A 56,618-nucleotide genomic window follows, 5' to 3' on the forward strand; every position below is an offset into this window, starting at 1 on the left:
AAGGGACTGGTGTCACCTCGTCGGTCGCGACCTTGACCCGTATCCGGTTGTTCTGTTGCACGCTCAGAAGATTGTAGACGACGTCGAATCGCTGTTCACGCTCCGGATAATCGGTACCGCAGAGATCGACGAGGCACCGGAACTGGCACTGCGAATCATCCCGGAGGAAGGTAAGCACCTTCAGGATATATTGCGGCCGGGTGCGGATCACGAGTTCGTCGAGAATAAAACCGGTCTCGACAAGCTCGGTATCGAGCTGGCCGGACAGATAGTCCGCCAGCTCTCTCTGCATTTGTGTCGGTGCTGCCATGCTGTCGTCTGCCTCTGCCTGGCGTTGGTCCGGACCCGTATTAGCGGGCGATCGTCGAAGTGCGTTTGATCTTCTTCTGAAGCTGTAGAAGCCCGTAAAGAAGCGCCTCTGCCGTCGGCGGGCAGCCAGGCACATAGACATCAACCGGCACGACACGGTCGCAGCCGCGGACCACTGAATAGGAATAGTGATAGTAGCCGCCGCCATTGGCACAGGAGCCCATGGAGAGCACCCAGCGCGGCTCGGCCATCTGGTCGTAAACCTTGCGCAGGGCCGGCGCCATCTTATTGGTCAGCGTACCGGCAACAATCATCACGTCGGACTGCCGCGGGCTCGGCCGGAACACCATGCCGAACCGGTCAAGGTCATATCGGCTGGCGGCCGAATGCATCATCTCGACGGCACAACAGGCAAGACCAAAGGTCATCGGCCAGAGCGATCCGCCGCGGGCCCAATTGAAGAGCTTGTCAGCCTGAGCGACGACAAAGCCCTTTTCATTTAGCTCGTCGCCGACAGCCTTCAGGATAGCGTCCTGATCGGCACCCGGCGGAAGCGGGCGAAGATCCTGCGAAGCCTGCATAACGGGTCTCACTCCCATTCCAACGCCCCTTTGCGCCATTCGTAGACGAATCCGATCGTCAATACGCTGAGGAAGATGATCATCGACCAGAAGCCAAAGAGCCCAATCCCGCCGAGCGAGATCGCCCAGGGAAACAGGAAGGCCACTTCCAGGTCAAAGATGATGAAGAGGATGGCAACAAGATAGAACCGGACGTCGAACTGGCCTCTGGAATCGTTGAACGCTTCGAAGCCACACTCGTAGGCCGAAACCTTTTCCGAATCAGGCCGCTGCTTCACGACCAATAGAGATCCGATCACCATTGCGAGGCAGAGCCCGATCGCAACAGCGAGGAAAATCAGAATAGGCAAATATTCCCGGAGGATATCGCTCATATCGTCAGCTCTCTCTCATGCCCGGCGCGTTGAAGTGATCCTAGGATACACCCACGCCTTGTTACCGGGCGCACTATAGTTCCATAGCGCGTCCAAGAAAAGCCTGTGTCGCCACAGAAAGACCGAAAGAATTCTTTAAATTCCGGCGCTTGAACGCATCTTACGGCCTCGGGCGATGACCGGGCCGTATACAATTTCAGAATTGATTTAACTAAAGATAAATGGCGGGAGTGACGGGACTCGAACCCGCGGCCTCCGGCGTGACAGGCCGGCGCTCTAACCAACTGAGCTACACCCCCGTTTTCTGGGCCGCGGTGCCGTCCGTTTGGCGGCGCCCCCGACGAGGAGGCGCTTATTTACGTGGGCCCCCATGGAGTGTCAAGCACGATGGATTGGAAAAATGACACTTTTTTGGGTCGACCACGCGTAACCGCCGGAATAGTCCGGTTTTCCGCAGAAAATTCTTTGTTTTCCCGGACCGACATCCAAGCTTAAGTTACAAAAACAAGACCAACGGACCAGAACAGGATCCCTGCCCGATGATGACCGAACGCGATTATGGCCGACTCACGAAGCTCATCGCCATGCTGGCCAGCGAGAACGACGGAGAGGTGCTGAACGCGGTCGATGCCATAAGCAACATCCTGAACCAGTACGGGCTGGTCTGGAACGATCTCCTGCTGCCCAGGAAGTTCCTGAAGGTACGAGATACCCAGAGCGACGACCTCATCGCCGAGCCCGCGAGCAGCGCGCCGCCGGACCCGACACAGGCCTCGCCAAAGCAGATGTTTGAAATTTTGTTGGCCAGCCCGCGAGTCTCCGTGGAGACCAAGCGGGACATTCGCGACTATTCGAAAGAAATTTCGGAGAATCGGGTGAGCCCCAAAACCAGGGCCGACCTGCATGCTATGTATCGTTATGCCATCGTACAAGGCCGATACATCTAGCGTTCGGACAGATCTAGCGTCCGGAGCGGATGGTGGGCGCTGACGGGATCGAACCGCCGACCCTCTCGGTGTAAACGAGATGCTCTGCCAGCTGAGCTAAGCGCCCGTTCCGCATCGGGGACAAGCCCCAACGAAAACGCCGCCCCTTCTAACAGGGACGGCGTCACGCGAAAAGAGAGAAATGTGTAGCGTCAGTTCAAAGCGTCTTTCAGACCCTTGCCAGCCTTGAATTTCGGCTGTTTCGACGCGGCAATTTGAATTTTTTCACCGGTCCGCGGATTGCGGCCCTCGCTGGCGGCGCGGGATGCGACGCTGAAGGTACCGAAACCGACCAGCCTGACCTCGTCACCGGATTTCAGCGCGGAGGTAATGGAGTCGAGGACAGCGTCGACAGCGGAAGCCGCATCAGCTTTGGTTATATCAGCGGAATCGGCAACGGCCGCGACGAGCTCATTTTTATTCACGTTATAGCCCCCCTATCAATTGATGGAATCACCCAGAAATTGGCCGGATTACCGGCCCAATTGGTGAGCTAGTTTAAATCGCGGAAAACACGGGCGTCAATCGAACAACCGGTAGATTTCCGCAGGATTGCGGGGATTATCACGATTGCTCAATTTTATTCCGGTAATTTTCGAATAATTTATAGTCATAAAAATGAGAAAACCCCGACTCGAAAGCCGGGGTTAAGCTCAATTCTTTGTTTTCTGCCTGTCTATTGGCAGAACAACCTAATGTGTTGTCAGAGACTTCTCTTTTTTGCCATCAGCTGCAGCCACTGGCTCGATAACAATCTCTTCAGGATCAATCGGCACCAAAGGTTTTGTCAGCGCCGTGGCAAGAACCTCGTCAACTGAAGCGACCGGAATGATCTCCAGGCCTTCCTTGACGTTGTCCGGGATCTCCGCGAGGTCTTTCTCGTTGTCCTTCGGGATCAATACGACCTTGAGACCGCCACGAAGCGCCGCCAGGAGCTTTTCCTTGAGACCGCCAATCGGCAGGACACGCCCGCGCAATGTGACCTCTCCGGTCATGGCGACATCCCGGCGCACCGGAATACCGGTCAGGACCGATACAATCGAGGTCACCATGCCGACACCTGCGGACGGGCCATCCTTCGGCGTCGCGCCTTCCGGCACATGCACGTGGATATCCCGGTTCTCAAGGCTCTTCAGAGGAATCCCGAACATGAAAGCGCGTGATTTCACAAAGCTTTCAGCCGCCTGAATCGATTCGCGCATGACATCGCCGAGCTTGCCGGTCGAAATCACCTTGCCCTTGCCAGGTACGGTCACCGATTCGATGGAGAGCAACTCGCCGCCGACCTCTGTCCAGGCGAGACCCGTGGTAACACCGACCAGATCGTTTTCCTCGACCTCGCCGTAGCGGTACTTCCGGACGCCCGCGTACTTTTCCAGATTCTCGGGAGTCACTTCGACCGACTTGACCCCGTCCATGAGGATTTCCTTGACCGCCTTGCGCGCCAAATTGGCGAGCTCGCGCTCAAGATTACGGACGCCGGCCTCACGAGTGTAGTAGCGGACCAGATCAAGCAGACCTTTGTCTGTGATCGACCATTCGCCTTTTTTGAGACCGTGCTGCTCGATCTGCTTGTTGATCAGGTGGCGTTTGCAGATCTCCACCTTCTCGTCCTCGGTGTAGCCGGAGATACGGATGATCTCCATCCGATCGAGAAGCGGTTGCGGCATACGCAGCGTGTTCGCGGTCGTAACGAACATCACGTCCGACAGATCGTAATCGACTTCCAGATAATGGTCCTGGAAGGTCGTGTTCTGCTCCGGGTCGAGCACTTCGAGCAATGCCGAGGACGGGTCGCCGCGATAGTCGTTACCGAGCTTGTCGATCTCATCGAGCAGGAACAGCGGGTTTGAGAACTTTGCCTTCTTCATCCCCTGAATGACCTTGCCCGGAAGCGAGCCGATATAGGTCCGGCGGTGCCCGCGCACTTCGGCCTCGTCACGCACACCGCCGAGCGACATGCGGACAAAGTTACGACCCGTGGATTCAGCGATGGATTTACCGAGCGAAGTCTTGCCGACACCCGGAGGACCAACGAGGCAGAGAATCGGCCCCTTCACCTTGCCAGTGCGCTGCTGCACGGCGAGATACTCGAGGATCCGCTCCTTGACCTTCTCAAGCCCATAATGATCCCGATCGAGAACCGACTGGGCATGCTTGATATCTTTCTTGACCCGCGAGCGCTTCTTCCACGGAATGGCAAGCAGCCAGTCTAGGTAGTTGCGCACAACGGTCGCTTCCGCGGACATCTGGCTCATGTTGCGCAGCTTCTTCAGCTCCGCATCTGCCTTCTCACGCGCTTCCTTGCTGAGCTTCGTCTTCCGAATCCGCTCTTCAAGCTCGACCAGTTCATCGCGGCTGTCGTCGGTTTCGCCGAGCTCCTTCTGAATGGCCTTCATCTGCTCATTCAGATAATACTCGCGCTGGGTCTTCTCCATCTGCCGCTTGACGCGGTTCCGGATGCGTTTCTCGACCTGCAGAACGCCGATCTCGCCTTCCATGAAGCCGTAGACCCGCTCTAGACGCTCAATGACCGTCTCGCTTTCAAGCAGTTCCTGCTTCTCGGCAATCTTCAGCGCCAAATGGGACGCGATCGTATCCGTCAATTTGGCCGGATCTTCGATCTGGTTGACCGAAACTAGAACCTCGGGCGGAATCTTCTTGTTCAGCTTGATGTATTGCTCGAACTGGCTGACCACGGCCCGGGACAGCGCTTCCTGCTCCGGATCGTCGCTTTCATCGTCGACAATCGGCTCAGCAAAGGCTTCGAAGAAATCTTCGTTGTCCTTGAACTCGGTAATCCGCGCACGCTGAATGCCTTCAACCAGCACCTTCACCGTGCCATCGGGCAATTTAAGAAGCTGCAAGACGGTACCAACGGTGCCGACAGTATAAATGTCGGCCGGCGAAGGATCGTCATCCGCAGCATTTTTCTGCGTAACCAGAAGGATCTGCTTGTCGTCCTTCATAACGTCTTCGAGGGCACGCACAGATTTATCGCGGCCCACGAAGAGCGGAACAATCATGTGCGGAAAGACGACGATGTCGCGCAACGGAAGGACGGGGAAACTTGAGGTACCTGTCTCTTGCATCAGTCTTTCAACTCGCTCCCCTCTACAAAACGATTGCCGGGATGGGGAGAGCGCCCGGCGAACCGTTATTTAAATGGCACTCTCCCAACACCGTTCAAGTCGGGAGTGAATTATGCGCTGGATCCAACGTCCTCGCGGCGCTCTCCGTGCACCATGATCGGCGGAGCGCCATTCTCGACCGTCTCGCCGTTGATGATGATTTCCTCGACATCTTCCATGCCCGGCAAATCAAACATCGGATCGAGCAGAATGCCTTCCATGATGGACCGCAGACCACGCGCGCCGGTCTTCCGTTCGATGGCCTTGTCGGCGATTGCCTTCAGGGCCTCCTCGCGGAACTCCAGATTGACGTTCTCCATCTCGAACAGCCGCTGGTACTGCTTGACCAGAGCGTTCTTGGGTTTCGTCAGAATCTCGACCAGTGCTTCGTTATCAAGGTCTTCCAGCGTCGCGACGACCGGCAGACGGCCAACGAATTCCGGGATAAGACCGAATTTCAGCAGATCCTCAGGCTCGACTTCGCGCAGCACCTCACCGGTGCGGCGATCGTCCGGATCCTTCACGTCTGCCCCGAAACCGATGGAGGAGCCCTGTGAGCGGTTCGATATAATTTTCTCGAGACCCGCAAAGGCACCGCCACAGATGAACAGGATGTTCGTTGTGTCGACCTGGAGGAATTCCTGCTGTGGATGTTTACGCCCGCCCTGCGGCGGCACGGAGGCAACGGTGCCTTCCATGATCTTAAGCAGGGCCTGCTGCACGCCCTCACCCGACACATCGCGGGTAATTGACGGGTTGTCGGATTTCCGGCTGATCTTGTCGACCTCGTCGATATAGACGATGCCACGCTGCGCCCGCTCGACATTGTAGTCGGCCGCCTGCAACAGCTTCAGAATGATGTTCTCGACATCCTCGCCGACATAACCGGCCTCGGTCAGGGTTGTCGCATCCGCCATGGTGAAGGGGACATCAATGATCCGGGCCAGGGTCTGGGCCAGCAGCGTCTTGCCGCAACCGGTCGGACCAACCAGCAGGATGTTGGATTTCGCCAACTCTACATCGTTGTTCTTGCTGGAGTGCGACAGGCGCTTGTAGTGGTTATGCACCGCTACAGACAGAATCCGCTTCGCATAGGGCTGACCGATTACATAATCGTCCAGCACATCCATGATGTCACGGGGGGTCGGAACCCCGTCGCGCGACTTCACAAGCGTTGTCTTGTGCTCTTCACGGATGATGTCCATGCAGAGTTCGACGCACTCGTCGCAGATAAAGACCGTCGGGCCCGCGATCAGTTTGCGGACCTCGTGCTGACTCTTGCCGCAGAACGAGCAGTACAAGGTGTTCTTCGAATCACCACCGTTCGTGCTTCCGCCGGATTTGCTCATCTTATCCACATTCGTTACGGGACGGCTGAATGGTCATGTTAGCCAAAGGCGCCGAAGCCGCACAACGTGAAAAAATCATGTCATACTAGGCAACGGCTGTAGAACCCGGTGCGGCCATGCCGCAGAACACCCCCGTCAGCCATCTCGGGCGGGGCCATTCTCGTTCCCGGTCAATCAGCTCTTGGCGTCGTCTTCCTTGGCATCGAGAGGCCGTTTATCAACGACTTCGTCGATCAAGCCGAACTTTTTGGCTTCCTCGGGCACCATGAAATTATCGCGTTCCATACCCGATTCAATATCTTCGACCTTGCGGCCGGTATGTTTCACGTAAATTTCGTTCAGGCGCGCACGTGTCTTGAGGATTTCGCGGGCATGAATCTCGATATCGCTGGCCTGCCCCTGGAATCCGCCGGACGGCTGATGGATCATTATTTTCGCATTCGGCAGGCAATAACGCTTACCGGCAGCACCCGCAGTAAGAAGAAGAGAGCCCATGGAAGCCGCCTGCCCGATGCAGACAGTCGAGACGTCCGGGCGGATGTATTCCATCGTGTCGTACATCGCCAGGCCTGAGGTTACGACCCCGCCCGGAGAGTTGATGTACATGGAGATGTCTTTTTTCGGATTCTCAGCTTCCAGATACAGAAGCTGAGCGCAGACGACGCTGGAGATCGCGTCGTTGATTGGGCCGACAACAAAGATGATCCGCTCTTTCAGCAAGCGGGAATAGATATCGTAGGCCCGCTCCCCGCGGTTGGTCTGTTCGACCACCATGGGGACCAAGGAGTTCATATAGATCTCTGCGGGATCATGCATTGTGTCGGCCTTCATCGGGTTACGTCGCAATCGGTTGGTAATCAGCATATGGGACGTTCAGTCCCTGATGACTACCCTTCCGCAGCGTCGTCTGTTTTTTTCGTTTTTGCAGCAGGCTTTTTCGCCGGTGCTTTCTTTTTCGCAGCAGGCTTTTTGGCCGCAGCCTTCTTCGCCGGCTTTTCCTCAGAGGCCGAATCGTCTTCGTCTTCCTTGAAGAGATCTTCCGCAGCAACCGTCTTGTCGGTCACCTTGGCCATCTCGACAATGAAGTCGACAATCTTGTCCTCAAGCAGCGGCGCCCGGATGTTGGCCTGGGCCTGGGCGTTCTGCTGGTAGAACTGCACGACCTGCTGTTCCTGACCCGGATATTTGGTGGCTTCCTGATAGATCGCCCGAGCGACTTCCTCGTCACCGATCGAAATGTTGTTCAGGCGGCCGACTTCCTGCAGCAGGAGACCGAGACGAACCCGGCGTTCGGCGATGCCACGATATTCAGCCTTTTCTTCGTCGCTGAGCGACTCGTCAGCTGCATGCGCGTGATCATGATCATGATCATGGTCATGGTCGTGGTCATGGTCGTGGTCGTGGTCGTGATCATGCTGCTGCGGCTTCACAGCCTGACAGATCGCGTCATATTCAGCCTGCACCATGCCTTCCGGCACTTCGAAGGAATGCTGCTTCTCAAGCGTATCGAGCAGAGTCCGCTTCAGTTTGGTCCGGGCGGCGCCGACATATTCCTGCGACAGCTGGCCCTTGATCGCTTCCTTCAGGGTGTCGAGATCATCCATGCCGAACAGCTTGGCGAACTCGTCATCAATCTTCGGGTCGGTGGTCTCGCGGATCTCGATGACTTCGGTCTCGAAGATCGCTTCCTTACCCGCCAGAGTGGCCTGGCCGTAATCTTCCGGGAAGGTAACTTTCACGTCGAGCTTGTCTTCGGCATTCACACCGATCAGCTGGTCTTCAAAGCCCGGGATAAAGGTGCCCGAGCCGAGTTCCAGATGATGGCCTTCGGCAGTACCGCCATCAAATGCGACGCCGTCGACCATGCCCTTGAAGTTGATGACAACGGTGTCACCGGACTTGGACTTCCGCTTGCGCTTGATCGGCTCGGAGCTCTTGTGCTGGGTCGCGAGCTTGCCGATAGCCTCATCCAGATCAGCATCGCTCGGCTCTGCGGTCAGACGCTCGATCTCAAGGGTCGAGAAATCGATCGGAGTGATTTCCGGCATGATGTCGACCACCATGCTGAATTCGAGATCGCCACCTTCGTCGAATTTGGTGATCTCGATCTGCGGCTGCGTTGCAGCCCGGAGATCGCGCTCGTCGAGAGTCTTCTGCGACGTCTCGTTGACGGTCTTCTCCAGCACTTCGCCCATCACGGAAGGGCCGTAACGCTTCTTCAGGAGCGCGACGGGAACCTTACCCGGGCGGAAGCCCGGCATGTTGATGGTCGGGGCTAGCTGCGTCAGACGCGCATCGACCTCGCCGTTAATCGTCTCGGCGGGAATCACGACCTGGAATTCGCGCTTCAGGCCTTCGGAGGAAGTTTCAGTAACCTGCATTGGTTTTCGCTCAATCTGCTTCGTCTGCGTTCGCCCACGATACTCGCGCCATGGCCTGTCCGATGGTGCGGGTGAAGGGACTTGAACCCCCACGGCTTTCGCCACCAGAACCTAAATCTGGCGTGTCTACCAATTCCACCACACCCGCGAGCCTTCTTGGCGTCCATGGAGGCGCCATGTCGTATAGGACCGGCATGGCTATCCGAACCGGCCCGGCACGTCAACAGTTATGGCTTCAGTCGCGGAGTAACGGTTTCACTGAGGAAGAGACCGCGATTTTCCCGGAGGAGGAATAGGCGCCGCTATTACTCTCGATGTCGCTCACCCGATACAGATAATTGATCATCATTCCATGGGCTTGGGAGAGGCCTTTTGGGGATGTGTCCCCAAGCCAGTTAAGCCGCTCCATGCGGGCACCGTTCGACAGATGGAAATGTGCAACCGGGTCCTTGGCCTTGCCATCCGGACGGCGCTCCCCGTGAAGATAATGTGCCGCCATACGGCTCACCGGCATCTTCAAGGCAGCCGCCAACTGCTCATCCTGATTCCAGTCCGGGCGTCCCAAGGCGGATTTCAGCCGTTCACCATCGCTCTTGCCATCCACAAGTGGGGAAAGGGCCTTACGCTCCGCGTTGGTCAACTCGAAGGCGTCTTCATCCAGTATCTGCGCCGACCATTTACCAAATCCCGGAATCGGCGACAGGGTCGCAAATTTCTTCAAATTCGGCACGTCGTGCTTCAGCAGCTCGACGACCCTCTTGATCAGGAAGTTGCCGAAACTGATGCCGACAAGCCCCTTTTGCGCATTGGAGATCGAGTAGAAGATCGCCGTGGTGGCTGCCGAGACATCGCCCATCGGCGCATTTGCATCGAGAATGTCGTGCACATTGGCCGCCATCTCAGGCACCAGCGCGACTTCCACAAAAATCAACGGCTCGTGCGGCATCGCCGGGTGAAAATATGCGAAACAGCGCCGATCGGAATCGAGTCGGTTTTTCAGATCGTCCCATGAACGGATCTCGTGCACCGCTTCATAGGCGATCAGTTTTTCGAGAATCGCCGCCGGGCTTTCCCATGTGATCAGTTTCAGCTCCAGAAGGCCGACATCGAACCAGGCGCTCAGCATCTCTCGCAGGTCGTCCGAGAGCGCCTTGATCGCCGGCTCGGCACGAGCGTAACCGAGCATCACCACCCGCATGTCGACGAGAAACTTCACGCCTTCCGGCAGTGTCGTGAAACGCTTGAGCAGTCCGCGCCAGCGTGGTTCAAGAGCGCGGCGCAGGATGGCTTCCGCTTTCTCTCGCCCCTTATCGTCCTTGGCAGCCTTGACTCCGTCGATAGCCGTATCGACGGCGGTACGGTCGACACCGTAATTTTCCGCCAGAAGCTTGAGGAAACGGAGCTGTCCGGTTGGCTCAAGCGCCAGATACATCCTGCCGAGATCTGCCGCACGGGCCCGGGCGGAAACCTCGTCCGCGCGCACCGTCAGGCAATCTTCCATCTGCTGGCGCACGCGCTCCAGATCCTCATCGGGAAGATCCGGGCGTGGCAAGCCGGAGAACATGTGACGCGTTGAATCCGAGAGCCCTGACCATGCGTGGCGCAGGTTGGTCAGGGTCCGGTCGATGAAACTAGTCGCTTGATCGTTTGGCATTTTCAAAAGATGGCCCAGCTGCGCGCTACCTTCAACGCTCTCTTGGTGAAGAATTTGAGGAAATCTCCAACCATCGGAGATCTTCGGCGAATATCCGCGGAAAAATTTCTGGCAAATCTTCAGCGATCAGGCCCGGCCCGAACCGGCTGGCCGCCGCTCCATTGAGCCAAACCGCGGCTGCAGCCGCTTCGAAAGCGGGCATGCCTTGTGTCAACAACCCGAGGATTGTGCCGGCCAGTACATCACCGGTTCCCCCCGTCGCCAACCACGGCGGCGCATTGCCATTGATCGCTGCCCGGCAATCCGGCGCGGCAATCACCGTGTCCGGCCCTTTCAAAACAACGACGGCGCCAACCAGCGCCGCCGCCGCGCGCGCCATCTCCAGCTTGCTACCGGAAAGATCTGGAAACAGGCGGGCAAACTCACCTTGATGCGGCGTCAAAACGGCAGGTGCCCGGATCATGCTGGAGAGAGCCTCCGCCTCTCCAGCGAAAACCGTAAGCGCATCCGCATCAAGCACAACAGTCCGCTCCGCCAGGAGCGCTGCCTCAGCAATTGACCGCGTATGCTCTGAAACACCATGCCCCGGCCCCACCAGGACAGCATTCTTGCGGGCGTCCTCCAACAGGCTGCTGAATGCCGCAACATCATCGGCCGGCGCCGTAATAACGCCCGGTGCATCGGCGGAAAACAGCGGACACAAGCTCGAGGGCGCCGCAACAGTCAACAGTCCGGCCCCGGACCGGCGTGCAGCCCGCGCGGCAAGACGCCCGGCCCCCGTCATTGCTCCCCCGCTTATAACAGCGTGGCCGCGTGTATATTTATGGCTCGAAGCATCCGGCCGGGGCAGGACCAAGGCCCACAGCTCCCGCGCGTTCTCGAAAGTGGCGGGAACGATCTCGCGCAGCACGTCCGCCCTGATCCCGATATCGGTAACGACGAGTTCCCCCGACAGGGCGCGTCCCGGATAAAGCATATGCCCCGGCTTCTTGCAGAAGAACGTAACTGTCATCACAGCCGGGACGGCGACCCCACGCACGGCGCCGGTGTTCCCATCGACGCCGCTCGGCATATCGACCGCAACAGACGTCAGAGCTCCGTCGCACACCATCGACTCGGCACGCGCCAGGAAATCGAACGCAACACCGCCAATATCGCGCGCCAGCCCGGCGCCAAAAAGCGCATCGACCAGCAACTCAACCCCATCGAGCAGATCAGGCGTCAATGCGGCAACCTGGCCATCCCACTTTGCAGCAGCAAGCGCAGCGTCACCCCGTAGGTCCTCACGCTTCCCCAACAACGTCAGCTCGACGTCCCAACCCCGCTCCTGTAGCAATCGAGCGACGACAAAACCGTCACCTCCATTGTTCCCGGGACCACAGACGACGAGTGTCCTGCGCGGCGTAAACCGGGCGGCGATAGCATCAGAGACGGTCACGCCGGCGGTTTCCATCAACTCGATACCGGGCGTACCGCAACGAATCGTTATCCGGTCCGCCTCACCCATTTCCTCGACACTGAGCAGCGTCAGATCGTCCACATGCCTCTCCAGCCCTTGAGTCGGGCGGAGGATAGGACGAGAGTGCCGGTCATGGAATGCGGTAAATCCGCGCTGGTCCAGTCACCACGCTCACAATAACCTCAGGAATTCCCGATGACAGCCCTGAACCGTGCCCTCTGGATCGCCCTCGGCCTCGCCGGTCTCGTCGCCGTCGGCATTGGCGCCTACGGCGCACATGCGGCCGGGTTCGACAGCGTCGCCCATGACCGGTTTGCCAGCGCCCTGCTCTATCACCTGGTTCATCTATCGGGGATAGCCGCCGCATTACTGCTCAACGGGCGTAAAGCCTCACCGTTGGCCACGGCAAGCGCCTGCCTGTTTCTGCTCGGGATGCTGCTTTTCTCGGGATCGCTCTATGCCAGCGCATTCAGCGGAGGCGCCACGCCGACGGCGCTCGCCCCGTATGGGGGCATGTCCTTCATGCTCGGATGGCTCACTCTCGGTGTTGCCGGAGCCCGTTCGGTAGAAGGTACTTAGAAAAGAGGGAGTGGGGCGAGTGATGGGTCTTGAACCCACGACCTCCAGATCCACAATCTGGCGCTCTAACCAGCTGAGCTACACCCGCCACAAGTCCGCTCGCTCAATCGCGAGGGCCGTTTACCTACTGTAACATAGCAGGCTCGTCAACCGGTTTACCGCGTCGTAATGCCGGTTCTTTTCAGCCGCCGAAATGCGCGGCCAACCGGCCGAATGCCTCATCAAGAACGGCATCCTGCTTGGCGAAGCAAAAGCGGATGAAATTCTTTGACGCCTCGCCGGAGTAAAACCCGCTGACCGGCAGGGCCGTGACCCCGGCTTCGGTCGTGATATGGCGGCAGAACGCGGCGTCGTCTCCGTCAAAGCCAAGACCGGAAATATCGACGAACTGGAAATAAGTTCCTTCGCACTCAACACACTCGAACCCGTTGATCCCGCTCAGCCCGTCGGCAAGACGATCCCGCTTGGCCTGCATTGAGTCCCGCAGCCCGTTGAAATAGCTGTCATCCTGGCCAAGACCAAAGGCAACCGCGCGCTGCAGGTTCGGCGCCGTGGTGAAGACCAGAAACTGATGCGCCTTGGAAATGGGCTGCAACAGCTCCGCCGGTGCGGTCACATAGCCGACCTTCCAGCCGGTCACTGAAAAAGTCTTGCCGGCGGAACCGATCCGGACGGAGCGCTCACGCATTCCCGGCAATGTCATCAGCGGATGGTGCTGGCGGCCGTCGAAGGCCATATGCTCATAGACCTCGTCACAAACGGCGTAGCAATCGTGCTCGATCACAGTCTCGGCAATCGCTTTCAGCTCGGTCTCGGTAAACACTTTGGAGGCGGGGTTCATCGGCGAATTCAGAACCACGAGCTTGGTTTTCTCGCTGAAAGCAGCCTTGAAAGCCGCGATATCGAGCTTCCATTCCGGCGGGCGCAGGGTCACCACCTTCGGAATGCCCCCTGCCCGCTTGATGATCGGCAGGTAGCAATCGTATGTAGGCTCGATCAGCACAACCTCGTCGCCCGGCTCGATCAGACCGAAAAAGCAGGCAGCCAGGCCTTCCGTCGCCCCGGTGCTGACCATGACCTCGCTCTGCCAATCCACATCAAGACCGTAGAATCGCTTGTTGTGATCGGCGACGGCCCGACGCAATTCCGGAACGCCAAGCATCGGCGGATACTGGTTCGGCCGGTCGAACAAAAAGTTCGACGCCTGCTGCAGAACCGCGTCCGGTCCGCTGTCGTCGGGAAACCCCTGCCCCAGATTAATCGAGCCATGTTCGATCGCCAGGCGCGACATGACCTCGAACACGGTTGTTCCGAAAGAGGACAACAGGCTGTTTGCAGGCTTCATCTGGGCGACTCCGAAGGATTCCGCAACATTAGGAGGCATGGCGCTTAGCCCAAGGTTGCGGCCAATGCAAGGCCTCCGCAGCAGTGCTGCAACGCAGCACGCATTGCACGTGACGAAACTGCCAATTGAGCGGCTCTTTCCGCGCCGCTATAAGGGCGTCACGGAAATAAATAAATTCCCGATAAAATCGGAAGGAACAGGGTCATGACCAAGCTCGCGGAACGACTGAACCATCTAGGGACGGAAACCGCATTCTCCGTTCTGGCGCGAGCGAACAAGCTGGCCGCCGAAGGCCGCAGCATCATAAATCTCGGCATTGGCCAGCCCGACTTCCGCACCCCGGACAACATCGTCGAAGCAGCGGTCAAGGCCCTGCATGACGGACATCACGGCTATACCCCGGCCAACGGCATTCCAGCTCTTCGTGAAGCGGTCGCCGCCAACCTGGAAAAGCGCCATGGCGTTGCCGTCGATCCGGGTCGGGTTCTGGTCGTTCCGGGCGGCAAGGTGACGATGTTCCTCGCCATGATGATCTTCGGCGAGCCCGGCGCGGAAATCATGTTCCCGGACCCCGGCTTTCCGATCTACCAATCCGCAATCGAGTTTTCCGGCGCGAAGGCTGTCTCAATCCAGTTGCGCGAGGAAAACGGTTTTGCCTTTTCGGCTGAGGAAGTTCTGGCCGGCATTACCGAGCGGACCCGACTGATCATCGTCAACAGCCCGGCCAACCCGACCGGCGGCGTCGTGCCCCGGGCCGAGTTCGACAAACTGGTGGCCGGTCTGCAGGCCTGGCCTGATGTCGCCGTCATGAGCGACGAGATCTACAGCGAGATGCTTTATGACGGCCGTGAGCATGTCAGCCTGCTGCAATATCCCGAAATCGCGGATCGCCTGATCCTGCTCGACGGTTGGTCCAAGACCTATGCCATGACCGGATGGCGCCTCGGTTACAGCGTCTGGCCGAAAGACATCTTCCCGCACGCTGAAAAGCTTTGTGTGAACATTCATTCCTGCGTCAACGCGGCGGCTCAGTTCGCCGGCCTTGAAGCTCTGACCGGCCCCCAGGACGCCGTTTCGGAAATGCTCGTGGCCTTCGACGCGCGCCGCAAGGTGATCGTCAACGAACTGAACGACGTTCCCGGATTCCGCTGCATCGAGCCCGGTGGCGCATTCTATGCTTTCCCGAATATCGAGGGCACAGGCATGAAAGCGCAGGCGCTGCAGGAAAAACTTCTGGAGGAAGCCGGCGTGGCAGTGATCGCCGGCACCAGCTTTGGCGGCTTCGGCGAAGGCTATCTCCGCTTCTCCTACGCCAATTCGACTGAAAACATCGTCGAGGCCATCGCCCGCATCAGAAAATGCCTCGCATAGGCCGCACCGTTGAGGATCTGCCTCATTTTTGCTGCCTATTTTTTAGTCAGGTGCGTGAAATTGGAGCATAAATGTACCTGAGCAGACCCTAACAAGATCCCGCCTTATTAGTGATTTCAACGGGTTACGATTTTTTCCCTAACTGGCATGCAGCATGCTCTTAGGGGGGCGTGACCCGAGGACCGGGACATCAACAAGAAGAGCAAGGCGCAATGAAAAAAATCGAAGCCATCATCAAGCCCTTCAAGCTGGACGAGGTAAAGGAAGCGCTACACGAGGTCGGGATCCAGGGGATCACCGTGACCGAAGCCAAGGGTTTCGGGCGCCAGAAAGGGCACACCGAACTCTATCGCGGGGCCGAGTACGTCGTCGATTTTCTCCCCAAGGTGAAAATCGAGGTCGTTATGGAGGACTCGCTGGTCGAGCGCGCAGTGGACGCCATACAGTCCGCCGCACGCACCGGCCGTATCGGTGACGGGAAGATCTTCGTTTCTACTGTCGATGACGTAATCCGTATCCGAACCGGTGAATCCGGTGGCGATGCCCTCTAGGAACCGATAAACCCGCTCCTCCCGATGGGAGGACGTACACCGTCCAGCCTGAACCGGCTGGACTAATGAATTCGTCGGGGCTGGACAGGAATCTGGAACCCCGTCAAACCCGGGACGCCCGGCCAGAAAGGCTTTCGGACAAACCGCCAACGGTTGCTCCGAACGCCCGGAGAGGCAACGACCCATCAAGTCAGGAAGGAAGACTATGTCTGATGTGAACGCCGTTTTGAGCATGATCAAGGAACACGACTGCAAGTTCGTTGATCTCCGTTTCACGGATCCGCGCGGCAAGATGCAGCACGTGACGCAGGCTATCGAGACAATCGATGCAGAAAGCCTCGTTGAAGGCTTCATGTTCGATGGCTCCTCCATCGCCGGCTGGAAAGCAATCAACGAATCCGACATGAGCCTCAAGCTGGATCTGTCCACGGCGCGCGTCGATCCGTTCTTCGCACAGCCGACCCTGATGATCCTCTGCGATGTTGTGGATCCGATCACCGGCCAGCCCTACGAGCGCGATCCGCGTTCCACGGCAAAAGCCGCACTGAACCACCTGAACAGCCTCGGTATAGGCGACACCGCGTTCTTCGGTCCGGAAGCCGAGTTCTTTGTGTTCGAGGACGTGAAGATCAAAACCGGCTCCAATATCGGCTACTACGAAGTCGATCACCCGGAAGGCCCGTACAACTCCGCCCGCTCCTATGAAGAAGGCAACATGGGTCACCGTCCGGGCGTCAAGGGCGGCTACTTCCCGGTTCCGCCGGTGGACAGCGAACAGGATCTGCGCAGCGAAATGCTCGCGGTCATGGGCGAAATGGGTGTGGATATCGAAAAGCACCACCATGAAGTTGCTCCGGCCCAGCACGAACTCGGCATGAAATTCGGCACATTGATCGAGACCGCCGATGCCCTGCAGATGTACAAATACGTGGTGCATAACGTCGCCCATGCCTATGGCAAGACCGCGACCTTCATGCCGAAGCCGATCGCTGAAGACAACGGCTCGGGCATGCACGTTCACCAGTCGATCTGGAAAGACGGCAAGCCGCTCTTCGCCGGCAATGGTTATGCCGATCTCTCCGAAATGTGCCTCTACTATATCGGCGGCATCATCAAGCACGCGAAGGCCCTCAACGCCTTCACGAACCCGACGACCAACAGCTACAAGCGTCTCGTGCCGGGCTTTGAAGCACCGGTTCTGCTCGCATATTCCGCGCGTAACCGCTCCGCTTCCTGCCGTATTCCGTTCGTGAACAGCCCGAAGGGCAAGCGCGTCGAGGTCCGGTTCCCGGATCCCGCCGGCAACCCGTACCTGGCCTTCTCCGCCATGCTGATGGCCGGCCTTGACGGTATCCAGAACAAGATCCATCCGGGCGACCCGATGGACAAGGATCTGTACGACCTGCCGCCGGAAGAACTGGCCGACATCCCGACCGTTGCCGGCAGCCTGCGCGAAGCTCTGGAATGCCTCGATGCGGACCGTTCGTTCCTGACCCAGGGCGATGTCTTCACCAACGATCAGATCGATGCCTACATCGAATTGAAAATGGATGAGGTCATCCGCTTCGAACAGACCCCGCATCCGGTCGAATTCGAGATGTACTACTCCGTCTAAGGCAACGGGCGGCCGGGGTTCCCGGTCGCTTGGCCTTGGACATCTCCAAGCCCTTTCGCCGGTGTGCTTTTATCCGGCGGAAGGCTTCCTCCCAAAACTCGGGCCGCCTCGTGCGGCCCGTTTTTTTGTGTGCGTCTTGTAAAGTGGAGCCCAGGCTCAGGCCACAGCGCGCGGCCTGGCAAATGCGATAACAAGACCGCTGACCGCTATCAAGCCACCACCTGCAAGCAGGTGCAGCCCAGGGGTTTCACCGAAAAACAGCAATCCGAAGAGCGCCGCATAAACCAGCGTGCTGTAATAGAATGGCGCGATAAAGCTGGCCTCGCCAATCGCTGCCGCCCGGATAAAAAGTAATTGCCCGCAGACCATCACCGAGCCCACTCCGATAAGAAAGGGGAGTTGGGCCAGGTCTGGCATCTGGAAGACGGGAATGGCGGCAACGCCCGATATCACTGCACCCGACAGATTATTGATGGCCAGGATGGTCAGGGGATTGTCGGACTGCGCGAGCAGACGGATTGTCACCACCTCCGCACCAACCAGTACAGCGGACAAGAGTGCTACCAGGGCTCCCGTCTGAAGCACACCAGCCCCAGGCTGATTCATGATCGCCACGCCCGCAAGCCCGAGCGCCGCTCCAGCCCATCGGAGCGGCACCACCCGCTCACGCAAGAAGAGGATGGCGAAGATCATGGCGAAAATCGGGCTGGTCCAGGCAATCGCGATCGCATCTGCCAATGGCATCATGCCGACAGCTGCGAAGGAGGCCGTAACGCCGGCCGCTCCAAAGACGATGCGCAATCCATGCTTGACCGGAATTTGCGTCCGGAACACGCCAATGCCTCGGCGTAGTATGAAAGGCAGAAGGGTGAGAAACCCGAATGCAAAGCGCGCGAAGGCGATTTGCAGCGGATGAAGATCCGGGCCGACTTCCAGGGTCTGCACACCCTTGGCGCAGGCGTTAGCCCCTGCGAAGAAGGCACAGGACACAATCACAAGAATAGCTGTCTTAAACGCGTTTCCCGCCGGCATTTTCTGAGTCCAATCAGAATTTTCACCGGCGGATCATCGGCTGGCGCAGAACCCTGCCGCAACCAACATTGTTACAGGTCAGCCGGCACAAAAATGTACAGACGCGGCGTCGATCTGAAACTATGCAGACAAACGTGATTCCTCGATGAAATCGATGAGTGGCTGAAGGTCCATCACATGGTCATAGGTGCGCCGGCTCGCTAACTCCATAATGGCAAGACCTTCCTGTGCGGCCTGGGCATAAAGCTGCGTATCCCGCAGCGTGGCGACGTTCGGAAAACCAAGATCTTCGAGAAAATGCTCCAGGCGCTCGGCCGCTTTTGTGCGCAGCCGCACCCGGTTACCGACAAACGCAACCGCCCGCTTGTTCTTGCGAATTGGCTTCAGATCCGCGAGTTGATCCATAAAGCGCCGTGTCCCATCCTCGTCAAACGCCGAGGGCAAGACCGGAATCACGATGACATCCGCGCGCTTCACCACATCCTTCACCACGTCGCGGCTCATCGCGGCAACACAGTCCACAACCAGAATATCTGTCTTTTTTCGTGGCTTGGCACCGTCCTCTTCGAGATCCACACCACTGATCTTCGGCACTTCCGACGGACGCCGACGCAGCCAGCCCAATGAGCTCTGCTGCAAATCCAGATCTCCCAACGCTGTCTGCAAGCCGCGTCCCGCGTAATGCGCTGCCAGTGTCGTCGCCAATGTCGTCTTTCCGGCGCCGCCCTTGGTATTCGCTACCGCAATGGTAAACATTTCTTCTCCGTCTCGTTGCCGCGGCTCGTGCCCCGTACAGGTCTTTCGCAGGCAGACTCACGGCAATTCAACTTCGAGACTGCGCCCTCCCTCGCCATGCTGGCTGTCGCGCGCCCTCACAATTACCTTGCTGATGCCGTCCGGTATGGAAACGCCGGACAGCGACCGGGTGAACGGCTGCTCATCGACATGCGGGTGATACAGCACGCGTTCGCCAAGCAGCGTTCCATCCGGCGCCAGTACCGACCAGGCATTCGCATAGTGGTCCCAACCCGTATCGGCGTGACGCACGGTTACATGAAAGCTGTAAGAGCCGTCAGCAGCCCGTTCGACATCTACTTTCTCGATATCCGCCTGCCCGGCCGATGCGCCGCCAGCCTGGAGCAACAGAAGCCCTGCGACAGCCATGTACAGGCCGACACGCAGTCGTGTCCGAAGATCGTTCACCACGCCAAATATGCGCACACAGTACGCCTCCAGTAATCCGTTTGCAACCCACCTCAGAGGTTTTACAACTTCCGCTTCCTGCCGCTCTCGTCAAGCGCAACGAAGGTGAAATGGCCCTCGGTCACGAGAACTTCATCACCCTGATAGGTTCCGGCACGGATGACCCAGGCCTCGATCCGAAAGGTCAGCGATGTCGTGCCCTGCTTTTCCAGGCTGGCATAACAAGAAAGGACATCACCGACACGGACCGGTTTGTGAAAGGACATGGCTTCAACGCCGACCGTTGCCACACGACTTTTTGCCCGCTGCGCTGCTGCCGTACCTCCGGCAATATCCATCTGGCTGAGCACCCAGCCGCCGAAGATATCGCCGCTGGGGTTCGTATCCGACGGCATCGCGATCGTCCGGACCTGCAGGGTCCCGACCGGCTGACGTGCAACTTCTGTCATAACCACTCCTGATTGCTTGGCGAGTGTCGCCTATATCTTGTAGTATTCGCCCGACAGACTACAGGATAAACCTATTTTCTGGCTTCTGAGGACGCACCCTATCCATGTCGGACCTGTTCCAAAGCAACGCCGCCCGCAGCGATGATGACTATTCCGCGAAGGATATCGAGGTCCTTGAGGGCCTGGAGCCAGTCCGTCGGCGTCCGGGAATGTATATTGGCGGCACCGACGAGCGTGCAATGCACCATCTCGTGGCCGAGGTTCTGGACAATTCCATGGACGAAGCCGTTGCGGGCTTCGCGAGCCGGATCGAGATCGACCTCAGCGCGGACATGACGGTTACCATCCGGGATAACGGTCGCGGCATCCCAGTCGATCCGCATCCCAAGTTCAAGGACAAGTCCGCACTGGAAGTCATCCTGTCGACTCTGCATGCCGGCGGTAAGTTCTCGGACAAGGTCTACAGCACATCCGGCGGCCTGCACGGCGTTGGTATTTCGGTGGTGAATGCGCTGTCCGACGTAATGGAAGTCGAAGTCGCGCGGGACAAGCAGCTTTATGCTCAGCGCTTCAGCCGCGGCATCACCCAGGGGCCGCTTGAGTCGAGAGGACCGGTGCAGAACCGGCGCGGCACAACGGTACGCTTCCATCCGGACGAGGAAATCTTCGGCAAGGCCCGCTTCCGTCCGGCCATGCTTTACAGGCTGGCGCGATCGAAGGCCTACCTTTTCAAAGGCGTGGAGATCCGCTGGTCCTGCGATACAGCATTGATCGGCGAAGGAGATGGGACCCCGGCTGCGGCGACCCTGCACTATCCGGGCGGTCTCGCGGACTTCTTGAACAGCACGCTCGGCGACCGCGTGCTGATCGGAGAGGCCTTTGCCGGCGACAAGGAAGAAGGCGCAACGCGCGAGCGCGTCGAATGGGCCGTTACCTGGCCGGACGACCGTGACGACGGCTTCATGAATGCCTATTGCAACACTATTCCGACACCCAGCGGCGGAACCCACGAGGCCGGCCTGCGGACCGCCTTGCTGCGAGGCATTCGCGCCTATGCGGAGATGGTCGGTGGCGCGAAAAAAGCCGCACAGATCACCGCAGAGGACGTCATGGGCGGCGCCTGCATCATGCTCTCGGTCTTTATCAGGGACCCCCAGTTCCAGGGCCAGACGAAGGAGCGACTGGTCAGTGCCCATGCCACGAAGCTCGTAGAGCAAACGGTCAAGGATCATTTCGACCACTGGCTTTCCGCGAGTCCGGAAACATCCAACCAGCTTCTCGAGCGGATTACCGAACGGGCCGATGACCGTCTGCGCCGGCGCCAGCAAAAGGAAGTCTCCCGCAAAACAGCCACCCGGAAACTCCGCCTTCCCGGCAAGCTCGCCGATTGCAGCAAGTCCGAACAGGAAAGCACCGAAATTTTCCTGGTCGAGGGAGACAGCGCCGGCGGCTCCGCCAAACAGGCCCGTAACCGTGCGACCCAGGCCATTCTGCCACTCCGCGGCAAGATCCTGAACGTGGCCAGTGCCTCGATCGAGAAACTGCGCGGCAATCAGGAACTTTCCGACATCTCCCTTGCCCTCGGCTGTGGCACGGGCGACCGTTATGACGAAGACCAGTTGCGCTACGGCAAAGTCATCATCATGACGGATGCCGACGTTGACGGCGCTCACATTGCCTCGCTGCTGATGACCTATTTCTTCCGTGAAATGCCCAAGCTGGTCGAGCAGGGCCATCTCTATCTCGCCCTGCCCCCGCTCTACCGGCTGACCCAGGGGACCAAATCAGTCTATGCGAGGGACGATGCCCATCGGGAGGAGCTGATCCGGACGGAAATGACCGGGCGGGCCAAAATCGAGGTCTCGCGCTTCAAAGGCCTTGGCGAAATGCCACCGAAGCAGCTCAAGGAAACAACCATGGACCCTGAAAAGCGTATCCTGCTGCGGGTCTCCGTACCGCCGTCGCTCAAGGGCCTGGATCCTGAAAGTGCGGCTGCGGAGGCGCGCCGGGCTGTGGAACAGACCGTTGAAACTCTGATGGGACGGAAGCCGGAGCTTCGTTTCCAGTTCATTCAGGAAAACGCGAAATTCGTCACGGATATCGACGTCTGATCCCGGCGAAGGGAATCGACTTCAAAAATACCAGCCGCGAGTTTAGTTTCATATTTATTACGAAAGTATGGTACTGATACTACACACACCACCAAAACATGGCTGGTGCGCGCGAATTAGACGATCTCTTTGTTGACAGCGGCCACGCTACACATAATATCCGCTTCATCTTCGCGCCGAGCACCTTACAGACAATCTGTAAAATCTCAGCCAACGCGATAAAATAGGCGGTACCTTGACGTTTTCAGACCTTGGACTTAGCGACGCAGTTGTTTCTGCGGTAACCGATGCTGGTTACACAACACCCACTCCTATTCAGGAGCAGGCAATTCCCCATGTTCTAATGGGAAGAGACATTCTCGGCTGCGCACAAACTGGGACCGGAAAGACCGCGTCCTTTACCCTGCCGATGATTGACATCCTGGCGGCCGGACGAGCCAAAGCGCGGATGCCGCGCTCCCTGATCCTCTGCCCCACGCGCGAGCTTGCGGCTCAGGTCGCGGATAATTTCGTCAAGTACGGCAAATACAACCAGCTCAACATGGCTCTTCTGATCGGCGGCGTTGCCTTTGCCGAACAGGAAAAGAAGCTTGATCGCGGCGTCGACGTTCTGATCGCGACCCCGGGCCGCCTGCTCGACCATTTCGAGCGCGGCCGGATCTTGATGACCGACGTCAAGGTTCTGGTGATCGACGAAGCCGACCGGATGCTCGACATGGGCTTTATCCCCGATGTCGAGCGGATCGTCGGGCTTTTGCCGCGTATCCGGCAAACGCTTTTCTTCTCCGCGACGCTTTCCAAGGTAATCCGCAAGCTGGCGGATGCGTTCCTGATCAATCCGCGCGAGATTACTGTTACAGCCGGCACTTCTGCAGCCGAGACGGTCAGCCAGTGGCGCGTGAATGTGAGTGCGAAAGACAAGCGCGACACGCTCCGCAATCTGATCGAGAGCGAAAAACCAACCAACGCAATTATTTTCTGCAACCGGAAGCGCGACGTCGGCGTCGTTCACCGGTTCCTGAAAAAATCCGGTTACAACGCCGTTGAACTGCATGGCGACATGTCCCAGCCGGATCGTATGAAGACGCTGCAGCGCTTCAAGGACGGCGATGCGGACCTGCTTTGCGCCAGCGACGTGGCCGCACGCGGACTGGACATTGCTGGCCTCAGCCACGTTTTTAATTTCGATGTGCCAACTCATGCGGAAGACTATGTGCATCGGATCGGGCGAACCGGACGTGCGGGCAAGGAAGGTCGCGCCTTCACGCTGACATCTCCCGAAGACGGCAAATACCTCCAGGCCATCGTTAAATTGATCGGCAAGGAGATCCCGCTTTTCAAGAACGAAGGGCAGCCGGCAGCCAAAGCGCCTGACGCCGACAAAGCACCTGTCGCCGAGAAGGCCGTTGCCGAGAAGACTGTTGCCGAAAGCTCGGTCACCGAGACGACAGAAACTGTCGAAGCGGCAAGCCCTGACAGCGCCGAGAGCAGTGAAGAGAAACGCGGTGGCCGCAATAATAGTAACGGCCGGAAAAAGCCCCGTTCGCGTGGCGGGCGGGACCGGGAGCGCGCCTATCCGGGCGAGCGGACGCCAGGTCCGGGCAACGTCACTGAATTCCCGGCGCAGGAAGCTCGCGGTCGCAAGACGCGCCGTGACCGGGATGACGACTCCGGCAACAACGAGAAGGTTGTCGGCCTTGGTGATCATGTTCCGGCGTTCCTGCTGCGTAAGTAAGAAAGCCAACCACTCCGGCGGCGCCGCTTGATTTCGGCGCCCTTTTCGGAAACCATCGGGAGCTCATCGCTTCCAGATACCGGGTTCCCCGATGCAGACCATTTTTGTTCAGGTTAAATGCGAGCTCAGCGAAGCCTATAATGTTGCTGACGCCGCAATCATGGATTTCGAAGAAGTCTCGGAGGTGCACTCCACCTCCGGGCAATACGACCTCATGATGAAATGCTATCTGCCTGACGATACGGATATCGGCCGGTTCGTGACCGAAAAAATCCACAGCATAAAAGGCGTGAAGGACACCTTCACGATTATCACCTTCAAAGCATTCGGGTAGAGTCGATCAGGCGTCTGAAGACGCCTCTTCAGGCGATTCGGGTTCGTCGGCTTCGGGTGTAACGAATATCGCGCCATCCGTTGCCGCAGTCTCGAACGACACCCCGTCGAGCCGCGCACCGCTGAAATTTGCGTTCGTACAAATTGCCTTGTCTAGATTGGCACCAGTCAGGGTAGACGGAAAACGGACCACGCGACGGTCGCCGCGGGTGCTCAGGATGTTCACAAAGCTCAGGTCCGCGTCGGCCATATTGACAGAGGCCAGGTCTGCATTCATCAGGATGACGCCCCGCATATCAGCGCCCCAGAAACTGGCTCCCGTGAGATTTGCTCCGGTGAAATCGGCCATCGTCAGAAACGATTTCCCGAGATTGCATTTCTCCAGGTTAGCCCCTGTGAATTTGGCAACACTCAGATCGGCATACTGAAAATCAATCCCTGACAAGTCTGCGCCTGAGAAATCAGCCTGCTCACCCTCCTTGCCATCGGTTGCCAGCCATTTCATATGACGCTGGACCTTGACCTTGAGATCCTCCTTGAGGTCCCGGATGCCGAGGAACACCCGGCAGTTATCAAGACGTGCGCCCTTCATGTCGCAGACGGATACGTCTACGTTGCGCAGCACCGCTCCTTCGAGATCCGCTCCACGCAGGCTTGCCCCCTTAAGGTTTGTTCCTGCCATCACCGCGTTTTTCAGCCGCGCCAGTTCCAGGTTCGCCCCTTCAAGATCAGCGCCGGATAAATTTACAGCAACGAGCTCAGCTTCCGAAAGATTACTGTTGCGGAGGGATGCTCCTTCAAGATTGCTTTCGGTCATGTTGGCGCGTGAGAAGTTTGATTTATCGAGCACGGCATCCGACATGTCCACGCTCTGGGTCCGCTGCATTCCCGCATTGCGAATTTCACCCGGCCGCATGTCGGCTTCGCGGAAATCAGCGCCGCCTAGACGCGCACCGGTAAACTTGGTACCGCGCAGGTCCGCCCGGAAAAAATTGCAGCCCGCGAGGTTTGCCCGGCGCATGACAGCGCCGAACATATCCGATCCGGAAAAATCGCCCCGCACAAAAGCCGCGCCGGTCAAGTCAGCGCCGGAGAGAAGCGCATTGTGTAACTTTGCGTTAGGCGCTTGCAAACCCTTCAGGCTTGCATTTCTTAAATCCGCACGCTTGCATCCAGGCACGCCGTCGAGGAATCCTCGATGGAGCACTATAACTTCTTTAAGTGTCGCTTCATCCATCGAGAAAAACTTCCGCCACCGCCCCGCAACAAATACACCAATGGTTATAGAGCGGTTCTTTTCTTACCTTTTCAAGCACTAAAAGTTACAATAGCACTCTAATTTACATTGAATTGTATTGATTTCATGAGGATTTTAGCAGAGAAATGGTTAATGCATTGCTAACCGCCGCTTGAGTGGGATCGATGATCGGAAGGCAAAGCTCCTCTTCAAGCGAGCTCCGGTAGCGCGCCATGCCGGCGCAACCCAGCACGATCGCCTGAGCTCCGTCGATATCCCGCAATTTTTTTCCTGTCTCCAGAAGCCTCCCATAGGTGACGCTTTCATTTGAAAGCTCCACCACGCCCAACCCCAGGGCACGCTCCCCGGCGAGCCGGGATTCGAAGCCAAGTGTTCGGATATAGCGAAGATGCCTTGGGATGGATTTGTCGAGAATTGCAACAACGCCAAAGCGCTCCACCGTACTCAAGGCGCACAGCATCCCGGACTCGGCGATGCCATAGACCGGCTTGTCCGTAGCTTCCCGGCAGGCATGAATGCCGGGGTCGGAGTAACAGGCGATTACGAAAGCCGACGCACTGTTCGCTCGCCGGGCCACGATCTCTCTTGTCTGCACGGCGGCAAGATCGACGTCAGCCTGGCTCTCGATGCCCGGCGGACCGTCCGCGTTGGTCAGGCATTCGATCTCCGGCCCGCCCGGCAAGCGCAACGGGTCGAGCGCCGCGCTCATCGCTTCTGTTACGGTTTCAGTGCTGTTCGGATTGATGACGACGATTGGTTTCGTCACATGCTTTCCCCTTATCCCAGTCCCTTGGTAACCAGTTCGGTGACATCCGGCGACAGGCCGGGTTGCCTCACGATTCTCTCAAGACATTCCCGCATCATCCGCTGACGCGTTTCGTCGTACTTCTTCCAGCGCGTCAAGGGAGCCACGAGCCGAGCGGCAATTTGCGGATTAAGACCGTCAAGCTTGATGATCTGATCGGCGAGGAAACTGTAGCCGGCGCCGTCCGGGGCATGGAAGCGCACCGGATTTCCTGATGCGAAAGCGCCGATGAGCGCTCTGACCCGGTTTGGCGTCCCAAGATCGAACTTTGGATGTTCCAGCAGTGCCTCAACCTCGGACAGAGTGTCAGGCAAGCAGCTGGTCGCCCGCAGGGTGAACCATTTGTCGAGCACCAGCGGTGTGTTTTCCCAGCGGTCATGGAAATCGGCGAGAGCCGCCGTCCGTTCCGGACAATCCGTCCCATTCAGCGCCTGCAAGGCCGCCATGGAGTCCGTCATGGTCACAGAATTCGATGCCTGACGGGCAGCTAGTGCCAGCGCATCACCCTCTCCGCCAGCAACCAGATAGCCCAGCGCGAGCGCCTTAAGCGCACGCGAGCCCATTGCTTCCGTCGACATGTCATCCGGCGCATAGGCCTCGACCAGACGTTCATAGAGCGCCTTGAAGACTTCGGCGTGCTTCAGGCCGATTTCCTTCCGCGCAGCACGGCGCACCCGGTGAATGGCGTCTGGGTCGGCCGAACGCATGGATTCAGCGAGCACGGACTCACCGGGCAGTGTCAGAAGTTCGGCGGCAAAGGCCGGCTCTATCGACGGGTCTCGCAGAATATCCGCAATAGCGTCATGGAACGCGGCCTCAAGAACGGTTTCCCGCCCGTCCACAGCCGCATCGAGCAGCATCCGGGTGAGATAACTTTGTCCGGCGTCCCAACGTGCAAAGGGATCACTGTCATGCCGGAAGAGAAAGCGTTCCCCGTCCCCGCCGAGGTTGCTCCGCAATTTCACCGGAGCGGAGAATCCACGCAACAGAGACGGGACCGGAACTGTTTCGACGTTCTCGAATACGAACTCCTGTTCTTGTTCGGTGACAGGAAGAACCCGGCTTACCAGCACTTCTTCGACATTCTCCCCGCGTAGCTGCAACGGCATCTCCTTGCCCGCGCTATCGAGCAGCGCCATCGAGAGCGGGATCAGCATTGGTTTCTTGACTGGCTGCCCCGGCGTCGGCGGCACTGTTTGGCTGACCTTCAGAGTCGCGGTTTTCGCGGCCGCGTCGTGGCTCAGTGAGACCTCAAGCTCCGGCGTTCCCGACTGGCTGTACCAGAGCCTGAACTGTCCAAGATCAACACCGCTTGCATCTTCCATCGCGACGACGAAATCCTCGCAACGGACCGCCTGACCGTCATGCCGTTTGAAATAGAGATCCATCCCTTGCCGGAACGCCTTGGCGCCCAGCAGATTGTAGATCATGCGGATGACCTCGGCGCCCTTCTCGTAGATCGTCACGGTGTAGAAATTATTGATCTCGGTATAGCTTTCCGGACGGATCGGATGGGCAGTCGGCCCGGAGTCTTCGGGGAACTGCGCCGCACGCAGCAGACGGGCGTCAGCAACACGCTTCACCCCTCGCGAATGCGTGTCGGAAGTGAATTCCTGGTCCCGGAATACCGTCAGGCCTTCCTTCAGGCTGAGCTGAAACCAGTCCCTGCATGTCACGCGGTTACCGGTCCAGTTGTGGAAGTATTCGTGGGCAACGATACCCTCCAGCCGCTCGTAATCGGCATCCGTCGCAGTTTCCGGATCGGCCAGCACGAACTTGCTGTTGAAGATATTGAGCCCCTTGTTCTCCATCGCCCCCATGTTGAAGTGGCTAACGGCAACGATCATGAAGAGGTCGAGGTCGTATTCCAGACCGAACACCTCCTCGTCCCAGCGCATGGAGCGTTTCAGGCTGTCCATTGTGTGGGCGCAAAGATGCTCGTTGCCATGCTCAACATAGATCCGCAGCGCAACGTCACGGTCAGAGACTGTTTGGTAACTGTCGGAGACGCAGGCGAGATCACCGGCAACGGCTGCAAACAGGTAGGACGGCTTCGGGAACGGATCGTTCCAGATCGCGAAATGGCGCCCCTCGCCTGCTTCGCCGGTCTCGATCAGGTTTCCGTTGGACAGCAACACCGGAAACCGCGCTGCGTCCGCTTCGAGCCGCGTTGTATAGACCGCCATCACGTCGGGCCGGTCCGGGAAGTAGGTAATGCGCCGGAAGCCTTCCGCCTCGCATTGCGTGCAATACATGCCTTCAGACATGTAGAGCCCCTCAAGGGCCGTATTTTTCTCCGGCACAATCTCCGTCACCACCTGAAGCGAGAATACATCAGGCACTCCGCTCAACGTCAGGCGATCGCCTGAAATCTCATAACGGTCTTCTCCAACCGCCACTCCGTTGAGGCTCAGGGAGACCAGTCGGAGATCCTGCCCGTCCAGCTCCAGAATGTCGGGCGCCGAGCCCCCATCCGGATTGCGCTTCCCTTTCAGTACAGCAGTGACAATCGCCTCTCCGTCACGGAGATCGAAATCGAGGTCGACCGTGTCGATGAGAAAAGTCGGCGGTGTATAGTCCGCCAGATTTTTCACTTTCGCTCGGGGGGCGTTTCCAACGCGTTCCATTTCAGCTCCGCAATTCGGTGTGTTTGGGTAAGTCGGGTCAGTTGGCCATCCAGCCGCCATCGACCATCAGGTTTTCGCCTGTAATGTAGGTGGCCTCATCGCTGGCGAGAAACAGAACCGCATTGGCGACATCGCGGGGTAGGCCAAGGCGTGGCCAGGGCGTGCGTGCATGGGAGTAGGCCAGGATCGCCGGATCGGTAGCCGGGCCACTCTTTCCAGTCAGGATCTTGCCCGGTGCCACGGCATTGCAGACGATCCCATCCGCCGCATAATCGCCCGCGATCTGCCTGGTCATGTAAACCACGGCGGCCTTGCCGGTCCCGTACGCGAAATCGTTCGGCGATCGAACCATGCCGTGCTGCGAGGAAATATTGACGATCCGGCCGCGCACCCCGTCCCGCTCGGGCTGGGTCAACATTTGCTGGATGGCCCGCTTACAGCCGAAGAAGACGCCACGAGCGTTCACGCCCATGACCCGCTCCCAGTCATCTTCCGTCGTCTCAAGGATTGGCTTGCTGACCCCAATGGCGGCATTGTTCACAATGATATCGAGCGCGCCGTATTTCTCGACCGCAAGAGAGACGGCCGCATCGACAGAGGACCAGTCCGCAACGTCCACCTTCGTGAACACGGCCTCTCCGCCCATCGCCTCGATCTCATCCAGCGTCTTCGCACCGCCCTCTCGCGGCTCATTCGTTTGATCGGCGATCACGATCCGTGCGCCCTCTTCGGCAAACCGGAGCGCGATTGCTTTGCCTATGCCCGAGGCGGCACCGGTAATGAGCGCGGTTCTGTCTTTGAGGCGCATGATATCTCCGAGGTGTGGGCGTGCGCGGCAGGCAGGAGGAAGGATTGCGGCGCGCCTGTGTGACGACTAGGTTCGACAAACATAAATGGGGAGGGTGATTTGGCAATAACCACGGCACTGACCAAGCGGCTCGGCATAGAGCATCCGGTACTCTGCGCCCCGATGGCCCGGGTCTCAGGCGGAAAACTGGCGGCCGCAGTGTCCCAGGCAGGCGGCCTCGGCCTGATTGGCGGCGGTTATTGCGACCAGGAATGGATCGACACAGAACTTGCCGCCGCGGGCAATGCCAGAATCGGCATCGGCTTCATTACCTGGCGCCTTGAACAGTTTCCCGATGTCCTCGACCGCGCGCTCGAGCGCGAACCCGCCGCGGTGATGCTTTCCTTCGGAGACGAGGGTCCTTTTGCGGGCAAGATCAAGGCCGCCGGAGCGACGCTCATCGCCCAAGTGCAGAGCCTGGAACAGGCGAATCGGGCGGCAGGTGCAGGCGCCGATATCGTCATTGCTCAAGGAGGCGAAGCAGGCGGCCATGGCGCTAACCGGGGCACCTTTTCCCTCGTCGCGGAAGTGGTCGATGCCCTGCCCGGGATCCCTGTCGTTGCCGCTGGTGGTATCGCCGATGGGCGCGGGCTGGCGGCCGCTCTGATGCTCGGCGCGAGCGGCGTGCTGCTCGGCACCCGCTTTGTTGCAACAGAAGAATCTCTGGCGCCCCTGGCTGCAAAGCAGGCAGTCGCCGCCGAAAGCGGCGATGTCACCGTGAAAGGCAGCACTTTTGACAAGGCCCGCGGCTTCAGTTGGCCCGCACCCTACGCGCTCCGCACGTTCCGGAACAGTTTCGCCGAGCGCTGGGAAGGCAAAGATCTGCCGGAAACCGCCATTGTGGAATTCGAGGAGGCCGCGGCGATAGCCAATATGGACATTGCGCCGGTCGTCGCCGGCGAGGCCTCCGGCATTATCCGGGATATCCCGTCCGCCGCCAATCTGGTGCCCAGGATCGTGGCCGAGGCCCAACAAAAATTAAGGGGCGCCACAGCATTCTGCAGCACCCCTTAATTGATCGGTATTTGGAACCTGACGGTCAGGCCGCTTTGGTATCCCGCATGTTGGTGTAAGCCACCGCGCAATGCGTGGAACAATAAGGCCGTCCGGGCGACACACCGTCACCGCAGAACTTGAAGTCCGGAGACTTCGGGTCGCCGATGGGCCAGGAGCATTTGTTCCGGTCCCATTCCTGCGCCGCAAGCGGCGATACTTTCCGCTTCTTCGGCTCGACCGGCTTGTTGGAACGGACAATCGGCGACTGCCGCTTCGGCAAACCCATGCGGTGGACCTTGCCCACCACGGCATTCCGCGAAACCCCGAGCTCATTTCCGATCTGCGTGATCGACAATCCGTCCGCCCAAAGCTGGGTAAGCTGGCTCAGACGATCCTCGGTCCATGCGCTGACTGCGCTATCAGCCATTGTGCCCTCCAAGTGTAACTTCCACTGTCGGCTGCCTCCCGGTTAACCGGGCGTGCACTGCATCTGAAAGACGCAATATGTTGTGCCGACGCAGGAGGAGCCTACTCCTTCTAGTGGATACTGTACAAGGTGATTCGGAACGATCGAAACGATTCGCGCCGATTCAAGGACTTACGGAGGAACGTTCTCACGACACTCAAACAGATACCTGAACCGCGTCCGGTGCCTGCCCCATTTGCACCCGCGCACGGATGCGGTATGCAGATCATGGAGATATGCTTTTTACGTGACAGTTCGGCGGTCGACCCATGAAAACAGTCCCGAAGCGCGTTCTTGTAACCGGAGGTGCCGGCTTTGTCGGCTCCCACCTCTGCGAACGCCTGCTGGAGCGCGGCGACGACGTTCTCTGTGTCGATAATTTCTACACAGGCATGCGGCACAATGTGGCCCATCTGCTCGATCACGCGAATTTCGAGCTGATGCGGCACGACATCACCTTCCCGCTCTATGTCGAGGTAGACGAGATCTATAATCTCGCCTGTCCGGCCTCACCTATCCACTATCAGCGCGACCCGGTACAGACCACCAAGACCAGCGTGATCGGCGCTATCAACGTGCTGGGCTTGGCTAAACGGGTGAAGGCCAAGGTGCTGCAGGCCTCGACGTCAGAAGTCTACGGCGACCCCACAGTGCATCCCCAGACCGAAGAATACTGGGGCAACGTGAACACCATCGGCATCCGGGCCTGCTATGACGAAGGCAAGCGCTGCGCCGAGACCCTGTTCTTCGACTATCTGCGCCAGCACAAGCTCCGCATCAAGGTCGCCCGGATCTTCAATACCTACGGCCCGCGCATGCATCCGAATGACGGCCGCGTGGTCTCCAACTTCGTGCTCTCCGCCCTGCGTGGCGAGGACCTGACACTATACGGCGACGGCAGCCAGACCCGGTCTTTCTGCTTTGTCGACGATCTGGTCGAGGGCCTGATCCGGCTGATGGACAGCGAGGACAGCGTTACGGGCCCGATCAATCTCGGCAATCCGTCGGAGATGACGGTGAAACAGCTGGCCGAGACGGTGACGGAACTGGTCGGCGGCAAGAACGGCATCACCTACCACCCGCTGCCCCAGGACGACCCGATGCAGCGCCAGCCCGATATTACGAAGGCCAGAACACTGCTCGGCTGGGAGCCGAAAGTAGATCTCCGCTCAGGGCTTGAAAAGACGATCGCCTATTTCCGCGATTTCACCTGAGTCTTGTCGGTCTGGGGCTTTTCCGGGCGGCCGGACTGAAGGAGATCCATCAGCTTTTCCTCGAAAGGGAAAGGTAATGGAGGCTCAACGAGAGAGCCGGTCGCGGGAACCGCACGCTGGTCCGACCAACGACGCAGTTCAGTAATCTCCTCGGCTCTTGTCACCGACAGAGGCCTTGTCGCCAGCACCGCCATTTCGAGGTGCTTTTGTTCCAGACGCGGCTCCCTGTCCAGTTCAACGGCTTCGGAAAACGCAGCGATCAGCGCTTCTCGCACAACAGCTTCGATTTCAGCACCGCTGAACCCGCCTTCGCCGGAAGACTCGTCCCGGCCCGTCAGTGCTGTCAGTTTTTCGAGGTCATAGCTGTCCGGATCGTGCCCCATCCTCTTCATGTGAATCTTGAAGATTTCCGTCCGCTCTTCCGCGTTCGGAAGATCGATGAAGAACACCTCGTCAAATCGTCCCTTGCGCAGAATTTCCGGCGGTAAAAGGACTGTCTCGTTAGCAGTCGCGATAACAAAAACAGGAGCTGTCTTCTCCTGCAACCAGGTCAGGAAGGTGGCCAGGACCCGCAGGGACACACCGCTGTCCCCCACATGCCCCCGATTGCGCGGCAATCCCTTCTCGATTTCATCGATCCAGAGCACGCAGGGCGCTACAGCCTCGCAGATCGAAATCGCATGCCGGATATGCTGTTCCGAAGCACCGACAAGGGATGCATAGACCCGTCCCATGTCGAGCTTGATAAGCGGAATGCCCCAGGAGGTTGAGGTGCATTTCGCCGCGAGGGACTTGCCGCATCCGGGAACCCCGGTCAGCAAAACCCCTTTCGGTGCCGAAATGCCGAAGTCATGCCCTTTCTCACTTGAGGCAAGAGCACGTTTTCGCAGCCATTCCTTCAGGTTATCGAGACCGCCGACATCGTTCATCGACCAGTCCGTGGTATCGATATATTCGAGGATACCGCTCTTTTTCACGACATCCTGCTTGAGCCGGTAGATCCCCTGGATATCTTCTTTCGACAGTTTTCTGTCATCGACAAGGGCATCGGAAAGCGCGTTGCGAATTTCGTACATCGTCAGGCCGCTGGCGGCATTCACAACCGCTTCTTTCAGAAAGTCGATATCCTCTTCGACCTTGATAGCCGACGACGCTTCCAGGCGTTCCAGAATGTCGTCCACCCAGACCTTGATTTCCTCTTTGGTGGGTAACGGAAATTCGAGGTGCAGGATTTCCTTTTCTAGCTCCTGAGTCAGCTCTCCGTCGGCAGACACGAGCATAATGACGCCGTTTTTCGCAGAAAGCCGGCTTTGCAGCGCGAAGTCGCGGAGCCGTCGTCGGTGCGCCGGGTTATTCTGACGCTCAATCAGGTAGGGTGAAGCATCGAGCAGAACGAGAAACGTCTTGCGGCGTTCGGACCCTTTTTTCTCCCGATCATGATCAAGCTTCCTTTCAAGCACCTCAATCGCCGTCATCACATCCGCGTTTTGACCGGATTTAGGCAGAAATGGAGGCGTTTTCTCGGACCGCTTCAAAATTGTCCCGATCCGTTCCATGTGAATGCCACGGGTACAAGACCAGAAAATGACGTCGCATTTCTCGTTGATCGCGACCCGCTCGATACTGTCGATCACACGGTTTTCTTCGAATGAGCGGATCGCGATTATCGGATGAAGAGACGAAATGGCATGCGTCAGTGTTTGTTCGAAGTCTTTTTGTGTACTGATCTTCACTGCAGCCTTCTCCTCACTTGACGACATGCTCCCCCTGATCAGAAGAGGCATAACGCCAATACTGAACGAAACGATAAGGTTACGAGGCTAACAGCCAAGAATACAGCCGCAATTGATTTGTATCAGCTATTGCGCCCATTTGTGACCCGCGTCCAGAACTCGGTCTGGCATAGCTCTTGTTCTCTCAGCCGAATGAAAATCGACCTCATATTCGGCTCAAACCTCCACATACCTAACCAGCGACACTCCTCCCGCCAGAGCCAAGCTCCTCAAACGCTTGGTCAAGACGCGCAACGATGCCCTGCTCGCCGGAGCGCAGCCATTTCCTGGGGTCATAGAGCTTCTTGTAAGGCTCGCCGCTCACGGGGCCGATCTGATGCTTGAAGGCGGCACTGTTCGCCTCGACATAAGCGCCGACGGCCTCGGCAAATGCGAACTGGGTATCGGTATCGATGTTCATCTTGAACACACCATGCGAGATCGCGGCCCTTATATCCGCAATACCCGAACCTGAGCCACCGTGAAACACCAGGTCGAGCGGATTGCGCTCAAGCCCCTTCCGCGCGGCTAAGAGATCCTGTGACGCACGCAGAATTTCCGGCCGGAGTTGCACATTCCCCGGCTTGTAAACGCCATGCACATTGCCAAAAGAGGCAGCCACGGAAATAACCCCGAGTGGATGTAACCGCTCATAGGCAAGCAGCACGTCCTCCGGCTGGGTGTAGAGCTTGGCATTGTCGACCTGATCGAGATCTTGGCCGATGCCGTCCTCCTCGCCTCCCGTGACGCCGAGCTCCATCTCCAGTGCGATGCCCGCCTTTGTCATGCGGGGCAACAGAGAGGCGCAGGCATCAAGGTTCTGCTCAATGGGCTCCTCGGACAGATCGAGCATGTGCGAGGAAAAGAGCGGCTTCCCCGTGAGCTCGATATTGCGTTCGCTATGAGTGACCAGGTCTTCAACCCAAGGGATGAGCTTCCGATTGGCATGATCGGTATGAAGCACAACACAGATACCCAGATGTTCTGCCAGAAGCGCGGCATGGCGCGCGGCCGAGACGGCACCGAGCACCATGGCAAGGTGGCCATCCTGCAAGGCCTTCCCTGCGAAGAAGCCGGCGCCGCCGTTCGACAGCTGCACGATGACATCGGACCGGTTTCTCGCTGCCGCTTCAATCACAGCATTCAGCGAGTTCGTGCCGGTCACATTGACTGCGGGCAGCGCGTAACCACCGGCCTTGCAGGCAGACACCAGCGTCTTGTAATCATCCCCCCAAACGAGGCCCGGCTTAAGTTTGGTCACGCGCTGTCTCCCTGGCTCAGGCCCGCTGGTTAAACCGCCGCCCGACAAGAGCGGCTGCGATATTCACCTTCTGGATATCGATGGCGCCACCGGCAATGCCCCAGCCCCAACCGTCGCGCAAACGCTGTTCCATGCCGTAGGACTTGGAATAGCCGTAAGCTCCCATGACCTGCAGGGCCGAGCCAGCAACATCGCGGACGATCTCGTTGGCGAAACATTTGGCGAGGCTTGAATCCAGCACGGACGGCAAGCCGTCCTCGGCGTTCTTGGCCGCACGGTAAATCAACAAGCGCGATGCTTCGACCCGCATGGCCATCTCGGCGAGCTTCATCTGCACCGCCTGGAACTCCACCAGCTCCTTGCCGAAGGCTTTGCGTTCCTGGGTATAGGAAAGCGCGGTTTCGAAGGCGGCCGATGCGATGCCGAGGCACATGGTGGCGTTGCCGCAGCGCTCCAGATCGAACGCTTCCATAAGCTGGCGGAAGCCTCCCGCCGGAACGATAACGTTCTCTTTCGGGATCTCGACATTGTCGAAGAAGATGTCCGCGCTCGGGATACCGCGGAAGCCCATCAGCCGTTCCCGCTCCCCGAAGCTGACACCCTGCATTCCCTTCTCTACATAAACAGCGCCAATCCCCTTGGCGCCGGGCGCATCGGACATCTTGCAATAGGCCACATAAGCCTCCGCATGGCCACCCCCGGAGCACCAGCGTTTCTGACCGTTCAGGATCAGCTTGCCGCCCTCTTCCTTCACTCGTGTCTTCAGGTCGGTCAGCGCCGAACCCGCATCAGGCTCCGACATGGCAACGGCGACGGTCAGCTCACCGGCGCAGACCTTGGGCAACACCTGCTTTGCCAATTCCGAGGAGGCAAAATGCTCGACCGCACGGCAGGGCCCGACGGAGGATTCGAAGATCGGAAAGGCAACGGCCGGAGAAACCTTGGCGAATTCCTCCAGAACGATCAGCGCTTCCAGATTGCCGAGGCCGAGCCCGCCATATTCTTCCGCCACATTGATCCCGAGGAAGCCCATCTCCGCATAGCGCTTGATATGCTCACGGGACGGTGCCTCGTCCTTTTCCTCCAGCTCGCGGGCGACTTCCGTCATTTCCTGCGTCGCAAAGCTGCGCGCCGCCTCCTGCAATTCGCGCTGCTCGTCCGTCAGCTGGAAATCCATGAACGTTCCTCCGGATTTTATTCGTTTCAGTTGAAATGAGTTTAGCCGCGATGAAAGCGGACGTAATCCTCAAGAGGCACACGCTCCGTAATGAGTGTGTTCTCAATCTTCGACCAATCCGCCTTGCCGAGCGCCATGCCAGCCACGACCACATCCTCTTCGCCAATCGGAACATGGTTCCGGATCACCTTGTGGAAGGTGGCAAAAGCGGCCTGCGGGCAAGTTTCCAGCCCGTGGCTGCGGGCCAGCACCATGACGTTCTGCATAAACATGCCGAAATCGAGCCAGCTGCCAATTTCCAGCCCGCGGTTGATGGTGAAGATCAGGCCAACCGGCGCATCGAAGAAGGTGAAGTTCCGGGCATGCTGCGCCTGGGTCTTCTCGAAATCTCCCTTCTTGATATCAAGCAACCCGTAAAGCGCCCAGCCGACGGCGCGACGGCGTCCCTTGAACGGCTCGAAAAACTCTTTCGGATAATACTGATACTCGCCACTGTATCCGCCTTCATGATGCGCTTCCACTAGGTCCGCGCACAGCGCGTCACGGGCACTCCCGGTGACGACTTCGACCTTCCAGGGCTGCATGTTGGTCCCGCTTGGCGCCCGGCCAGCGAGATAGAGGATGCGAGCAATCGTTTCCTCGGATACCGGGTCTGGCAGGAAAGCCCGAACGGAGCGGCGCTGCGAGACGGCCTCCTCGACAGGGTTCAGGTTTTGGTATCCGGTCTCTATGATCGGTGCGTCTGTCACTGTTCTTCTCGGGAAAATTGATCAAAATGGCTGGTGAACTTGCCGCCGGGCCTCTTGCGGGGCTCAGGGTGCTGGATCTGACATCGGTCCTGCTCGGACCTTATGCGACGCAGATCATGGGCGACATGGGCGCCGATGTCATCAAGGTCGAGTCGCTCGATGGGGACATCACGCGCAATGTGACGCCTTTCAGGACACCCGGGATGGGTGCGGTCTTCATGAATGTGAACCGTAACAAGCGCTCCCTCAGCATTGACCTTAAAAATGCCGCCGCGCGGGACGCATTCCTCAAACTGGTGCCGGAAGCGGATGTGCTGGTCTGCTCGATCAGACCCGGCGCCATGCGCCGTCTCGGCCTCTCATATGAGGACCTGAAGCCGCTCAATCCGGGGCTGATCTTTTGCGGCGCCTACGGCTTCAGCGAGAACGGCCCCTATGCCGGCCGCCCCGCCTATGACGACATCATCCAGGCCGCTTGCGGCCTTGCCGCCCTGCATGAACGGGCCGACGGTGCCCCGGCCTATAGCCGCACCGTTCTGGCGGACAAGGTCACCGGCCTGATGTGCCTCTCCGCCATTACCATGGCGCTGGTGGCACGCGGACGCACCGGCAAGGGCCAGTTCGTCGAAGTCCCCATGTTCGAAAGCCTCGTTGCCTTCATGCATGTCGAGCATCTTCAGGGCGCGAGCTTCGAGCCCCCCCTCGGCACAACCGGCTACGATCGCGTACTCGCCCCGCATCGCAAACCTTACCGCACCAGTGACGGGCACGTCGCCCTGCTGCCCTATACGACAAGGCACTGGACGTCTTATCTCAACGCCATCGGCCGCGGAGATATCACCTCCGAAAGCTGGGTCACCGATCCGGCCGAACGGTCCCGCAATATCGGCAAACTCTACGAGATCGTTGCAGAGACCACGCCGACCCGCAGCTCTGCCGAATGGCTTGCCCTGTTCAGCGAGATCGACGTGCCGGCCATGCCTGTGCTCGGCACCGAGGCCCTGCTGCAGGACCCGCACCTTGATGAAATCGGCTTCTGGCCGCTGTTCCAGCATCCGAGCGAAGGGCCGATCCGTATGGTCGGCCAGCCGATCCGGTTCGAAGACACACCCGCGAGCTACCGGCTCGGCGCCCCGCGCCTCGGCGAGCACAGCGCGGAAATCCTGAGCGAGGCGGGCCTTGCCACCGCCGGGATTGAAACCCTGATCGCAACAGGCGCTGTCAAACAGGGAGCGTAAGCGCAGATCCGTTCCGCGGGAGCATCGAACCGGTGCATCGGCCCTGCCCTTTAATCACCCTTTGGTGCATGCTATCTGAAGACCATCACTGCTCAATGATCCGGACCTGTTCATGACCGTTTCGATTCCCGCTTCCGTGGCCGACACGCTTTCCCTGCTTGCCGAGGGCCAGTATGTCGCCGACACGCCGCTCGCAACCGCTCTGCACCTGGCGCTGCAACTGAAGCGGCCACTGTTCCTTGAGGGCGAGGCAGGTGTCGGCAAGACCGAGATCGCGAAGGTCCTGTCGGAAACACTGGGGCGGAAGCTGATCCGGTTGCAATGCTACGAGGGGCTCGACGTCTCCTCTGCCGTCTATGAGTGGAACTATTCACGGCAGATGCTGGAAATCCGCATGGCCGAGGCCGAAGGCGGCACCGACCGGAAAGCGCTGGCAGCCGATCTGTTCTCGGACGAATTCCTGATCAAGCGCCCGATCCTGCAGGCGCTGGAAAAAACCGAGGGCGGCGCTCCGGTGCTGCTGATCGACGAGCTGGACCGAACCGACGAGCCGTTCGAGGCCTTCCTGCTGGAAGTGTTGTCCGACTATCAGGTGACCATCCCGGAAATCGGTCCCTTCAAGGCGGAAGAGCCGCCGATCGTCATCATCACCTCGAACCGGACCCGCGAAATCCATGACGCCCTGAAGCGGCGCTGTTTCTATTATTGGGTCGACTATCCGAATGCCGAGCGCGAGCTGGAAATCCTGCGCAAGAAGGCCCCCGGTGCACCGGAAGCGTTGAGTGCCCAGGTCGTCGCGTTCGTGCACGAGCTGCGCAAGATGGACCTGTTCAAGCAGCCCGGCGTTGCCGAGACCATCGACTGGACCCATGCGCTGGTGCAACTCGATTATCTGGCACTCGATCCGGCCGCCATCGACAACACCCTCGGTGTGCTGCTGAAGTATCAGGACGATATCCAGAAAATTCAGGGCAGCGAGGCCAATCGCATTCTCACGCAGGTGCGCAGCGAATTGGCGATGGCCGGTTAGGACGCCCATGGCGCCGCTCGACGAAAAAGAACCGCCCGAAGACCGCACCTCCCTTCCGGAAACACCGGAAGGCCCGGGCGGCAAATTGGTCGACAATATCCTTTTCTTTGCCCGCGTTCTCCGCGCGGCGGGACTGCCTGTCGGCCCTGGCAAAGTGCTCGACGCCATTGAGGCGGTGCGCACAGTTGGCATCACCGACCGGACGGTCTTCTATTGGGCCCTGCATGCGGTGTTCGTGAACCGGCGGGACCAGCGCGAGATCTTCGATCAGGCTTTCCACATCTTCTGGCGTAATCCGCGCATCCTCGAGAAAATGATGCAGATGGTGTTGCCGGAAATGAAACTGGCAACTGACGGCAGCGAAGACGAGGCAGAACAGATCAGTCGCCGAGTCGCCGAGGCACTGAGCCAGCAGCAGGAAACCGGCACCGAGAGCAGTGCGCCGGACGAGGACAGCGAACAGGAAATCCAGCTCGACGCGGTGATGACCTATTCCGAGCAGGAACTGCTGCAGAGCATGGACTTCGAGAAGATGAGCGCGGAGGAAATCCGCGCCGCGCATCGCGCCATCGAGAAAATGCACCTGCCGCTGGCAGACATTCCGACCCGCCGTTTCTCACCGAGCCGCTACGGCGACAAGGTCGATCTGCGCGCGACCCTGCGCCAAGCACTACGCTCGGGCGGCGACAGCATTCCTTTGCAACTGAAGAAACGCCGGACGCGGCCGCCGCCGCTGGTCGTGCTGTGCGACATTTCGGGCTCGATGACACGCTATTCGCGCATGCTGCTGCATTTCATGCATGCCGTGACCAACGACCGGGACCGGGTCCACACGTTCTTGTTCGGTACGCGCCTCACCAATGTCACCCGATATCTGCGACACAAGGACGTGGACGAGGCGCTGGACAAGATCAGCGGTGCGGTGGAGGATTGGTCCGGCGGTACCCGGATCGGGCATAGCCTTCAGGACTTCAACCGTGACTGGTCCCGCCGGGTTTTGACCCAGGGAGCGGTCGTCCTGCTCATTACCGACGGGCTCGACCGGGAAGCCGGCAAGGGCCTCGGTGCCGAAATGGAACGACTGCATAAGTCCTGTCGCAGGCTGATCTGGCTGAACCCGCTGTTGCGGTACGATGGCTTCGCCCCCAAATCAATGGGGGTGCGGGCCTTGTTGCCGCATGTGGACGAATTCCGGCCGGTACATTCGCTCGACAGCCTTGAGGATCTCGCTGAGCTGTTGGGAAAACCTGCCGGAGTAAGACGGAGCGGCATGTCAGGCTGGCTCGGGAAACTGGCAGAGATCGAAGCGGCGGAGGTGGCATAGGGAGCCCCTCTCCTGCGAATGGACCTGGGACAGGTCCTTGATGGGAAGGAGACCGGCTATGGACAGATACGATCCTGGACAACAGGACGATATTCTTGGACGGATCGCAGAATGGCGGCGCGACGGGCGCCGTATCGCGGTGGCAACGGTTATCAAAACCTGGGGCAGCTCCCCGCGCCCGGTGGGCAGTCAGCTCGCCATAGACGACAGCGGGGCCATGATCGGCTCGGTTTCCGGCGGCTGCATCGAGGGCGCCGTGGTGCGCGAGGCCATGCAGTCCATTCAGGACGGCAAACCCCGAACACTGGATTTCGGCGTCAGCGACGAGCAGGCCTGGGATGTCGGGCTCGCCTGTGGCGGCGAGGTGAAAGTTTACGTGGAACGGATCGAAGGACAATAAGATGCAAGCCGAGCTGTTCGACGCCCTGATGGCGCACCGGGAGCAAAAGACGCCCGTCGCCATGGTCACGCGCCTGGAAGATGGTGCGCAGACATTGGTTACGCCTTCCGGCACGGAGGGCGCGCTCGACCTCTCGAACGCACAGATCGACGAAGCACGTACCCGCATGCGGGACGACCGCAGCGGCATCAGCGCGGACGGCACGCATTTCACACACGTCCACAATCCGCCGCTGCGCATGATCATCGTCGGCGCTGTTCACATCAGCCAGCTGCTGGCGCCGATGGCCACGCTTTCCGGCTATGCTGTTTCCATCATCGACCCGCGCGCCTCATTTGCCACCGAGGATCGGTTCCCTGGCGTAGAGTTGAGCGACGACTGGCCTGACGAGGCCATGGAATCCCTCAAGCCGGACAGCCGGACAGCCATCGTTACCCTGACCCACGATCCAAAGCTGGACGATCCGGCGTTGCATGTCGCACTGAAAAGCGATGCCTTCTATATCGCCTGCCTCGGCAGCAGGAGAACTCACGCACGCCGTCTCGAACGGCTCCGGGAGGAAGGCTTCTCCGATGCCGACTTCCGGCGCATCCATGGACCGGCAGGCCTCCCGATCGGCGCTGTTTCACCCGCGGAGATTGCGATTTCAGTGATGGCGGAGATGACCGCCGTCAAACACGGAACCGAGCCGCTTCGAGCTGCGGCCTGAGGCACGCATGTATTTCGGCGAACTTCCGGTCGCAGAGGCCGAAGGTGCAATTCTCGCGCATAGCCGGCGGCTGGACGGCCGGGCCCTCAAGAAGGGCCGCGTTTTGGATGCGGATGATCTTGCCGCACTGAAAGCGGCCGGTATCGAACGGATCGTCTGCGCCCGTCTCGAAGAGAATGACATTCCCGAGGACAAAGCAGCGGATCTGCTGGCGGGCGCCTGCCGTGGCACTCAGGTCCGTGTCGGTCCGGCCTTTACCGGGCGCGCGAACCTGTTCGCCGAAGCAGATGGCATTGTCCTGTACTATCCGGAACGCCTGGACGGCTTCAATCTGGTTGATGAGACCATCACGCTTGGCCTGGTGCAGCCCTACCAGGCCGTAACGCAGGGTCAGATGATCGGCACGCTGAAGATCATTCCCTTCGCCGTGCCTGAAAGCCCCGTTCAGATTGCCGAGGCTCTGGCAAGCCAGGGCACGCCGCTCCTGCGGGTGGCCCCGTTCCAGCCGCGCGACACGATCATGATCCAGTCCCGGCTGCCAGGCACAAAGGAAAGCGTGCTCGACAGTACGCTCCGCGTCACCACGGACCGGCTGGGCGCTCTCGGCTCCACACTGATCTCGGAAGCCCGCTGCAACCACGATCACGCGTCTCTCACCGATGCACTGCGCCGTGCCGTTGCCGCTGACCCGAAGCTGGTCCTGGTCTCCGGCGCCTCCGCCGTTGTCGATCGGCGAGATGTCATTCCAAGTGCCATTGAAAGTATCGGCGGCACGATCCTGCATTTCGGCATGCCGGTCGATCCCGGCAACCTGATGCTGATCGGACGTATTGGAAAGATTCCGGTGATCGGCATGCCCGGCTGTGCCCGTTCGCCGAAGCTGAACGGGTTTGACTGGGCCTTGCAGCGATTCTGCGCCGGCCTCGAAATTGAGTCTCGCGACATCATGCGTATGGGTGCCGGCGGCCTCCTGAAGGATGTTCCACACCGTCCCCTGCCACGGGCCAGCGCCAAGCGAACCGATAAAGTGCCCGCCTCAAGAAAGCCGGCGGCGAGCCGCCCGGAAATCGCCGCCATTTTGCTGGCGGCCGGGCAATCCTCCCGCATGGGCCCTACCAACAAGCTGCTCAGCACGCTGGACGGCAAACCTCTGGTCCGTTGGGTGGCGGAAGCCATTCTTGCATCAACGGCAGGCCGCCTCATCGTTGTGACGGGCCACGAGGCGGATAAGGTCAGCGCAGCCCTCTCGGATCTGGATGCAGAGTTCGTCCACAACCCGCAATACGCCCTCGGGATGAGCACCAGCGTACGGGTCGGTTTTGCAGCACTGCCAGAAGGCACGGATGCCGCACTTGTCTGTCTCGGCGATATGCCGACCATCACGGCGCAGATGCTGGACGCCCTGATCGCGGCCTATGATCCGACCGAAGGGCGCGCCATTGTGGTTCCGGTGCACGGCGGCAAGCGCGGCAATCCAATTCTGTGGGATCATCGGTTTTTCGAGGAAATGCAGGAACTGGAAGGCGACAAGGGTGCACGGGGTCTGCTTGCGGAATTCGCGCATCTTGTGGCCGAAGTGGATGCTCCGGACAATGCGGTCCACCTTGATATAGACACCCCGGAAATGCTGGCCGATGCCGGCGGTACGCTTGAGAAGGCGGAGTAAGATGAGCGACGCACTTTATCAGGCGGAAATCCTGCGGCTGGCGAAGGAAGGCCGGGGCAACCAGCGGCTTGACGATGCCAACGGCTCCGCGCGCGCCGACAATCCGCTTTGCGGCGACCGGGTTACCGTCGATCTGAAAGTGAGCAACGGGAAAGTATCCAAAGTCGGCCACCGGGTTCAGGGCTGCGCATTATGCGAGGCCTCGGCCGCCTTGATCAGGCTGAACGCTCCCGGTCGGAGCCTGAGCGAGCTAGAGACAGTCCGGCAACAGTTCCTGGAGTATCTGGCCGGAACCCGGGAAGACGATCTCGATTGGCCGGAGCTGGAGAGCTTTGCACCCGTCAGGGATTTTAAATCGCGGCACGACTGTGTGCGCCTGCCCTTCGATGCGATGCTTAACGCCCTGAAAGACGCTCTAGAGAAAAATCCGGCGTTTTAGGCGAGTCAGAGCTCTAAGTGAGAATGTCGAGAGTTTCGTCGAGGAGCTCGTCGCCTGTCCGAAGCACGGCGACATTTGCTTCGAGCTGACGCTGTGCCTGGATCAAATTCACCGTTTCGTCGGCGATCGACACATTCGCAACCGATGATATGCCTTCAGCATTCGCGTCCGGAGCACTCGGGTCGTAGATCGGAAAAGATGCCGGGTCGACAAGCGAGGTCTGGGTCCGCACGCCGACAGCACCAGCCGTAGTGGACTGAATCTCTGTCGGACGGAAGATCGTCTCGCCTGTGGCATTGGTCTCGGGGATCGGCTGGCCCGGGCGCAGAACCTCATCCGCCGGCACCGCGACGCTGGAGATATTCGCGAGATTGCTGGCTGCGTTACGGGTCTGGTTGCCCGCCGCTAGGATGCCGCTCACCGCTGTGTTCAATGCACCTGAAATACTCATGCACTCACCAATAAACCATCTGTCTTAAAAAATAGTTTCCGGCGGCATATTTTACAAGCAGAACCCGGTCCAGTCCGCCGCGTGCGCCCTCTGCCGTAACGTGTTATGTGAGAAGGATCATTCGGATCAACGAAGGGATTGCGCACCGGTATGGACAAATGCTTCTTCCGTACTGGCTGGCACTCCGGCCTTCTGCTTGCGTTGCTGGTTTCGTTTCTTGTCGCAGCCACCCCGGCCAGGGCCCAGACCATTCAGTGGTACATCGAGGTCCTGACGGATCCGATCACAAAGGCCCCCATTCTCGAAGCCCGCATCCTGTCGCGCCGCGGTTACCGCTTTCACTTTATGAAACGGGCCGATAATTCGCTCTGGGCCGAATTCATTATGCCCCGGCATGTCGAAAAGACGATCAGCCGAAAGCGGCTTCCGACCTATTGGATAGACGGAAACGACCCGGTAAATCTCGAATCCCTGAAAGAGTTGGAGGTCGGCTTCAAGCCGACGCTATACGATATCAGCGAGAAGGGCGTTCAGTTCATTCTGTGGGGCGCCTTGAAACGAGGTCAGGTCCCACCTCCCCTCCGCAATTTCATGCTCGGAGAGACTCTGCATGTCCGCTATTGGACAGCAACCGGCGAGATGGAACAGGCAGAAATTCCGCTGAAACGCGCGAACGAGGCCATCGCCCAGATGCTGAACCTCGCACCGCTCAACCGTGGCCCTGAGGTCACCCAGAAACGCCGTAGCGAGACGTTCGAAACTGTCGCTCGTCACTATCTCGATTTTTGCGAGGAACTCCGGTTCGTCGGAAAAGACACGGATTACGGAACCTGCCGCAACCGCTTCGTCAGCTGCAGCGAGAGTCCGGATCAGTCTGAACAAAGCTTCAAAGATTGCTTGAACAAAGAATAATAATTATTTGATTATATTGAAATATCCAGCCTGGATGTAGTCGGAACCGGCGAGAAGTCAAACGGCGACAGACCTTCACGTTCGAAGAATGAAGAGCCGTTCTCCCGATCACTGTCCTCGTTCGCTGCCGTAACTCCGAAGGCACTTCCGGAAGTCACCGAGAATGCCCCGTTGTCGTCAGCTTGATTCGTTCCTGCAAACGGTGACACCGTCTCCGGAGCGAACGGGCGGCCACTCACGCCAGAGGACTGACCAGCATTTTCCGTAGGACCTTGCCCGCTCAAACCGGGAGCAGCCGCACCGGGTGCATCTCCTGAATCGGAATTTGCAGTTTCCGAAGCGATTCCAGCTTCGCCACCCTGCTCTCCGCCGCCATTGAGCTCCTCAAGAGCTTCTGTCACTTCCTGGGCCTTTTCCGCCCGGGCCTGCTGAATACCCTGGCTGGCCTGGGCCGCGATCGCCTGATCCGCCGCCGACGGCTCCGCCGGAGCAAGTGCAGCATTACGGACCTGTTGCAGCTTACGTATCGTGGCGTCCGGGTCCCCGGCAACAGGACTGGTCTCAATTGGCACTTCACCGCCAACTGCATAGCGGCGCCCGTCTGGTCCGGCCTGATACGTATAGGAAATCGATCCGGCATACTGGCCACCGGCGGCTTTGTGCGCCTGCTCATGGCGGCGCACCTCGGCATCGCGCTGCTTCAGATCGTCGACGGTCTCCTGCTCTTCTTCGGTCAGACCGTTTGCGCCCTCTTCCTCTTCCGACCCCGCTTCCTGCGCCTGCGCGTCTTCGGCATCATCGGCAGTCGGGTCGGATGGTTCCGCAATCGCAGTACGCTGTTCTTCCTCGCTACCGCTTTCTTCCTGAACCGCGGCGATATTCCGAGGCGCCAAAACGCCGTTTAGACCTGAGACTGAAATAGCCCCCTCGTCGTCACCGCCGGCCTGCGCTCCTGGGCCGAATGGCCTCAACACGGACGCGCCCGTCAGCCCTGCCGCCGTCGGCGCAGCTGTCCTGTCGAGCGTGTTCTGCTGATTGTCTTCATCGGTCTGCGGGGTCAAACCAGCAGCGGAAATCGTGCTGTTTACCCGTATGATGAGACTGGTTTCGACGCCAGAGACCATTCTTATCCCTAATTACCGGAAATTCTGTCCGGGCCCATTCGAAACTTCAAATTAAGTCTTTGGACCGATCCAGTCAACCAAGGCGACATCACAGTCAGGTGCTCTTTCGCACAAATCGAGAATTGTAACCCGCCGTATTTGCACTATTTATGCTCGGTTTCCGGACTACATTGGGATCTTCCTCCCCGGCACCAGAATCAGAGCAGGTACCCAGTGACAGCCCAGCGCAAGGCTCCCCCAATTCTCGTGCTCATTATCGCGACAGCGACCGGGCCCCTTGCCCTGAATCTTTTTGTTCCCTCAATGCCGGGCCTCGTGCCGATTTTCGGGACCGATTATCATACCGTTCAATACACACTGACGCTGTATCTCGCGGGTATCGCCGTCGGCCAACTTCTCTACGGGCCGATTTCTGACCGGATCGGGCGCCGGCCGACCTTGCTGGCCGGGCTGGCGATATACACGCTCGCCAGTCTTCTCTGCGCCTTTGCGGGCTCCATCGAGTGGCTGATAACCGGCCGCATCTTCCAGGCTCTTGGCGGGTGTGCCGGCATGGTCCTCGGGCGCGCCATCGTGCGGGACGTTTATGAGCGCGAGGAAGCAGCCCCGGTGATCGCCTTCATCACCATGGCCATGGCCGTTGCCCCCATGATTGGTCCGGCTATCGGAGGCTTTCTGGATAGCGCATTTGGCTGGTACGCAGGTTTCTATGTCGTTGCGGCCATGGGCGGCGCGGCTCTGGCTTATGCCATACCGACACTGCATGAAACGCACCATGCCCGTGCAGAGCGGATCGATGTTCGCAGTCTTGCCCGCAGCTACGGCGCCCTGCTGACATCGCGCGCCTATCTCGGCTATACGCTGAACACATCATTCTCGATCGGTTGCTTCTTCGCCTTCCTGTCGTCCGCTCCCTACGTAACGATCGAGATCCTGAAAATCCCGCCGCATGTCTACGGATTCTTCTTCATTATCGTTTCCCTGGCCTATATTTCCGGCAATTTCGTTGCCACCCGTATATCGCGGCGGCTCGGCATTGATCGCATGATCCTGCTCGGCTGTTGCTTCTCCATGGGGGGCGCAGTGGTTCTGACCGCATTGTCGACGCTCGGGTTTCTGTCGGCTTTGGCGATTTTCCTGCCCTTTGCCCTGGTTGCGTTTGGCAATGGCATGAGCCAACCCAATGCAATTGCCGGTGCTGTCAGCGTCAACCCGCTGATCGCGGGCGCGGCATCCGGCCTGATGGGTTTCATGCAGATGGTGTTCGGTGGCATCGCGACCGTTACCGTTGGCTACTTCCAGAACGATACGGACTTCATCGCGCTCGCGGTGACGGTCATGGTCGGAGCATGCTGCGCTCTCGCAAGCCTCTCCCTCGTCCGGAACCAGACACCAATAGTGCCACTGGAACAGGAAGCAGCCGCAGAATGAGCGAACGGCCGGAATTGGATCCGGACGCGCACGTCCTGATCAGCCGGGCATCGGAACTCTTCTCCGCCGCTCCGGGAAATCCGCATTCCCCATTCCGCTATCCCGTCCTGGCGACAATCGGGCGAGACGGCAGTCCCAACGCCCGGATTCTGGTTCTCCGAACAGCAGATCCCGTGGCCTGGCAAGCAATACTGCACACGGACAGCCGGGCTGAGAAAGTCTCCGAACTGGAGACAAACGACGGAGCCATGCTGGTCTTTTATGACCATGAGGCGAGTTTGCAATTGCGGCTCAAAGGGGCAATAGGCAGAAACACCGACAATGCGGCGCGCGAAGCCATCTGGGCAGAGCTTCCGGCAAGTACCCGGCCGAACTATCGGGCCAGCCTGCCGACGGGATCGGCGATCAGCGCAGCCGGTGACGGCATCGACCCGGCCGTCTCTCAATCCGGTTACGAAAATTTCGACGTTCTTACCTTCTCAGCCGAGACAGTCGATATCCTGCAACTCTCACGCAGTGGCAACCGGCGGTACCGCCTCGACGCCGCGCTCGGGACCGGAAGTTGGCTGGTGCCCTGAGCATCGCCCACGGTTACTTCTCGAACATGCTGACTTTCAGATCTTCCGACGGGCCCAGCCAGATCACATGCTGGGTGTGATCCGCCAACTCGTCCCCCGTCTCTGCATGCACAAAGACGGTCAGGTCACCGCGATTGAGAGACAGCCAGGGAATGATCTCCCCAAACTGCTCCGGTTTGAACGCGACCTGATAGCTGTACCGCGGATGCGGGCCGACCGGTTTCTCGTGGAACCGGCCCATTTCTATATCGAACTGCTGCTCAATCGCCTCGCGGAGTGTACGGGCCGACTCTGCGCTCTCAGCGCCGAAATAAACATGGGCGTGGTACCCAAGGATATCGGATGTCTTTTTAGGCATTCGGGGTCCTTTCCCGTATTCGATCGCGAGCCAACGGCACGATGATAGAGCATGCCCGCCGCGTATCGCACTTCGTCAATTCCAGCTTATGGTTAACGGACTTTGACGGAACGCGTTCTTTCTGCTGCACTTAACGAGCAGCGCAACAGCGCGAGCATGGGAGGCATATCATGGCCCTTAGAAAAACCGAGATCTGCGACTTCGGCTGGACGGCGCCGGACTTCCGGCTGAAGGGAATTGACGGTGCGGAACATGGCCTTGCGGATCTTCGCGGCCCGAACGGCACGCTCATCATGTTTATCTGCAATCACTGCCCCTATGTGAAGGCAATCGCGGGCAAAATTGCGCGGGATACTGCGGAACTTGCCTCTCTTGGCATTGCCTCGGTCGCCATCATGTCGAACGACGCGAAGGCCTATCCGGCGGATTCCTTCGACAACATGATCAGGTTCGCCGCCACGCATAAATTCAGCTTTCCCTATCTGATCGACGAGACCCAGCAGGTTGCGCGCGCCTACGACGCAGTGTGCACGCCAGATTTCTTCGGCTTCGATTCGGATCTCGGCTTGCAATATCGGGGGCGTCTTGACGAAAGTAGAGCTTCACCGGTTGAAGGTGCACGGCGCGATCTGTTCGAGGCCATGAAGCTGGTGGCAGAGACCGGTCACGGCCCGCAAGAGCAGATCGCCAGCATGGGCTGCTCGATCAAGTGGAAAGCGGACGCCTGAAATGCAGGAGCCTGCTGTGAGCAGCCTGACGCTGCCGCCATCCCTGACACCTGAGGGCATGGATTTTGTCACATATTGGCATTCCCTGCGCGAAGGTCGGCACCTCCCCGAACGGGAGGACATTGATCCAGGCGCCATCAAACACCTGCTCCCCTATATCGTCATCCACGACCTTGTTTCGCCAGACCTCATTCGGCTTCGCCTGATCGGTACTGCCGTGGCAGAGGATTATGAAGAAGACATCACCGGCTGGAACTACCTCGACATGGTTGAACCAGCGCGCAGGGAAGCGGCGTCCAGGGCATTATTCATCCTGCACGACACACCTGTCGGAATGTCCGTAACACTGCGTTCGACGACCCGGTCAGGCAGCTCCTGGACCCGTCAGACGATCGATCTTCCTATTTCTGATCTCAGGAACAATCGCAAGCTGGTCTTTTCCTTCAGTCTGCGAGCAAAACCAGGCATGTCTGCTGTCCCGGACAACCCCAAACTCCAGGTCCAACAGATCACAAGCCGGGAGTTTTTCGATATCGGCGCAGGCATACCCTGCCACTTGGAATGACGGGGTGGCTATTCACCGAGAAAAGCATTCATCAGAATCAAGAGGATCATGATTGGCACGACCGCTCTGAGCAACCAGATCCAGACTCCGCCTAATATGCCGTCCAGCCCGGCAAAACTCAGTGCATCACGACGATAGAGTCCCCAGCCGACGAAAAGGCTGACGAGAAGCCCGCTGAGCGGCAGCAGCAGCGATGATGCAACAAGATCGAAGACTTCGAAAAGATCCCTTCCCGCCAGTTTGATCTCCTTCAGCACGCTGAAGCTAAGGCCGGGAATAAATCCGACAATGAGAACGACGGTAACCATCGCCCGGGTCGCTATCGCCCGTGATATGCCGAAACGGTCCATACAGACCGCGACCGGGACCTCCAGAACGGAGATCATCGATGTCAGTCCTGCCGCCGCCAGAAGGAAGAAGAATGCGGGCGCCAACATCGCCCCGCCATAGAGCTCCTCGAAAACACTCGGCAGCACCACAAAGGCAAGCTCGGGTCCGGACGCCGGATTGAGACCATGCGCGAAGACTGCCGGGAAAATCGCGACACCAGCGAGCACAGCGAAAAGACTGTCGCCTATCACAATATAAACCGCCGATTTCAGAATCGGTGTATCGGTCCTCATGTAGCTGCCATACGTGATGAAAATGGCCATCCCGACCCCTATGGAAAAGAAGGCCTGTCCCAGAGCCGCGACATAAACGCCCGGGTCGGAGAAAGCCGCCGGATCGAGTGCAAACATGTAGGTCAGCCCGGCAGCACCGTCGGGCCGGAACAAACCGTAAAGCGCCAGGCCAATCATGATCACCGCAAGCACAGGCATCATGAACCGATTCAGCCGCTCTATCCCATGCTCGATGCCGCGCGCGACCACAACCCCCGCAAGCAAAACTGCGCCTGTCTGCCAGAGCAATGGCTCCATGACGCGTCCTGAGAAGCCGGAGAAATACCCGGCATAACCGGCACCGCTCGCCTCCCAGAGCCCTCCGCTGACGGCCACGTAGAAGTAGCGGAACGTCCAGCCAGCGATGACGGAATAAAAACTCAGAATGACGGTCCCGGTGACGGCAGCAGCCCAGCCGGCATGCCGAAGGGGGTTGCGCGGTGCCAGGGCGGGAAAGGCTGATACAGTGTCGAGACGCGCCGTGCGCCCTATTGCCAGCTCGGCAATCACGAGCGGCAATCCGATCAGGACCACGCACACCAGATAGATCAGCAGAAAGCTGCCACCGCCGTTCTCACCGGCAATATACGGGAAGCGCCAGATATTCCCGATCCCGACTGCTGATCCGATCGTCGCGAGAATGAAGCCAAGCTGGGTGCCCCATTGTTCGCGCTCCGCCATCAGGCAGCGTCTCCGGGGTCTCCATCCCGCCGGACCTCGTCCAGAATCCAGTCACGGAAAACGGAGACCTTGTTCGAACGGAGGGATTCCTCCCGGCAGACGAAGTAATAGGCAAGCGGCGCCGGTGTCTCGACCTCGAACGGCCGGATCAGGCGCCCGGCGCGCAGATCCTCCGTCACCAGCTGCGAGCGAGCCAGTGCCACCCCCTGACCTTCGATAGCAGCCTGCAGAACCATGTCCATCTGTGTGAAGAAAGCGCCCCGACGCACATCGACACCCTCGATGCCGAAATGCTCCAGAAAATGCGCCCAGGTTTCGCCGGCAAAGCTGTTCACGTCATGCAGCAATGGATAGTGCTTCAGATCTTCCGGACGTTTCAGACCTGGAGGTCTCGCAGCCACCTCGGGGCTGCAGACAGGATAGATACACTCAGTCATGATCTGCTGGACGTGGACGCCCTCTTCTTTCCCCTCGCCGAGGCGCAGCGCCACATCAACCCCGTCAGAGACGAAGTCCGCCTTGCGGTCTTCGGCAGCAATCCGGACATCGATTTCAGGGTAGCGCATACGGAATCTGGATAGTCTCGGGATCAGCCATTTCACGGCGAAGGACGGCAGCACGCTGACTGTCAGCGGGCGTCCTTCCTCATGCTCCTTCAGGTCGTTAACCGCTGACAGCAGGCGGGAAAAGGCTTCCCGCACGGCCGGGGCAAGTCGTGCGCCTTCAGGCGTCAGCTCAAGCGCCCTCGGACGCCGCAGGAACAGGGAACAGCCGAGCTCCGCCTCCAGAGCCTTGATCTGCTGGCTGATGGCAGCCGGCGTCACGAACAGCTCACCGGCCGCGAGTTTAAAACTCATATGCCGCGCCGCCGCTTCAAAGCAGCGCAGACCATTCAGGGGTAAACGGCTCAACATGATTTAGCTGAACTAATCCATCTGACAGATTAACTCGTTTGATGAACCGCCATTTGTAGCCCAAATTCTCAAACACCGACAGACACGAATGAGCGTGTGTGACGAATTGATTAAGGAGAACTTTCATGTTCAAGAACGAAACCCTGAACGTCGCTCCTGCCGCATGCATGACAGCAGGAACCAATAACTCGGTCTTCACGCACAAGCGTGGCCGTGATGGTGTTGTGCACGCAATCGTCACAACGCTGCTCACTTGGCAGGACCGGCTGCGTCAGCGCCAGTCCCTTCAGGATCTCGGGGACCGTGAGCTTTCCGATATGGGCATCAGCCAGGCCGAAGTCGAGTACGAGATCAGCAAGCCTTTCTGGGCTGCCTGATATCATCCAGTGGATGTCGCGGCCTGTAGCCGCGGCAACCCAATCCGCCTCGATTAACGAACCTGCCTCCGACTATCGGGCGTCGTAATCCAGCACCACCTTCTCGCTTGCCGGGTGTGACTGACAGGTCAAGACAAAGCCCCTCTCCACCTCTTCCTTGGCAAGCGTGTAATTCAGATCCATCTCGACGCGGCCTTCTAAGACCTTTGCCCTGCACGTGCAGCACATCCCACCCTTGCAGGCGTAGGGCAAATCCGGTCTTGCCCCCAGGGCTGCGTCGAGAATGGAGACGTCGTCAGCACCGAGCGTAAACTCTGTACGCACCCCATCGAGAATGATGGCGACGTCCGCTCCCGCGCGCACCGTTTCGGATTCATTCACGAGGCGGCTGCGCCGGGCCGCGGCCGCTTTCGCTGCCGCATCGTTCGCCGGCGCGAACAGCTCGAAGAGCACCTTTTCCTCTTCGACGCCATGTGCCTCCAGCGCAGCTCGCACGTCCCCGATCATGCCTTCCGGCCCACACAGGAAAAACCGGTCCACCGCGTGCACGTTCAGGATCGAGCGGAAGAAGCTCTCGCATTTCTCCCTGTCTATCCGACCGTTCAGCAGCGCGGCCTCCTGCGGCTCCCGGCTAAGCACATGCAAAACACTGAAACGCGACGGATAACGGTTCTTCAGATCAAGCAAAGCCTCGCGGAACATGATCTCCCGCACCGACCTGTTGCCATAGAACAGGGTGAACCGGCTCTCCGGCTCCGCTGACAGCACGGACTTTGCGATCGAGAGGACTGGCGTGATCCCGCTTCCGGCAGCAAATGCCACATAGGTGCGCGTGGCGTTCGGATCCGGCTCCACCGTGAAGCGCCCTTCCGGCACCATGACATCAAGCATATCGCCGGGTTTCAGCGCGTCATTCGCGAAGCTGGAAAAGGCACCGCCTTCGACCCGCTTCACCGCCACCCTGATCTCGCCATCATCCAAGCCACTGCAAATGGAATAGGACCGGCGCACATCATGACCGTCTATCTCGTGGCGCAGTGTCAGATACTGCCCCGGCAGATACCGGAATGAGGCGCGTTGCTCTTCCGGCACATCAAGCGCGATGGACACACTGTCGGATGTTTCCGGACGCACGTCGCGCACTCTCAAACTGGTGAAACGCGCCATGGCAGCACTCCCTAGAGACACTTGAAATAATCGAATGGTTCGGCGCAGTCAGTGCACCGGTAAAGCGCCTTGCAGGCGGTCGAGCCGAACTGACTGAGAATCTCGGTATGCTCCGAGCCGCAGCGCGGGCAGGCAACAACCGGATCAATGCCGAGCAATGACTTCTTGGAGGTGGATTGCTCGGCAGGAGGCGCGATACCGATAGCCTTGAGCTTTTCCCGACCGGCCTCGCTCAGCCAGTCCGTCGTCCAGGCAGGCGCCAGCACCGTCTTTACCTCGGCCTTGTTGAAACCTGCTCCGAGCACGGCGTCACGCACCATCATCTCGATATAGGCCATGGCCGGACAGCCGGAATAGGTCGGGGTAATCGTCACAACCGCAGCATCGCCGGAGACTTCGACGTCCCGCACCACACCGAGATCCACCACCGACAGAACCGGAATTTCAGGATCGCATACGGCTTCAAGAGCGTGCCAGAGGCGCTTTAACGGGTTTTCAGGGACAATAGTGGGTTCGGCCATAGCCATGACTCACCATTTGGCATCCGGATAGGCTCGCGGCAGGAACTGCATTTCCGCAAGCAGGAATCCGAGATGCTCCGAATGGACGCCCTTCTTGCCACCGCCGATTGACCAGGTTGCTTCCGGGACCGTGAGTGTCGCTTCTCCGAGTACAGCTGTGACCGCGTCACGCCAGTTCTCATGGAAATCGCCCGGATCGATCGCAATCCCGGCCTGCATCATCATCTCGTCGACAGCATCGCCGTCAAACAGCTCGCGGGTGTAACCCCAGAGCCGTTCGAGCGCTGCCTGTGCCCGCGTCCGGCTCTCTTCCGTACCGTCTCCGAGGCGAATCACCCACTGGCCGCTGTGCCGGCGGTGATAAACCGCTTCCTTGATCGCTTTTGCCGCGATGTTCGCGATTTCCTGATTGGCCGATTTCGTCAGAGCCTGGAGCAGCTCGACATGAAAACAGTCGAACAGGAACTGGCGGACGATGGTCTGGGCGAAATCGCCATTCGGCTGTTCGACCAGGAGGAAATTCCGCCAATCGAGCACGTCGCGCTTGAAGGCCAGGGCATCGGCATCCCGGCCGGCACCTTCCACCGTCGCCGCCAGATCGAGCCAAAGCGTGGACTGGCCGACAAGATCGAGCGCGATATTGGAGAGAGCGATATCCTCTTCCAGCACCGGACCCTTGCCGCACCATTCGGACAGGCGATGCCCGAGGATCAGGCAATTATCCCCCAGACGGAGCAGATATTCGAAAAGCGCTTCGCGTTGTGCGGCGGCCGTCATGTCATAGTCTCCATCAGGCCCTGATCACAGGCATTCCACCTCATCCGGGACTTCGTAGAAGGTCGGATGACGGTAGATCTTGGCATCGGCCGGATCGAAAAGGGATTCCTTGTCTGCGGGAGCAGAAGCGACGATATCGGTCGACTGCACCACCCAGATACTCTCGCCTTCGCGCCGCCTTGTATAAACGTCGCGGGCATGCTGCAGCGCCATCTCGGCATCGCACGCGTGCAATGAGCCTACATGCTTGTGGGACAGCCCCTCGCGTGCGCGGATGAAAACTTCCCAAAGCGGCCAGTCGTTCCCGGCAGTCATGCTCTCTCTCCTGATCGGTCCGGCACCAGCGCTCCGGCCCATTTTTCTTGTTTGCTATTCTGCGGCGATACGTGCCGCGCTTTCGCGCTGACGTTTCTTCTCCGCATAGGCCACGGCAGCCTCACGGACCCAAGTACCGTCTTCATGCGCCTTGATCCGGGCCGCCATGCGTTCCTTGTTACAGGGTCCGTCCCCGGAAACGACGCGCTTCAGTTCGGACCAGTCGATCTCACCGAAATCGTAATGGCCGCGCTCCTCGTTCCACTTCAGATCCGGGTCGGGAATCTTAAGCCCCAGATATTCAGCCTGCGGCACTGCCATATCGACGAATTGCTGCCGCAGGTCGTCATTGGAGACGCGCTTGATCTTCCAGGCCATGGATTGGGAAGAATGCGCGGTGTCCTGATCGCTGGGTCCGAACATCATCAGCGACGGCCACCACCAACGGTCCAGCGCGCTCTGCGCCATGCGCTTCTGCTCCGACGTCCCAAAGGCCATAGACATGACGATTTCATAGCCCTGGCGCTGATG

Annotated in this window: 57 protein-coding genes and 4 tRNA genes (2 of these 61 only partly in view); 23 read left to right on the forward strand and 38 right to left on the reverse strand. The window is 59.0% G+C overall.

Translation table 11 applies throughout. The features are described from left to right. The 4 genes from VOI22_RS06465 to VOI22_RS06480 all read right to left on the reverse strand — a co-directional run. Positions 1-310, reverse strand: partial view of an NADH-quinone oxidoreductase subunit C gene (locus tag VOI22_RS06465; RefSeq protein WP_323795726.1) — the start only. It extends 323 nt beyond the left edge of the window; only the first 310 of its 633 coding nucleotides appear in the window; it begins with the start codon at positions 308-310; its stop codon lies off the left edge, out of view. A 40-nt stretch (positions 311-350) separates the two neighbouring features. After that, positions 351-908: a NuoB/complex I 20 kDa subunit family protein gene (locus VOI22_RS06470; RefSeq protein WP_028464837.1), complete on the reverse strand. Its 558-nt coding sequence runs from the start codon at positions 906-908 to the stop codon at positions 351-353. Beyond that, positions 899-1,264, reverse strand: a complete 366-nt coding sequence (locus VOI22_RS06475) for an NADH-quinone oxidoreductase subunit A (RefSeq protein ID WP_028464836.1) — start codon at positions 1,262-1,264, stop codon at positions 899-901. The genes VOI22_RS06470 and VOI22_RS06475 overlap by 10 nt, the downstream gene beginning before the upstream one ends. Positions 1,265-1,486: 222 nt before the next feature. Then, positions 1,487-1,563, reverse strand: a tRNA-Asp gene (locus tag VOI22_RS06480). Positions 1,564-1,803: 240 nt separating this feature from the next. Between VOI22_RS06480 and VOI22_RS06485 the strand changes: the two genes are divergently transcribed. Further along, entirely contained in the window at positions 1,804-2,211 is a 408-nt protein-coding gene (locus VOI22_RS06485; protein ID WP_323795727.1) for a hypothetical protein, read from the forward strand. Positions 2,212-2,241: 30 nt separating this feature from the next. Here VOI22_RS06485 and VOI22_RS06490 read toward each other — a convergent pair. The 9 genes from VOI22_RS06490 to VOI22_RS06530 all read right to left on the reverse strand — a co-directional run bounded on the left by VOI22_RS06490 (position 2,242) and on the right by VOI22_RS06530 (position 12,305). After that, a tRNA-Val gene (locus tag VOI22_RS06490) sits at positions 2,242-2,317 on the reverse strand. A gap of 85 nt (positions 2,318-2,402) precedes the next feature. Next, positions 2,403-2,675 (reverse strand): HU family DNA-binding protein, encoded by a 273-nt coding sequence (locus VOI22_RS06495; protein ID WP_028464834.1) that lies wholly within the window; start codon positions 2,673-2,675, stop codon positions 2,403-2,405. 267 nt (positions 2,676-2,942) lie between these two features. Beyond that, complete coding sequence (gene lon, locus VOI22_RS06500) at positions 2,943-5,342, reverse strand: endopeptidase La (RefSeq protein WP_323795728.1); 2,400 nt, start codon at positions 5,340-5,342, stop codon at positions 2,943-2,945. Between the two features lie 110 nt (positions 5,343-5,452). Then, positions 5,453-6,730: an ATP-dependent Clp protease ATP-binding subunit ClpX gene (gene clpX, locus VOI22_RS06505; protein ID WP_028464832.1), complete on the reverse strand. Its 1,278-nt coding sequence runs from the start codon at positions 6,728-6,730 to the stop codon at positions 5,453-5,455. Positions 6,731-6,904: 174 nt separating this feature from the next. Further along, positions 6,905-7,546, reverse strand: coding sequence for an ATP-dependent Clp endopeptidase proteolytic subunit ClpP (gene clpP, locus VOI22_RS06510; RefSeq protein WP_028464831.1), 642 nt, complete (start codon positions 7,544-7,546; stop codon positions 6,905-6,907). A gap of 71 nt (positions 7,547-7,617) precedes the next feature. Beyond that, positions 7,618-9,111: a trigger factor gene (gene tig / locus VOI22_RS06515; protein ID WP_323795729.1), complete on the reverse strand. Its 1,494-nt coding sequence runs from the start codon at positions 9,109-9,111 to the stop codon at positions 7,618-7,620. 63 nt (positions 9,112-9,174) lie between these two features. Next, positions 9,175-9,259, reverse strand: a tRNA-Leu gene (locus VOI22_RS06520). A gap of 87 nt (positions 9,260-9,346) precedes the next feature. After that, positions 9,347-10,765: a malonyl-CoA decarboxylase gene (locus VOI22_RS06525; RefSeq protein ID WP_323795730.1), complete on the reverse strand. Its 1,419-nt coding sequence runs from the start codon at positions 10,763-10,765 to the stop codon at positions 9,347-9,349. A gap of 31 nt (positions 10,766-10,796) precedes the next feature. Further along, a complete protein-coding gene (locus VOI22_RS06530; RefSeq protein ID WP_323795731.1) occupies positions 10,797-12,305 on the reverse strand; it encodes an NAD(P)H-hydrate dehydratase in 1,509 nt (502 codons plus the stop codon). Between the two features lie 114 nt (positions 12,306-12,419). On the opposite strand from VOI22_RS06530, the gene VOI22_RS06535 reads away from it, so the two are divergent. Next, complete coding sequence (locus VOI22_RS06535; RefSeq protein ID WP_323795732.1) at positions 12,420-12,803, forward strand: DUF423 domain-containing protein; 384 nt, start codon at positions 12,420-12,422, stop codon at positions 12,801-12,803. 11 nt (positions 12,804-12,814) lie between these two features. On the opposite strand, the gene VOI22_RS06540 is transcribed toward VOI22_RS06535, so the two are convergent. Next, positions 12,815-12,891: transfer RNA gene (locus tag VOI22_RS06540), tRNA-His, on the reverse strand. A 93-nt stretch (positions 12,892-12,984) separates the two neighbouring features. After that, entirely contained in the window at positions 12,985-14,148 is a 1,164-nt protein-coding gene (locus VOI22_RS06545; RefSeq protein WP_323795733.1) for an aminotransferase, read from the reverse strand. A gap of 204 nt (positions 14,149-14,352) precedes the next feature. Here VOI22_RS06545 and VOI22_RS06550 point away from each other — a divergent pair, with 204 nt between their 5' ends. The 3 genes from VOI22_RS06550 to glnA all read left to right on the forward strand — a co-directional run bounded on the left by VOI22_RS06550 (position 14,353) and on the right by glnA (position 17,685). Beyond that, positions 14,353-15,519: a pyridoxal phosphate-dependent aminotransferase gene (locus VOI22_RS06550; protein WP_323795734.1), complete on the forward strand. Its 1,167-nt coding sequence runs from the start codon at positions 14,353-14,355 to the stop codon at positions 15,517-15,519. A gap of 212 nt (positions 15,520-15,731) precedes the next feature. Further along, on the forward strand, positions 15,732-16,070 hold the full coding sequence (locus VOI22_RS06555; RefSeq protein WP_028464826.1) for a P-II family nitrogen regulator: 339 nt from the start codon (positions 15,732-15,734) through the stop codon (positions 16,068-16,070). A gap of 205 nt (positions 16,071-16,275) precedes the next feature. After that, positions 16,276-17,685, forward strand: a complete 1,410-nt coding sequence (glnA, locus tag VOI22_RS06560) for a type I glutamate--ammonia ligase (RefSeq protein WP_323795735.1) — start codon at positions 16,276-16,278, stop codon at positions 17,683-17,685. A 156-nt stretch (positions 17,686-17,841) separates the two neighbouring features. On the opposite strand, the gene VOI22_RS06565 is transcribed toward glnA, so the two are convergent. From VOI22_RS06565 to VOI22_RS06580, 4 genes are all read right to left on the reverse strand, one after another. Continuing rightward, positions 17,842-18,717, reverse strand: a complete 876-nt coding sequence (locus tag VOI22_RS06565) for a DMT family transporter (RefSeq protein WP_323795736.1) — start codon at positions 18,715-18,717, stop codon at positions 17,842-17,844. 120 nt (positions 18,718-18,837) lie between these two features. Then, positions 18,838-19,473, reverse strand: coding sequence for a ParA family protein (locus tag VOI22_RS06570; protein WP_323795737.1), 636 nt, complete (start codon positions 19,471-19,473; stop codon positions 18,838-18,840). Positions 19,474-19,530: 57 nt separating this feature from the next. Continuing rightward, complete coding sequence (locus VOI22_RS06575) at positions 19,531-19,938, reverse strand: hypothetical protein (RefSeq protein WP_323795738.1); 408 nt, start codon at positions 19,936-19,938, stop codon at positions 19,531-19,533. Between the two features lie 44 nt (positions 19,939-19,982). Beyond that, positions 19,983-20,369, reverse strand: a complete 387-nt coding sequence (locus VOI22_RS06580) for an acyl-CoA thioesterase (protein WP_028464822.1) — start codon at positions 20,367-20,369, stop codon at positions 19,983-19,985. Positions 20,370-20,473: 104 nt separating this feature from the next. Between VOI22_RS06580 and parE the strand changes: the two genes are divergently transcribed. From parE to VOI22_RS06595, 3 genes are all read left to right on the forward strand, one after another. Then, on the forward strand, positions 20,474-22,480 hold the full coding sequence (gene parE / locus VOI22_RS06585; RefSeq protein WP_323795739.1) for a DNA topoisomerase IV subunit B: 2,007 nt from the start codon (positions 20,474-20,476) through the stop codon (positions 22,478-22,480). A gap of 235 nt (positions 22,481-22,715) precedes the next feature. Next, the gene (locus tag VOI22_RS06590; RefSeq protein ID WP_323795740.1) at positions 22,716-24,215 is read left to right on the forward strand and encodes a DEAD/DEAH box helicase; all 1,500 of its coding nucleotides are present in this window, start codon (positions 22,716-22,718) and stop codon (positions 24,213-24,215) included. 91 nt (positions 24,216-24,306) lie between these two features. After that, the gene (locus VOI22_RS06595) at positions 24,307-24,549 is read left to right on the forward strand and encodes an Lrp/AsnC ligand binding domain-containing protein (RefSeq protein WP_028464819.1); all 243 of its coding nucleotides are present in this window, start codon (positions 24,307-24,309) and stop codon (positions 24,547-24,549) included. 6 nt (positions 24,550-24,555) lie between these two features. Here the strand turns inward: VOI22_RS06595 and VOI22_RS06600 are convergent, their stop codons facing one another. The 4 genes from VOI22_RS06600 to VOI22_RS06615 all read right to left on the reverse strand — a co-directional run bounded on the left by VOI22_RS06600 (position 24,556) and on the right by VOI22_RS06615 (position 30,046). Next, entirely contained in the window at positions 24,556-25,785 is a 1,230-nt protein-coding gene (locus tag VOI22_RS06600) for a pentapeptide repeat-containing protein (RefSeq protein WP_323795741.1), read from the reverse strand. A 124-nt stretch (positions 25,786-25,909) separates the two neighbouring features. After that, positions 25,910-26,572 (reverse strand): aspartate/glutamate racemase family protein, encoded by a 663-nt coding sequence (locus tag VOI22_RS06605; RefSeq protein WP_323795742.1) that lies wholly within the window; start codon positions 26,570-26,572, stop codon positions 25,910-25,912. Positions 26,573-26,583: 11 nt separating this feature from the next. Further along, positions 26,584-29,238 carry an aminopeptidase N gene (gene pepN, locus VOI22_RS06610; protein ID WP_323795743.1) on the reverse strand — a complete coding sequence of 885 codons (2,655 nt, stop codon included), beginning with the start codon at positions 29,236-29,238 and terminating at the stop codon, positions 26,584-26,586. Positions 29,239-29,275: 37 nt separating this feature from the next. Then, positions 29,276-30,046: a glucose 1-dehydrogenase gene (locus VOI22_RS06615; RefSeq protein ID WP_323795744.1), complete on the reverse strand. Its 771-nt coding sequence runs from the start codon at positions 30,044-30,046 to the stop codon at positions 29,276-29,278. Positions 30,047-30,145: 99 nt separating this feature from the next. On the opposite strand from VOI22_RS06615, the gene VOI22_RS06620 reads away from it, so the two are divergent. Next, positions 30,146-31,099, forward strand: a complete 954-nt coding sequence (locus VOI22_RS06620; protein WP_323795745.1) for a nitronate monooxygenase — start codon at positions 30,146-30,148, stop codon at positions 31,097-31,099. Between the two features lie 25 nt (positions 31,100-31,124). Here VOI22_RS06620 and VOI22_RS06625 read toward each other — a convergent pair whose 3' ends face one another. Beyond that, complete coding sequence (locus VOI22_RS06625) at positions 31,125-31,508, reverse strand: GcrA family cell cycle regulator (RefSeq protein ID WP_028464814.1); 384 nt, start codon at positions 31,506-31,508, stop codon at positions 31,125-31,127. Positions 31,509-31,816: 308 nt separating this feature from the next. On the opposite strand from VOI22_RS06625, the gene VOI22_RS06630 reads away from it, so the two are divergent. Further along, positions 31,817-32,761, forward strand: coding sequence for a UDP-glucuronic acid decarboxylase family protein (locus VOI22_RS06630; protein ID WP_323795746.1), 945 nt, complete (start codon positions 31,817-31,819; stop codon positions 32,759-32,761). On the opposite strand, the gene VOI22_RS06635 is transcribed toward VOI22_RS06630, so the two are convergent. The 4 genes from VOI22_RS06635 to VOI22_RS06650 all read right to left on the reverse strand — a co-directional run bounded on the left by VOI22_RS06635 (position 32,740) and on the right by VOI22_RS06650 (position 37,720). Then, positions 32,740-34,494, reverse strand: coding sequence for an AAA family ATPase (locus VOI22_RS06635; protein WP_323795747.1), 1,755 nt, complete (start codon positions 34,492-34,494; stop codon positions 32,740-32,742). The two genes, VOI22_RS06630 and VOI22_RS06635, sit on opposite strands and share 22 nt — an antisense overlap. Before the next feature lie 232 nt (positions 34,495-34,726). Further along, entirely contained in the window at positions 34,727-35,794 is a 1,068-nt protein-coding gene (gene fbaA / locus VOI22_RS06640) for a class II fructose-bisphosphate aldolase (RefSeq protein WP_323795748.1), read from the reverse strand. Between the two features lie 16 nt (positions 35,795-35,810). Next, entirely contained in the window at positions 35,811-36,971 is a 1,161-nt protein-coding gene (locus VOI22_RS06645) for an acyl-CoA dehydrogenase family protein (protein WP_323795749.1), read from the reverse strand. Positions 36,972-37,012: 41 nt separating this feature from the next. Continuing rightward, positions 37,013-37,720 (reverse strand): nitroreductase, encoded by a 708-nt coding sequence (locus VOI22_RS06650; RefSeq protein WP_323795750.1) that lies wholly within the window; start codon positions 37,718-37,720, stop codon positions 37,013-37,015. A gap of 26 nt (positions 37,721-37,746) precedes the next feature. Here VOI22_RS06650 and VOI22_RS06655 point away from each other — a divergent pair, with 26 nt between their 5' ends. From VOI22_RS06655 to VOI22_RS06685, 7 genes are all read left to right on the forward strand, one after another. Further along, a complete protein-coding gene (locus tag VOI22_RS06655) occupies positions 37,747-38,958 on the forward strand; it encodes a CoA transferase (protein ID WP_323795751.1) in 1,212 nt (403 codons plus the stop codon). Positions 38,959-39,070: 112 nt separating this feature from the next. After that, positions 39,071-39,988, forward strand: a complete 918-nt coding sequence (locus tag VOI22_RS06660; RefSeq protein ID WP_323795752.1) for a MoxR family ATPase — start codon at positions 39,071-39,073, stop codon at positions 39,986-39,988. Positions 39,989-39,995: 7 nt separating this feature from the next. Next, a complete protein-coding gene (locus tag VOI22_RS06665; protein WP_323795753.1) occupies positions 39,996-41,312 on the forward strand; it encodes a VWA domain-containing protein in 1,317 nt (438 codons plus the stop codon). Positions 41,313-41,370: 58 nt separating this feature from the next. Beyond that, the gene (locus tag VOI22_RS06670; protein WP_036553111.1) at positions 41,371-41,712 is read left to right on the forward strand and encodes an XdhC family protein; all 342 of its coding nucleotides are present in this window, start codon (positions 41,371-41,373) and stop codon (positions 41,710-41,712) included. Position 41,713: 1 nt separating this feature from the next. Then, complete coding sequence (locus VOI22_RS06675) at positions 41,714-42,421, forward strand: XdhC family protein (RefSeq protein WP_323795754.1); 708 nt, start codon at positions 41,714-41,716, stop codon at positions 42,419-42,421. 7 nt (positions 42,422-42,428) lie between these two features. After that, positions 42,429-44,087, forward strand: a complete 1,659-nt coding sequence (locus tag VOI22_RS06680; protein ID WP_323795755.1) for a molybdopterin-binding/glycosyltransferase family 2 protein — start codon at positions 42,429-42,431, stop codon at positions 44,085-44,087. A 1-nt stretch (position 44,088) separates the two neighbouring features. Then, complete coding sequence (locus VOI22_RS06685; protein ID WP_323795756.1) at positions 44,089-44,526, forward strand: iron-sulfur cluster assembly scaffold protein; 438 nt, start codon at positions 44,089-44,091, stop codon at positions 44,524-44,526. 13 nt (positions 44,527-44,539) lie between these two features. On the opposite strand, the gene VOI22_RS06690 is transcribed toward VOI22_RS06685, so the two are convergent. Next, a complete protein-coding gene (locus VOI22_RS06690) occupies positions 44,540-44,977 on the reverse strand; it encodes a flagellar basal body rod protein FlgC (protein ID WP_323795757.1) in 438 nt (145 codons plus the stop codon). 150 nt (positions 44,978-45,127) lie between these two features. Here VOI22_RS06690 and VOI22_RS06695 point away from each other — a divergent pair, with 150 nt between their 5' ends. Then, the gene (locus VOI22_RS06695) at positions 45,128-45,889 is read left to right on the forward strand and encodes a hypothetical protein (RefSeq protein WP_323795758.1); all 762 of its coding nucleotides are present in this window, start codon (positions 45,128-45,130) and stop codon (positions 45,887-45,889) included. 11 nt (positions 45,890-45,900) lie between these two features. Here VOI22_RS06695 and VOI22_RS06700 read toward each other — a convergent pair whose 3' ends face one another. After that, on the reverse strand, positions 45,901-47,013 hold the full coding sequence (locus VOI22_RS06700) for a putative metalloprotease CJM1_0395 family protein (protein WP_323795759.1): 1,113 nt from the start codon (positions 47,011-47,013) through the stop codon (positions 45,901-45,903). Positions 47,014-47,226: 213 nt separating this feature from the next. Between VOI22_RS06700 and VOI22_RS06705 the strand changes: the two genes are divergently transcribed. Together VOI22_RS06705 and VOI22_RS06710 are read left to right on the forward strand one after the other, a co-directional pair. Further along, positions 47,227-48,444, forward strand: a complete 1,218-nt coding sequence (locus VOI22_RS06705; RefSeq protein WP_323795760.1) for a multidrug effflux MFS transporter — start codon at positions 47,227-47,229, stop codon at positions 48,442-48,444. Continuing rightward, entirely contained in the window at positions 48,441-49,022 is a 582-nt protein-coding gene (locus VOI22_RS06710; protein WP_323795761.1) for a pyridoxamine 5'-phosphate oxidase family protein, read from the forward strand. Before VOI22_RS06705 ends, VOI22_RS06710 begins: the two co-directional genes overlap by 4 nt. A gap of 13 nt (positions 49,023-49,035) precedes the next feature. Here VOI22_RS06710 and VOI22_RS06715 read toward each other — a convergent pair whose 3' ends face one another. Then, positions 49,036-49,380 carry a DOPA 4,5-dioxygenase family protein gene (locus VOI22_RS06715; protein ID WP_323795762.1) on the reverse strand — a complete coding sequence of 115 codons (345 nt, stop codon included), beginning with the start codon at positions 49,378-49,380 and terminating at the stop codon, positions 49,036-49,038. Between the two features lie 170 nt (positions 49,381-49,550). On the opposite strand from VOI22_RS06715, the gene VOI22_RS06720 reads away from it, so the two are divergent. Further along, positions 49,551-50,108: a thioredoxin family protein gene (locus VOI22_RS06720; RefSeq protein WP_323795763.1), complete on the forward strand. Its 558-nt coding sequence runs from the start codon at positions 49,551-49,553 to the stop codon at positions 50,106-50,108. Positions 50,109-50,124: 16 nt separating this feature from the next. Further along, a complete protein-coding gene (locus VOI22_RS06725; RefSeq protein WP_323795764.1) occupies positions 50,125-50,673 on the forward strand; it encodes a PAS domain-containing protein in 549 nt (182 codons plus the stop codon). Between the two features lie 8 nt (positions 50,674-50,681). On the opposite strand, the gene VOI22_RS06730 is transcribed toward VOI22_RS06725, so the two are convergent. Next, the gene (locus VOI22_RS06730; RefSeq protein WP_323795765.1) at positions 50,682-52,016 is read right to left on the reverse strand and encodes a sodium-dependent transporter; all 1,335 of its coding nucleotides are present in this window, start codon (positions 52,014-52,016) and stop codon (positions 50,682-50,684) included. Next, the gene (gcvA, locus tag VOI22_RS06735; RefSeq protein WP_323795766.1) at positions 52,016-52,930 is read right to left on the reverse strand and encodes a transcriptional regulator GcvA; all 915 of its coding nucleotides are present in this window, start codon (positions 52,928-52,930) and stop codon (positions 52,016-52,018) included. Before gcvA ends, VOI22_RS06730 begins: the two co-directional genes overlap by 1 nt. A 125-nt stretch (positions 52,931-53,055) precedes the next feature. Between gcvA and VOI22_RS06740 the strand changes: the two genes are divergently transcribed. After that, positions 53,056-53,307 carry a DUF1127 domain-containing protein gene (locus tag VOI22_RS06740; protein WP_323795767.1) on the forward strand — a complete coding sequence of 84 codons (252 nt, stop codon included), beginning with the start codon at positions 53,056-53,058 and terminating at the stop codon, positions 53,305-53,307. 72 nt (positions 53,308-53,379) lie between these two features. Here VOI22_RS06740 and paaE read toward each other — a convergent pair whose 3' ends face one another. The 5 genes in view from paaE to paaA are tightly spaced (at most 54 nt apart) and all read right to left on the reverse strand, a layout consistent with a single transcriptional unit that may run on beyond the window. Continuing rightward, positions 53,380-54,474, reverse strand: coding sequence for a 1,2-phenylacetyl-CoA epoxidase subunit PaaE (paaE, locus tag VOI22_RS06745; protein ID WP_323795768.1), 1,095 nt, complete (start codon positions 54,472-54,474; stop codon positions 53,380-53,382). A gap of 11 nt (positions 54,475-54,485) precedes the next feature. After that, positions 54,486-54,995 (reverse strand): 1,2-phenylacetyl-CoA epoxidase subunit PaaD, encoded by a 510-nt coding sequence (paaD, locus tag VOI22_RS06750; RefSeq protein WP_323795769.1) that lies wholly within the window; start codon positions 54,993-54,995, stop codon positions 54,486-54,488. A 9-nt stretch (positions 54,996-55,004) separates the two neighbouring features. Beyond that, positions 55,005-55,772: a 1,2-phenylacetyl-CoA epoxidase subunit PaaC gene (paaC, locus tag VOI22_RS06755; RefSeq protein ID WP_323795770.1), complete on the reverse strand. Its 768-nt coding sequence runs from the start codon at positions 55,770-55,772 to the stop codon at positions 55,005-55,007. 24 nt (positions 55,773-55,796) lie between these two features. Next, positions 55,797-56,087, reverse strand: a complete 291-nt coding sequence (gene paaB / locus VOI22_RS06760; protein WP_323795771.1) for a 1,2-phenylacetyl-CoA epoxidase subunit PaaB — start codon at positions 56,085-56,087, stop codon at positions 55,797-55,799. Positions 56,088-56,141: 54 nt separating this feature from the next. Next, positions 56,142-56,618 carry the end of a 1,2-phenylacetyl-CoA epoxidase subunit PaaA gene (gene paaA / locus VOI22_RS06765; RefSeq protein ID WP_323795772.1) on the reverse strand. It continues 507 nt past the right edge of the window, so 477 of the gene's 984 nt are visible here — the last part of the coding sequence; its start codon lies beyond the right edge, outside the window; its stop codon occupies positions 56,142-56,144.

This window comes from Nisaea sp. (assembly GCF_034670185.1).
Lineage (GTDB): Bacteria > Pseudomonadota > Alphaproteobacteria > Thalassobaculales > Thalassobaculaceae > Nisaea.

Coding starts and splice junctions, on each gene's coding strand:
- VOI22_RS06600 (WP_323795741.1), bottom strand. CDS start 25,785: ATGGATGAAGCGACACTTAAAGAAGTTATAGTGCTCCATCGAGGATTC.
- VOI22_RS06535 (WP_323795732.1), top strand. CDS start 12,420: ATGACAGCCCTGAACCGTGCCCTCTGGATCGCCCTCGGCCTCGCCGGT.
- VOI22_RS06485 (WP_323795727.1), top strand. CDS start 1,804: ATGATGACCGAACGCGATTATGGCCGACTCACGAAGCTCATCGCCATG.
- clpX (WP_028464832.1), bottom strand. CDS start 6,730: ATGAGCAAATCCGGCGGAAGCACGAACGGTGGTGATTCGAAGAACACC.
- VOI22_RS06730 (WP_323795765.1), bottom strand. CDS start 52,016: ATGGCGGAGCGCGAACAATGGGGCACCCAGCTTGGCTTCATTCTCGCG.
- VOI22_RS06625 (WP_028464814.1), bottom strand. CDS start 31,508: ATGGCTGATAGCGCAGTCAGCGCATGGACCGAGGATCGTCTGAGCCAG.
- paaE (WP_323795768.1), bottom strand. CDS start 54,474: ATGGCGCGTTTCACCAGTTTGAGAGTGCGCGACGTGCGTCCGGAAACA.
- VOI22_RS06645 (WP_323795749.1), bottom strand. CDS start 36,971: ATGGATTTCCAGCTGACGGACGAGCAGCGCGAATTGCAGGAGGCGGCG.
- VOI22_RS06550 (WP_323795734.1), top strand. CDS start 14,353: ATGACCAAGCTCGCGGAACGACTGAACCATCTAGGGACGGAAACCGCA.
- paaB (WP_323795771.1), bottom strand. CDS start 56,087: ATGACTGCCGGGAACGACTGGCCGCTTTGGGAAGTTTTCATCCGCGCA.
- VOI22_RS06570 (WP_323795737.1), bottom strand. CDS start 19,473: ATGTTTACCATTGCGGTAGCGAATACCAAGGGCGGCGCCGGAAAGACG.
- VOI22_RS06555 (WP_028464826.1), top strand. CDS start 15,732: ATGAAAAAAATCGAAGCCATCATCAAGCCCTTCAAGCTGGACGAGGTA.
- VOI22_RS06545 (WP_323795733.1), bottom strand. CDS start 14,148: ATGAAGCCTGCAAACAGCCTGTTGTCCTCTTTCGGAACAACCGTGTTC.
- gcvA (WP_323795766.1), bottom strand. CDS start 52,930: ATGTTGAGCCGTTTACCCCTGAATGGTCTGCGCTGCTTTGAAGCGGCG.
- VOI22_RS06680 (WP_323795755.1), top strand. CDS start 42,429: ATGTATTTCGGCGAACTTCCGGTCGCAGAGGCCGAAGGTGCAATTCTC.
- paaC (WP_323795770.1), bottom strand. CDS start 55,772: ATGACGGCCGCCGCACAACGCGAAGCGCTTTTCGAATATCTGCTCCGT.
- VOI22_RS06710 (WP_323795761.1), top strand. CDS start 48,441: ATGAGCGAACGGCCGGAATTGGATCCGGACGCGCACGTCCTGATCAGC.
- VOI22_RS06695 (WP_323795758.1), top strand. CDS start 45,128: ATGGACAAATGCTTCTTCCGTACTGGCTGGCACTCCGGCCTTCTGCTT.
- VOI22_RS06660 (WP_323795752.1), top strand. CDS start 39,071: ATGACCGTTTCGATTCCCGCTTCCGTGGCCGACACGCTTTCCCTGCTT.
- VOI22_RS06655 (WP_323795751.1), top strand. CDS start 37,747: ATGGCTGGTGAACTTGCCGCCGGGCCTCTTGCGGGGCTCAGGGTGCTG.
- VOI22_RS06475 (WP_028464836.1), bottom strand. CDS start 1,264: ATGAGCGATATCCTCCGGGAATATTTGCCTATTCTGATTTTCCTCGCT.
- VOI22_RS06595 (WP_028464819.1), top strand. CDS start 24,307: ATGCAGACCATTTTTGTTCAGGTTAAATGCGAGCTCAGCGAAGCCTAT.
- VOI22_RS06470 (WP_028464837.1), bottom strand. CDS start 908: ATGGGAGTGAGACCCGTTATGCAGGCTTCGCAGGATCTTCGCCCGCTT.
- lon (WP_323795728.1), bottom strand. CDS start 5,342: ATGCAAGAGACAGGTACCTCAAGTTTCCCCGTCCTTCCGTTGCGCGAC.
- VOI22_RS06630 (WP_323795746.1), top strand. CDS start 31,817: ATGAAAACAGTCCCGAAGCGCGTTCTTGTAACCGGAGGTGCCGGCTTT.
- VOI22_RS06565 (WP_323795736.1), bottom strand. CDS start 18,717: ATGCCGGCGGGAAACGCGTTTAAGACAGCTATTCTTGTGATTGTGTCC.
- VOI22_RS06665 (WP_323795753.1), top strand. CDS start 39,996: ATGGCGCCGCTCGACGAAAAAGAACCGCCCGAAGACCGCACCTCCCTT.
- VOI22_RS06685 (WP_323795756.1), top strand. CDS start 44,089: ATGAGCGACGCACTTTATCAGGCGGAAATCCTGCGGCTGGCGAAGGAA.
- clpP (WP_028464831.1), bottom strand. CDS start 7,546: ATGCATGATCCCGCAGAGATCTATATGAACTCCTTGGTCCCCATGGTG.
- paaD (WP_323795769.1), bottom strand. CDS start 54,995: ATGGCCGAACCCACTATTGTCCCTGAAAACCCGTTAAAGCGCCTCTGG.
- VOI22_RS06700 (WP_323795759.1), bottom strand. CDS start 47,013: ATGGTCTCTGGCGTCGAAACCAGTCTCATCATACGGGTAAACAGCACG.
- VOI22_RS06615 (WP_323795744.1), bottom strand. CDS start 30,046: ATGCGCCTCAAAGACAGAACCGCGCTCATTACCGGTGCCGCCTCGGGC.
- VOI22_RS06675 (WP_323795754.1), top strand. CDS start 41,714: ATGCAAGCCGAGCTGTTCGACGCCCTGATGGCGCACCGGGAGCAAAAG.
- VOI22_RS06720 (WP_323795763.1), top strand. CDS start 49,551: ATGGCCCTTAGAAAAACCGAGATCTGCGACTTCGGCTGGACGGCGCCG.
- tig (WP_323795729.1), bottom strand. CDS start 9,111: ATGCAGGTTACTGAAACTTCCTCCGAAGGCCTGAAGCGCGAATTCCAG.
- pepN (WP_323795743.1), bottom strand. CDS start 29,238: ATGGAACGCGTTGGAAACGCCCCCCGAGCGAAAGTGAAAAATCTGGCG.
- VOI22_RS06690 (WP_323795757.1), bottom strand. CDS start 44,977: ATGAGTATTTCAGGTGCATTGAACACAGCGGTGAGCGGCATCCTAGCG.
- glnA (WP_323795735.1), top strand. CDS start 16,276: ATGTCTGATGTGAACGCCGTTTTGAGCATGATCAAGGAACACGACTGC.
- parE (WP_323795739.1), top strand. CDS start 20,474: ATGTCGGACCTGTTCCAAAGCAACGCCGCCCGCAGCGATGATGACTAT.
- VOI22_RS06525 (WP_323795730.1), bottom strand. CDS start 10,765: ATGCCAAACGATCAAGCGACTAGTTTCATCGACCGGACCCTGACCAAC.
- VOI22_RS06715 (WP_323795762.1), bottom strand. CDS start 49,380: ATGCCTAAAAAGACATCCGATATCCTTGGGTACCACGCCCATGTTTAT.
- VOI22_RS06670 (WP_036553111.1), top strand. CDS start 41,371: ATGGACAGATACGATCCTGGACAACAGGACGATATTCTTGGACGGATC.
- VOI22_RS06740 (WP_323795767.1), top strand. CDS start 53,056: ATGTTCAAGAACGAAACCCTGAACGTCGCTCCTGCCGCATGCATGACA.
- VOI22_RS06580 (WP_028464822.1), bottom strand. CDS start 20,369: ATGACAGAAGTTGCACGTCAGCCGGTCGGGACCCTGCAGGTCCGGACG.